This is a genomic window from Paenibacillus sp. GYB003 (genome assembly GCF_036577625.1).
GTDB lineage: Bacteria > Bacillota > Bacilli > Paenibacillales > NBRC-103111 > Paenibacillus_AB.
This window is the reverse complement of sequence record NZ_JARBDC010000007.1, coordinates 115,343-160,832: the sequence shown is the minus strand read 5'-3', so window position 1 is coordinate 160,832 and position 45,490 is coordinate 115,343. Positions and strand designations below refer to the sequence as shown.

The following is a 45,490-nucleotide window of genomic DNA, read 5'->3' as shown; positions in this document are numbered from 1 at the left end:
GGAGCCGACGCCGGCGCCGCGCCCGCCGGCGCCCCGCGCCCCGTTTCGCTGCGCCGCATATTCGCCCTGTTCCGGCCGCACCGGCGGCTCGCCGCGGCCATCGTCGCGCTGGCGCTCGCCGGCTCGCTGCTGTCGCTCGTGCCGCCTCTGCTGTTCAAATCGATGATCGATGCGGCCATTCCGGCCAAAGACGCCAAGCTGCTGCTCATGCTGGGAGCGGGCGCCGCGGCGGTTACCGTTTTGTCCGGACTGCTCGACGTAGGGCAGCACCATCTGGAAAACGTCGCCGGACAGCGCATAATGCGCGATTTGCGTCTAACCGCGTATGCGAACTTGCTGCGGCAATCGATGTCGTTTTTTACCCGGTCCCGATCGGGGGAACTGCAGCAGCGGCTGACGGGCGATATCCAAATGATTCAATCGGTCGTCGCGAGAAGCGTCGTAACCGCGATCACCCAATCGACGATATGGCTGACGTCGATTATCGTACTGCTGGCGCTCGACTGGAAGCTGGCGCTTCTCGCCCTGCTCCTGCTGCCGCTCTGCATCGTTCCGTCGCGCAAAGCGGCCAAAATCCGCAAGCGCCTGTCGGCGGAAAGCCAAGCCGTCAAAACCGACCTCTCCGCGCATATCGCGGAAACGACCGGCATTTCCGGAGCGCTGCTGACGCGCCTGTACGGCCGGGAACGGCTTCAGGCGGACAAATACGCCGAGCTGAACGACCGAACGATGCGGCTCGACATCAAAATGAACGTGATCGGCCGATGGGTGATGATGCTGAACGGCGCGATGCCGTCCGTGGGCACGATTTTCATTTACGTGTACGGAGGCTTCGGCGCGATGCAGGGCACGATGACCGTCGGCGCGATCGTAGCGTTTACCGTTTATTTGAACCGGCTGTTCGGTCCGACGCAGCAGCTGCTCAACCTCCATATGGACATGGTCGCCTCCTTGGCCGTATTCGAGCGCATATTCGAATACCAGGATATGCGGCCGGACGCGACGATGGCAGGCGGGGGCGAACCGCTGCCTCCCGTCCGAGGGCGTATCGTCTTCAACGGCGTCTCCTACCGGGCGAGCCCCGAAAGCGAGCTGCTGCGCGGCGTATCGTTCGAAGTTCGCCCCGGCGAGCTGGCGGCGATCGTCGGACCCAGCGGCGCCGGAAAATCGACGCTGCTCGGCATGCTGGCCCGGCTGCACGATCCGTCCGCCGGCACGATCGAGATCGACGGCCGCGACATTCGCGACGTGTCGGCCGACAGCCTGCGCGCGCAGCTCGCCTTCGTCACGCAGCAAACGCATCTGTTTCACGCGTCCGTCCGGGACAATTTGACGTTCGCAAAGCCGGACGCCTCCGCGGAACAAATGGAGGACGCCTGCCGCAAAGCGAGCATACTCGACTATATCCGCTCGCTGCCGGACGGCTTCGACACCGTCGTCGGCGAAAGAGGATACCGGCTGTCGGGGGGCGAGCAGCAGCGGCTGTCGATCGCGCGGGCTTTGTTGAAGCAGCCGCGCATTCTCATCCTCGACGAAGCGACCTCGCACCTCGACTCGCGGTCCGAAGCCGCCGTGCAGGCGGCGCTCGAGCAGGTCGGGCGGCACTGCACGACGCTGGTCGTCGCCCATCGCCTGTCAACCGTAGCCAGCGCCGACAAAATCGTCGTCCTGGACGAAGGCACCGTCGCCGAAATCGGCACGCACGACGAGCTGCTGCGGCGCAACGGGCTGTACGCGAGCCTGTACCGGGCGCAAAGCCGTTCGCTTAACGGTTGATACACTCCGTCGGTCGCTCCCGCGTTTGTTCGGCGTACGAAAAAAGACCCGCAAGATGCGGGTCCGCGAAGCCATGCAACAGTCGAATGTGCCGGCCCCCGTCTCAGTGCACGGCGGCCGGCTGCTGAACCGTTTGATACATGCCGCCGAGCGTATTGAGCGTCGTTTGCGCGGCCGGCTCGAGCGGATAGTACCCTTTCTTCACCATCCACTGCCATACCTCGTAGGCGTGGCGGGAGCTCATCCGGAACGCGTCCTCCAAAAACGTACGCAGTCCCGGATTGCTCATTTCCATGGCGGCCCAGGCGTATTCCCTTCCCGACCGTTTCAGCGTCAGCAAGTACGCGGTCGCGATTTCGCGGTCGTTAAACAGCTGAACGGATGTGCGGGGAGCGACCGGCGAAACGGCCGTCGGACCCTGGACGTAGGACTGCAGCGTTTGCGCCAGGTCGGGCACCGGCAGCTTCGCGGCCGTCCCTTCCGGCTTGCTCAAATATTCCGCCTTCATGTTGTAGTCCTGAATATGGAGCGGAAAATGCTTTTGCAAAATCGCCTTCAATTCGGCATCCTGAACCGCGTTCATGAAGCAGGCCATATTCGTAATGGAATTGACGCAGCTCATCGCCAATTCGTGCAAATCCTGCGCCTCGTGCGCCGCTAATTGCATCGCGTTTTTTCCTCCTGTCGGATATGGAAATGCAAACCGAGTATAGGGTTTGCCGTACGGTTCGTTTTATGCATCGGTTTTTGCTTCGGAACATGCCTCGGACAGCGACTCCGCTTTTTTTGCCGAGTCGCGGCCGCTCACGCCTCTCGGTCAGCCTTCCGTTTGGATCTAACGAATCCTACGATGCTTAATAGCGGAAAAACGGCCCTTTTTCCAAGCTAACGAATCCAGGCATCGCTATTGCCCCGAAAATGGACGAAAACGATCCGATTTGCCGGAAATAACGTTACTGAGGTTCGTAACCTCAAACCGCCGCATTCGGGCACCGATAACGATTGCCGGGTTCGTTAAACCTTCCAAACCAAAAACCCCGCAAAACGATGCGGGGCTCCGCTACTGCCTTACCCTTTCAGCCCGCTCGTGCTGATCCCTTCCACGATATATTTTTGGAAGACGAAAAAGACGATGACGACCGGCACGAGCGACAGCGTCGACATTGCGAACATGCCGCCCCAGTTGTTGAGCGATTCTCCGTCGAGGAACAGCTTGAGCGCCAGCGATACCGGGTACAGCTCCGGCTTGTTCAAATAAAGCAGCGGGTTGATGAAATCGTCCCAGCGCCAATAGAAGGAGAAGATCGCCGAGGTGACGATCGCCGGCACGATGAGCGGCAGGATGACCCGGAAAAAGATCGTATATTTGCTGCAGCCGTCGATTTTCGCCGCTTCGTCCAGCTCCCGCGGAACGGTTCGGATGAACTGCATCGTCAAGAAGATGAAAAACGGCGTCGCGAAAAAGTTCGGCACGATGATCGGCTTGAACGAGGACAGCCAGCCGAGCTTGGCGAACATGACGTATTGCGGAATCATCGTCACGTCGTGCGGCAGCATCATCGTCATCATGACGCAGCCGAACCAGAAGCCTTTGCCGAAAAACTCCGTTCGGGCGAAGCCGTAGGCGACGAGCGCGGACGTGGCGACGGCGCCGATCGTGGACAGGACGACGAGGAACAGCGAATTGCCGAAGAAGGTGGCGAACGTCGTCCCCGCGAACCCTTTCCACCCGCTTATATAGTTGGCCCATTCGATCCGGCTCGGAATGAGGCTGTACGCGGTCGAAAAAATGTCGTCGTTCGGCTTGAGCGAGCTGACGGCGAGCCACAGGATCGGATAAACCATAAACAGGGCGAAAACGGTGACGATGACGTGGTAAGCGACCCGCCGCGGACGAATCGATCGGATGCTCATATCCCTTTCTCCCCCTTCGACTCATAATGCACCCAGTAGGTTGACGTTTTGAACAGAACGAACGTAATGACGCCGATCAGGATCAGCATCACCCAAGCCATCGCGGACGCATAGCCCATCTCGAAAAAAACGAACGCCCTGCGGTACAAATAAAGCGAATACAGCAGCGTATTGTCCAGCGGCCCGCCCTCGCCCCGGGAAATGATGTACGCCGGAGTAAACGTCATGAACGCCGATATCGTCTGCATGATCAAGTTGAACAAAATGATCGGGCTCAGCAGCGGCAGCGTAATGCGGAAAAACCGGTAAACCGCCCCCGCTCCGTCGACGCTCGCCGCCTCGTAGTACGAGTGCGGAATGTTTTTCAGCCCGGCGAGAAAAATGAGCATCGACGAGCCGAACTGCCATACCGACAGCAGGATGAGCGTCCACAGCGCCGTGGGCGGATGACCGATCCACGACGTTTCGGTATGGATGCCGATCAGCGACAGCGCCGAGTTGAGCAGCCCTTTGTCGCCGAACAGCTGCGTCCACATGATCGAAACGGCGACGCTCCCGCCGATCAGCGACGGCAAATAGAAGGCCGACCGGTACAGGCCGATCCCCGCCGCGGCCTTGTTCAGCAGCATGGCGACCAGCAGCGCGAAGCCGAGGCGCAGCGGCACGCTCGCGAACACGTACGTAAACGTCACCTGAAACGATTTTCCGATTTTGTCGTCGTCCCCAAGCAGCTTCGCGTAGTTGTCGAAGCCGATCCATTGCGGCGGCTCGAGCAGATTGTACGACGTGAACGAATAGTAGAGCGACGAGACGATCGGGTACAGCGTAAAGACGAGAAAGCCGATAATAAACGGCGCGGTAAACACGTATCCGACCACGTTGTCGCGATCCAGCAGCTTCATTGCCCTCGACCTCCATCCGGGTAGCTTGCCGTGCGCGCAATGCGCGAAATTCGGCCATTCCGGTTCCATGCTTTCATTATGCCGGACGAGGCGGCGCGCCAGAATGCAAAAAACCGTCTACTTTGTTCAAAAAGCAGAGGGTTTGCAGGGAGGAGAACGCACGGAATCCGCTGCAAAAAAAGCGGCCTTCCGAAGGCCCGGCCCCGCTGCCGGAAAACGGCAAACCGGGCCTGCGCGGCGGCGGGCCCGGTCGACGGATGCGGGTGCGGTTACGGCTTGTTTTTGCCCAGGATCGCGTTCGCTTCTTTGCGGAACTTGGCGGCGGCGTCCTCCACGGAAATCTTTTTGTACAAAATCTGCTCGCTGAGGTCCTTCAGCAGCTTTTCGACCTCGACCGCGCCGGCCGGATTCGGCGGATCGATCGGACTGCTGTTCGTTTCGGCCCAGGCGACATAGTCGAACACCTTCGTCTCCTCCGGCGACAGAAACGGCTTCAGCCCTTCCTTCACTTTGGACGAAATCGGCACGCCGCGCTCGCCCTTGATCAGCTTGTTCGCTTCCAGGTCGTTCACGAAGAAATTGATGAATTTGACCGCTTCCTCTTTCTGCTTCGAGCTTTTCGTCACGGAGAAGCCCATGCTCGGCTTCAGGAACAGCCCTTTGTCGGCGTTCGGTCCCGGCACGGGGATGAGCTCCGTCGGCCGTTTGGCCGCCGCCGTCCACGCCACGTATTGGTTGGACCAGGCGAACGAACCGAACGAGTTGCCGAGCACCATTTCGTCGTCCTCGGGCGTCGATTTTTTTTGCGCCAGCTTGTCGAGACTGAGCATATAGCCGGCGTCGTACCATTTCTGGTACCGTTTGAAATAATCGACAAACGGTTTGTCGTCGGCATAGCCGAGCGACGTTCCGTCGGCGCTGTACATCTTTTGCCCCACGGTCCGCAAATAGTACGGGAAGAAGACGTCATAGCGCAAGTAGTCCATCATCAGCTTGCCGTTTGCTTTCAGCTTCGCTCCGAGCGCCTCCATGTCGTCCCACGTCCAGGTTTTCGCCGGCATCGCCGCCCCGGCCTTCTTGAGCATCTCGGGGTCCACGGTAGCTCCGAGCGCATTGACGCCGAGCGGGATCATGTACAGCTTGCCGCCGAGCTCGCCGCTTGCAAGCGTGTTCGCGCCGACCGAGCTTGCGTCGAACGTGCCTTTTTGCGTATACGGCTTCAAATCTTCGAGCTGCCCCCGGCCGCCGTATTGGCTCAAGTAGGTGATGTCCATCTGGATGATATCCGGAAGCTGGTTCGCCGCCGCTTGCGGGGCGAGCTTCTTCCAATAGTCGTCGAACGAAGCGTATTCGGTTTCGATTTTGACGTTCGGATATTTTTGCTGGTACATGTCGATCACTTTCAGCGTGTAGTCGTGACGGGCCTGCCCGCCCCACCAGGCGATGCGCAGCTTGACCGGCTGCCCGGCCGTCGCCGCGTCCTTGTTCGGCTCGCCGGAGGCGTCCGGAGCGCCCGCGTTTCCGCCGCCGGTCGAGCATGCCGCCGACGCGAACAATACCGTCAACGACATGGCGAATAAAAGTGCCTTTTTCATGTAACAACCTCCCCTAACTTGGAAATCGCTCGCGGTTTGTTGTCGCTTACATTTCCTATTATCCATGGTCCGTACCGGGGACGGTTACGCAAAAAACCGTACTGTTTTGTTCAAAAAACAGAGTTTCGTTTCGCTGCGCTCCCTGCCTACGACTTGCGATACTCCGACGGCGCGCAGCCGACGTGCTTCTTGAACACTTGACTGAAATATTGCGGATTGTCGCCGAAGCCGAGCCGCTCCGCCAGCTCGAACACTTTGACGTTATCGCTTGCCTCGAGCAGCTCGACCGCCTTCTTGATCCGGCATCGAACGACATAGCTGGAAAATTTCTCGCCCGATTCCTTTTTGAACAATTTGCCCAAATAGTCGGCGTTCATGTACAGCAGCCGGCTGGCGACCCAGCTCAGCGAAAGCTCGGGATTGCCGAGATGCTCCTCGACGACCGTCTTCATTTTGCCGACGATCGCCGAATGCTTGCTCCGGTTTTGCTCGTAATGGCGGAGCGCGATTCGGCCCGCCGTCTCCTTCAGAAACTGCTGGAACGCCGGCAGCGTGTTCATGTCCGTCAGCGCGACGATGCTTTTCATATAATCGCCGAGGGCTTCCTCCGGGGCGAGCCGGATGACAGCCATAAACAACTGAATGACGTACGACTTCACCCGCTGCATATCGGTCCGAAGTCCGGCGATTTGCCGGAAATAGTCGTCGATTTCCCGGTACGCCTCGTCCACGTGTCCCGTTTTGATCGGCAGCAGAAGACGGTCCTCGTTGTAATCGAAGTCGCCGGCCGAAACGTGCTCCTGCCGGGCGACGTCCCGTTTCGTGATCAAGCCGCCTTCGCCCAAATAAAAGCGGTGATTCAAGCATTCCAGCGTCTGGTTGTACAGCGTCCTCGCCTGCGTAATGTCGGCCGCTTCGCTGAGCGCGATCGTCAGGTCGATCTTGTAATATTTGACGAACGTTCCGCGGATGTCGCCGACTTTCTCGTGCAGCTCGCTTTCGGTCATCGCGTCTTCGACCGCGATCAGCACGTGATCCCCTACCGTGGCGCTCAGCAGCGCGTGCGGCAGCAGATCGGCGGCGATATTTTTCACGGCGAACAAATGCTCGAATTCGAACGGCCCTTCCAATTGAAAAGCGAGCAGCCGAACCTGCAGCCGATCGAAGCCGAAGCCGAACAAATTCCGGTAATACTGCCAGTCGCGGCCGCCGTACGTTTTGTTCGTGACGAATTCCTTCAAAAATTGCTCTTTGACATGGGGCAGCACTTTCTCCAGCTGATCCCGGATGCCGCTCACGAACCGCTCCCGCCGCTCGCTTTGGCGAAGCTCTCCGACCACCTCGCGCAGCGCCTCCGCAATTTGCCCCTCGTTGCACGGCTTGAGCAAATAATGCTTTACGCCGTACTGCATCGCCGTCTGCGCGTACTCGAATTCGCCGAAGCCGGACAGCACGATCATTTTGATGGCGGGATGCGTCTCGTGCAGGCGGGCGGCCAGCTGCAGGCCGTCCATGCCGGGCATTCGGATGTCGCTGACGACGATATCCGGCGGATCCCGAACGATCCGCTCGTAAGCCTCGACGCCGTTGCGGGCTTTGCCCGCCAGCACGGTTCCCGCCGCCGCCCAATCGACGATGCCGGCCATGCCGTCCAGGATGATGCGTTCGTCGTCCACCAGCAGCACTTTATACATGCTCTCCCTCCGTTCGATACGGCAAACAGACGTAAACTTTGGTGCCGGCCCCCGGTTCGCTGTCGACGCGAACGCCGTATTCGTCGCCGAACAAAATCGCGAGCCGTTCGCCGATATTTTGCAGCCCGATTCCGCTGCCGCGCGAGCTCGCCTCTCCCCGGCGTACCTGCTCCAGCCGCTCCGCATCCATGCCCGGGCCGTTGTCCTCCACCACGAGCGTGAGCCGGTCCGGTTCGTCGATCGCGTAAACGCGGATGCGGCAAGGCTCGATCATCGGTTCCAGCGCGTAATGGATCGCGTTCTCGAGCAGCGGCTGCAGCGTCATCTTCGGAATGCAATAATGCCGCAGCCCGTCCGGAATGTCGAGCCGAAAGTCCAGCCGTTCCTCGAACCGGAACGATTGGATCGTCATATAGCTGCGCACGATGTCGAGCTCTTCCCCGATCGAGATCAGCGCCTCCTTCGCCCGGATCGAGCTTCGCAGCAGGAAGCCGAGCGATTCGACCATGCTCGATATTTTCGGCTGGCCGTTCGCCTTGGCGAGCCAATTGATCGACTCGAGCGTGTTGTACAAAAAATGCGGGTTGATTTGCGCCTGCAGCGCCCGGTACTGGGTTTCGCGGATCAACAGCATTTTGGAGTAGTTTTCCGTGATCAGGTCGTTGATTTGCCGGATCATGAGATGGAACGTCCGCTGCAGATGGCCGACCTCGTCGCTCGGAAGCCGCGCCGTCTCCGCCTCGTCCCACTCCTTTTGCGAGAAGTCGCCGAGCTGCACCTTTTTCATTTTGCGGATCAGCCGTTCCATCGGCTTCGTGATGCTTCTCGCAAAGCCGATGGCCAGCGCCATGACCGCCAGCAGGCTGAGGACGAAGCCGGCGAGCAAAACCTGCTTCATCAGCACGATTTTGTTGAAGATGCGCTCGAACGGAACGAGGCCGTAATACGTCCAATCCGTTCCGCCGGACTGAAAGCGGGTAATGAAAAAGCGCTCCCCGCCGAGCTCCCGCACGTTGTGATCTTGTCCCCCCGGCTCCGACTCGAGCAGCGGACGCTCCCGCCATCCGTCCAGCGGATACACGGGGCGGCCGCCCGCGGTGACGAGCAGTTCGCCGCTCCGCAGCTCCGTCTCCGCCAAGACGTCCTCGATCAGGCGGTCGATCCGAATCCGGACGACGAGCGTCCCGAGCCGCGTCAGCTCCAGATTGCGGTACGAGCGAATCTCCCTCGCGGCGATCAGCGCGCGTTCGTCCCCTTCCGGATATATCCACCGGTTGCCGCCCGCCCCTCGGGCCGATTCGTCCGCGATTTCCCGCATTCTCGAAGCGGAGGCGGGCGCCGTCTGTCCGATCACGTATTCGTTGCCGACCGTATCGACCAGCTGGATCGAATAGACATATTTCTCGTACCCGACGTAGCGGAGCAGCTTGTCGTTCAGGCTGACCCGCTTCAGCAGCTTCTCGTAGTCGGACGCGTCGCCGGCTTGGGCGAGCAGCGCCTCCTGGATTTCGCCGTCCGTGGCGATATTGAACGACAGCCGCTCCAGCTTGCCGAGCTCGTCCTCGATGCCGCGCGCCGACAGCCGGAGCACCTGCGACGATTTCTCGTACAGCTGCTCGTCGTAGATCGAATAGGCGTACTGCAGCGAGAAGTACGTAATGAGAAAACAAACCGTCATAACGAGCGATATAAGCGCAAACACTTTATGCTTGATCCGCAAGTTGCGGTAAGCTTGCCTGAACGTCAGCCGCGGACGGCGCATCGTGTCATCCCCTCCGCACCAGTGTGAAACCGTATACAAATCGACGGATAGCTTCATAGTAACGGAGCGCGGACAATCGTTTCAATGACAAAAAATGGGTGCGCCCCCCGTTAGCGGAACGCAAAGCGGCCGCCGCCCGAAGGAGGGCGAATGTACGGGACGTATTCCCGTTTGTTGAGTATGCCCGGCGGGGCGCGGCACGGTACGCAGGCGCGCAAGCGAACGGGCGCATTCGTTTGCGCGATTTAACGGAGCTAACCGTTTACGGCGATAAAAAACAAGCGCCGGGAGACCCGGCGCCCAACTGCGGCATGCCATATCGATTGTCACTGCCCCTACTTGCGGAGCAGCACCTTGCGGATTTCGTGGTTGGACCCTTTCTGCAGCAGCAGCCGGGCGCGGCCTTTGGACGGCAAAATGTTTTCGCGCAAATTGACGGCGTTGATTTCGTTCCATATTTCCGTCGCCGTCTGCACGGACTGCTCCTCGGTCAGCGTCGCGTACCGGTGAAAATACGACTGCGGGTCGCGAAACGCCGAGTCCCGCAGCATCCGGAACCGCTCGATGTACCATCGCTTAATGTCCCGCTCGTCGGCGTCGAGATAAATGGAAAAATCGAAAAAGTCGCTGACGAACACCCGAGCCTCCTTGTTCACCTGCAGCACGTTAATGCCTTCCACGATCAAAATGTCCGGGTTGCGCACGATTTGCTGCCGGCCGGGCACGACGTCGTACACCAAGTGGGAATAGACCGGCGCCGCCACCTCGGGCTTTCCGGCCTTGACCTCGGTCAAAAACTGCAGCAGCCGCTTGATGTCGTAGCTTTCCGGAAAGCCTTTCTTCTTCATCAGTCCCCGCTCCTGCAGCACCCGGTTCGGATGAAGAAATCCGTCGGTCGTCACGAGATCGACGTTGCGATGGTTCGTCCAGCGGGAGAGCAGCAGCTGGAGCAGCCGCGCCGCCGTGCTTTTGCCGACCGCCACGCTGCCCGCTATGCCGATAATGAACGGCGTCTTCGCCTCGCGGCTGCCGGTGAAGGCGACGGACGAGCGGTGCAGCTGCTGCGAAGCGGCCACGTACAAATTGATCAGCCGCGTAATCGGATGATAGATTTGGTCCGCTTCTTGAAACGGAATTTGATCGTTTAACCCCTTTAAACGTTCGAACTCTTCCTTCGTCAGCGGAAGAGGCGTATGGTCGCGCAGCGCCGCCCATTCCTCGCGGCCGAATTCCATATACAGGGAATGCCGATTCATCTCGAGTCTCCACCGTTCTAGTTGTAACTGAGAGTCAGTATGCACGAGGGCGGGCCGTACGTCAAGCAAAACATTGCGAGCGGCGGGAAAGCTCGCCGTCCATACAAGAAGCCCCCGATTCCGGTATCGGGGGCGTCTGCATGCGCTATTTCGGTTGGCGGGCCGTCGCGACCATCGTAAGCCCCGGCTTCGGCCGGAGCGTCACGAGCGGCTCCAGCTCGATCGGGGGATGCCGGTCCGCCAGCCGGAGCTTGTAGCGCCGGCCGATCGTGGCGAGGATCAACGCCGCCTCCATCAAGGCGAAATTGTTGCCGATGCAGACGCGCGGTCCGCCGCCGAACGGAAAGTAGGCGAACTGCGGGATCGTCTTCAGAAAATCGTTCTCGAACCGCTCCGGGCGGAATCGCTCGGGATCGTCGTAATAGTTCGGATTGCGGTGCATCACGTACTGGCTCATCATGATCGTATCGCCCGGACGGAACCGGTGTCCGCCGATTTCGACCTCGTCCGCGACTTCGCGGTTAATCGCCCAGACGGCCGGATAGACGCGCATCGACTCCCAGAGGAGCAGCTGCAAATAGTTCAGCTTCTCCAGATCGTCCACGGTCGGGGCGCGACCTCCCAGCACCGCGTCGAGCTCGTCGTGGAATTTGCGTTCCGCCTCGGGGTTTTGCGTCAGCAAATACCACGTCCACGAGAGCGTATTGGCCGTCGTCTCGTGGCCGGCGATGAAAATCGTCATCACCTCGTCGCGCACCTGCTCGTCGGTCATCGCGCTTCCGTCCTCGTCCCTGGCGGCGAGCAGCATCGACAGCAAGTCCCGGCGCGCTTCTCCCCCTTCGCCGGCATGCTTGCGGCGCCGCTCGATGATCGAGTAAATGACGCCGTCGAGCAGCTTCGACGCTTCCTGGAACTCGCGGTTGCTCTTCGTCGGGAAGCCGGCGGGCAGATCGATGATCGAGGACGCTTTCCGGCTGACGTACTTCATCCCGACGTCGATCGCCCGGCCGATCTCCTCCACGCCGCCGTCCAGCTGCGTGCCGAACATCGTCTCCGTAATGATGTCGAGCGTCAGCTTCATCATATCGTCGGTGACGACGCGCGTCTCGCCGTCGCGCCACCGTTCGATCAGCCGTTCGGCATGCCGGACCATCGAGTCGCCGTACAGCGAAATCCGGTCTTTGCGGAACGACGGCTGCATGAGCCGGCGCTGGCGGAGATGCTTGTCGCCCTCGCTCGTCAAAATGCCTTCGCCGACGACCGCCTTCGCCGTCTGAAGCCCTTTCGCCTTGCGGAAATGGTGCTGCTTCGTCAGGAGCACCTCCTTGATCCAGTCCGGATTCGTCAGCAAATACAGATGACGGCTCGGACCGAACCGCAGATGAACGAGCTCCCCGTATTCGCGGAACGACTGCTCCAGGAAGCGGAGCGGATTTTTGCGGAATGCCAGCAAATTGCCGGTGATCGGCAGACCTTTCGGACCTGCCGGAGTGTTTGTGCTCATGTGGAGAAACCTCCCTGTATGTACGAATGGGCGATGCCCTATAGGCTTCGGCAGCAGCCTCCCGCTTTTTGGGGGCGACGGTTTAGTATCCGATCGAAAGCCCCTTTTTATTCCAACAAAAGGAGTGCGCGAAGCGAGAGGGTCTGATAAGCTGATAAGTGTAGGCCGAATCAGAGTGCCCGTTCATAGAGAAGGCAGGGGGGAACGCCTTGAAACAAGACGTCAAATCGTATTTGTTCAAAGTAGCCGTCGTGCTGATTGTCGTATCCGGCATTCCCGTTTTACTTGCAACCGTTTACAACATGAATCTGCTCATGAAGCAAACCGTCTCGCTGATCGACGCGAAAAACGAAAACGAATTGACCCGCACCGGCAATCTGATCGAGCGGACGTTCCGGCAAATCATGGACTTCGCGAATTCGGTCGTCGCCGACTCCCGCTTCGGCAGCGCGCGTACGCCGACCGAGCAATGGAAGACGTTTAACGAGCTGAACAAATTGGTTTCCGCCAATCCTTACATTGCCGAATATGCGCTGTATAACGGAAGCGACCGTTCCTTGATCGTTTCCGGCTACGGCATCCAGCGCCGACCGGAGGAGAGCTCCATGCCGTGGATCGCCGCCGACATGCCGCAGTTGCTTCCCTACGAGGTCGTATTGAAGGAGGGCGTTTCCCGGACGGGCGTCCCGTACGCCTCCATCGTCCAGAAGCTCCCCGCGGCGGACGGAGCGCAAAACCTTTTCATTTTCAATGTCGATCTCGATAAAATATACGGCTCGTTCCTAAGCGAGCTGAATATCGACGCAGATATTTACAATTATTATTTGACCGACGCGGCCGGCAAAATCGTATACCACCGCGACGCCCGGCGGATCGGTCTGCCATCCGCGGGTCCGGAAGCGGGACCGGAAGCGGGGCCGGATCGCCCCCGCATCGCCACGAACCGCCACAAGCTGTCCGCCTTCAACTGGTATCTGATCGGCGAAGTGAATACGGAGCGGTTGTACGGGGACGTCGCCCGGCTCAAGACGAAGGTGGTCGCCGTCCTGTTCGTCGTGCTCGGCTTCGTCGTCCTGCTGATCGTCGCCGGATTGCGGGAGCTGTACAAACCGTTTAAGCGGGTGGTGTCCAAGGCGGCGGAAAGCGAAGAGCTGCTGCGCAGAACGATGCTGCACCGCATGATCACCGGGCCTTCCGTCATCCGGGAGGAATGGGGTCCGCACCTCGGGGACATGCCGCCGTTCCACGTCGTCGCGTTTCTCTCGTCCAAGATGCCGGATCGAGACTCGTTTTCCGGACGGGAGATGGACCTGCTGCGCGACAAGCTGGGGAAGGCGTTCCGGGTCGAATGGTTCCCGGAGGCCGGCGGCGACCGCCTCGCCTTGTTTCAACTGGATACGGACGATATGAACCGGTTTCTGACCGAGCTTGTGCCCTGCCTGGAGGAGGACCCTACCGGAAGCATCGCGATCGGCGTCGGGGGCATCCATGCATGGGCCGATGTCCATCTGTCCTATATCGAAGCGATGTACGCCTATCATATCGGGCGCATGTATACGGCCGACAGCAACTTGTACTGTTACAGCAAGCTCCCGATGGATTACGGCAGCGCCATGAAGGCTCCGGCCATCGAGGAACTCGAACTGACGGTCCGCCAGCAAAACGAACGAGGCTATACGGACGCTCTGAACGCCTTGTTCTCCGACCAGCTGACCGTCGTCGAATACAACTTGAACTTTTACCTTGTCGTCTCGATGCTGCTGCGGCTGTTCGGCCAGCACAGTCTCCCTCTCCTTAACGAGCTGAACGGGCTCATTACGGACAAAGGCATCATGAACGTTACCGCCGTCAAGCAGTTTCTGCTCACCAAGTTTTACGAATACCGGGAATACGCCGACGACCCGAAAAACTACGCCCGGCAAATCGCCGAATATATCGCGGACCATTACGCCGAAAACTTCTCGCTGGACGATATGGCCGGCCATCTCGGCATCACGAAGCAGCATTTGATCGGCGTGTGCAAAAAAAGCTACAACCGGACCCCGATCGACTATTTGAACGAATACCGCATCGAAACCGCGAAGCGCCTGCTGGCGGATGCGGATACGAAAATTTCCGAGATCGGACTGAAAACCGGCTTCAACAGCAACAGCTACTTCACAAAGGTGTTCAAGCAGCATACCGGAATTACGCCGTCCGAATACCGGGAGCTGCTCACAGGCCGAAGCCGCGGAGCGCCCGGCGGGACGGAACCCGCCGAAGCCTGAACGGCGTCGGCAGGCATCGTTATCCCGCGCCGCTTCCGGCTTTATCACAATATTCAACTCGTTGAACAACGCCGCCTCAGCCTTCCTTTCAAGCCGTTTAATATATTGTGATTGAACCTCCCGCCCCCCTGGTGTAGGTTGAACTTATTCCGCACCCGGGTTGGAAAATCGATGATAATGGGAGGTTACCGGCATTAAACGTACATGGACCGTCGCCGCCGCCGTGTTGACCGCGGCCGGCCTGCTCGCCGGCTGCGGCGGCAAAGCGGACGTCCCCGACTCCGCTTCCGGCGAGGCGCAGACGAAAAAGTCGCAAACGGAGAAGTCGCAGACGCCCGCCTTCGACCCGAACGAACCGGCCGAGGTCGTCTTTTACACCCAGAACGGCATGCCGCCGGCCGAATTCGATAAACGGTACGGCGACAGCCTGCGCAAGAAGTTTCCGCACTATACGATCAAGTACATCCAGAATACCGGCAAAGGGATGGACGTGGCGGGGGTGCTCGCCGCCGGAACGCGCTACGATATTTATTTCGCCAATGTCGGCTATTTCGAAAACGAGACGATCTCGCACGACGTGCAGTTCGACATGTCCGGGCTGGTCAAAACGCATAACGTCGACCTGAACCGTTTCGAGCCGTCGACGGTAAGCGGCGTGAAAGCTTCCAAGTACGGCATTTACGCCCTGCCCGTCTTTACCGACACGATGGCGATTCAGTACAACCGGGATCTGTTCGATCGGTTCGGCGTTCCGTATCCGAAAGACGGAATGACCTGGGAGCAGCTGTTCGACCTGTCGCGCCGGCTGACGAGAACGGAGGCGGGAAAGCCCTACGTCGGTTACGTCCCGTTTACCCATTACATGCTGTATATGAATCCGCTTTCCATACCGCTGATCGACGAAAAAACGGGCGAGCCGACGATCAACCGGGACGAGAGATGGAAAACGTTTTACGAAACCTTGCTCATCGCTCCGTCCGAGGTGCCCGGCGTTCGCGATTATTTGAAAAATCACGATGTGCTGGACGGTTTTTACAAAGATCAGCAGGTCGTGATGCTCGGGGCCATCACCTCGTTCGTGGCCAACAGCCGCGACGATCAATTGAGCAAGTTCGACTGGGATTGGGTCGCGAACCCGAGCCTTCCGAATCTGCCGAAAATCGGAGGACAGCCGTATACCCAATATTTCGGCATAACGAAGATGGCGAGAAACAAAGATGCCGCCATGGAAGTGCTGAAGCATCTCGTCTCGGACGAATTTCAGGCGGCCGCGGCCGGGAAAGGCTTCATGCCGGTGCTGGGCAGCTTGGATGTGCGGAAGGCGTTCGGGCAGGAGACGAAGTATAAGGATAAAAACTGGAACGCCTATTTCTACAACAAGATGGCGGAAGTGCCGTACAAGAGCATCCACGAAATTCCGATCGCGAATTTGTATGTCGCGAGCATGAATCGGGCGATGCGAGGCGAGATCGACCAGAACACGGCTTTGCGCCTTTCGGAAGAAGCCGCGGCCAAGCAGCTGCAGGAATGGGGAAAGTAAGATTTTTGAAAAAGGGGGCAACGCCTCATATGCGTCTGAATCGTCTACGGCCGATCGGGCTGGCGCTATGGATCGCCGTCACGCTATCGTCCGCCGGCTGCGAGTTCGCGGCGGCGCCCGAAAACGCGCCGGCGCCAAACAAGGCTCCGCCGCGCGGGGCGGTTCCGATCGTCGGTCTCAACTGCAATCCGTCGTTCGACCGCAGAACGCCCGAGGAGAAGCGCGTCCACGATTCGATCCAAGCGGACACCGGCGTCGACGTCCGGATCGTCTTTGCGGAGACGAGCCAGTGCAAGACGAGACGGAACTTGATGCTTTCTTCGGGCGAGCAGCTGAACTTTGCCGAGATGCCGATTATCGATGCGATTCAGGCGTATAACGAAGGCATGATTTTGCCCCTCAACGATTTGCTTGACCGGTACGGCTCGAATTTGAAAAAAAATGTAGCCCCCGCCGCCTTCGAACGCGCGACGTATAACGGCCGCATTCTCGGCATTCCGATCGAAAACGGAGTGATGGCCCTGAACGCGCTGCAAATCCGGGAGGATTGGCTCCGGAACTTGAACCTGCCCATGCCGAGGACGATCGGGCAATTCGAGGAAACGATGAAGGCGTTCAAGGAGCGCGATCCGGACGGCAACGGGAAGGACGATACCGTCCCGCTCTCGACCGGCTCGGGGGGAACGCTCGGCATGCTGGAAGCCGTTTTGGGCTCCAGCTTCATGCCGAACGGCTTTACGTGGTGGAAGGACGGGGACGGCCGGCTCATGCCGCCGGAGCTTCATCCCTCCTATAAAGGCATGATGGCCAAATTGATCGAATGGAACCGGGAAGGATACATTTGGCCCGATATGCTGCTGTCGACCGCGGCCAAGCAGCAGGAGCTGATCGCGCGGAACAAAGCCGGCGCCGTGGCCGCCACTTTCTCCGGTACGATCTTGAACGCGGGGGAAGCGCTGCGGAAAACGGTTCCGGATTACAGCTACGTGCCGTTCATTCCGGAAGGACCGGGCATCAACAAACTGCCGAACGCTCCGATCGCCTCGTCGGTGTGGGTCCTGTACAGCAAAAGCTCCGATCCCGCCGCCGTTATGAAGTTTTTCGACTACCAGGCCACGTACGAAGGCAACATGTTGACCTGGTTCGGCATCGAGGGAGAGACGTACCGGCGCGCCGAAGGCGGTCTGGTCGAATTTATCGCCGAAGATCGAACCGACTTGTCGAAAGCGAAATATTACGCCAAGTACAAAACCGTCTTTATCAACTGGCCGGGCAAGCCGCTATGGCCTGTGAACGCCTGGGTCATGGAGGCGTACAACTTGAAGCGGGATCAGGTGAACCGTTTGCCCCGCTTCGACTATGCCGATTCCAAGGTCGTGTATGACATCAGCGCCTGGAAGTCGGCTCCCAAGCTGAACGACCTGAATGCGTTTTTGAGCGAGCAAAAAGTAAAGCTGTTTAACGGCGAGCTCCCCTTGGACAACTGGGACGGCGTCATGCAGCAGTGGCTGAACATGGGCGGGCGCGACATGATCGACGACCGGAACCGGCAATATGCCGCCGTCATGCGGTAACGACGCGCCCGCCGTGCCTCCGGCCGTCCCGTTCGGTCTCGGGCTGACCGCGAAAACTATTTCCCAAAGGTGATGACCCAATCATGAATGCAACTCCCGCTTACGCCCAGCTTCAGGCGACGATCGGATATACGGACGCGGACCGGAGTCCGGGTTCCACGCCCGTCGGCACATGGGGCCATCCGTTCGCCCTGACGGCCGACCACGACGGCCGCAGCATCGGCCTTCATTTCGGAACGGAGACGGTCGTCGATAAGATCGAGCTGTGGTGCGCCGGCTTGACCGTCATCGGCCAACAAAGCGCGTATCGCTTGTACGCAAGCGGCGACAACGCGACGTACGCGCCGATCGAATCGTTCGTCTTCCGCTCCCGGGTTATCGAAGGGCGTACGGTCAGCATTTTCGAGCTGCCCGGAATACGCGCCCCGTATATCAAAATCCATATTCCGCCCGAGGAAAGCCGCGGCTTGTTCCCGATCCGCCTGCTTCAGTTCGACGTCAGGGCTTACCGGCTCGATTTTTCCGTCGGCCCCGAGCTAAAGGCGCTCGTCGGCTTCCTTCGGTCGGATACCGAGCCGGAATCCGGCTCGCTGGCCGATTGGGGCGGCACGGCCACCTTCCCCGTCGATGTGAACCGCAACAGCGTCGGCATCGACTTCGGCCGGCCGACCAACGTCGGCCGCATCGATCTGACGGGGCGCCACTCCGGCGCGAAGGGGGACGGCAGCGGGCGGCAATACAAGCTGTACGCCAGCATGGACAATGCATTGTACGAGGAAATACCCGATGCGGAATTTCAGCACCGGATCGACAATTTCAGACTCGTACATTCATTCGTCTTAACCGGAGTGACGGCCCGGTATTTGAAAGTGAACACGTTGTACGCGGACGACGAATCGTTTTTCGAACTATACGACAACCCGCAATTCCGGGTGAAGGCGTACGGTCCCGCCCACTCCCCCCTTGTCGGCTCTGCATCTCGGACGGATGGGCGTCCTTTCGCGATCGGCTCGCAAACGGAATTGTTCGTCTCCCGCGATTTGGTGGAGACCGTCTCCGGCATCGCCTTCCGGCAAATTCCGGGCGAAAAGCACGGCGACCGCCCCCTTCTCTCTCCGGACCGGGACTGGGAAGGTTACCGGCAAGTGCTGTGGGGCGACGTGCTGTACGACGAGCAGGAGCGGTTGTTCAAAATGTGGTATTACACCGACACGGGGGGCGACAAAACGTATTTTGCGAACCGCTGGCAGCTTCTGTACGCAACCAGCCCGGACGGCATCCATTGGGACAAACCGCCAACCCGGACCGCGACGCGCTGCGGGAAGCCGACCAACGCCGTATCCATTGCGGATGGCGCGGAGATGGCCAGCGTGACGAAAGACCTGTCCGCTCCCGCCGCGGAACGGTACAAGATGGTCACGTTTACTTGGCAGAAAGGGTATCATACGATGGTTTCGCCGGACGGGATCGAGTGGACGTTTTTCGGATCGATCGGAGAGGGCCACGACGTCTCGACGGCCGTCTGGGACCGGTATCGCGGCCAATACGTCGTGCTGCACAAATACAGCATTACGGATCAAGGCTATTACCATCCGGTCCGCCGGTTTTTGTACACGACGACGAGCCGCGATTTCAAAACGTGGACGCCGTCGTTCCGCAGCTTGAATGCGGACGCGTCCGATCAATTGATCGACCGGATCGCCGAAAAGCTGGAGGAGCTCGCCCCCCTCTCGGAAATTCCGATCAACCGTTCGCTGATGCGCACCGATTTTTACGGAGCCGGCTTGTATCCGCACGAAAGCGGGATGATCGCGTTTCCGTGGGTCTTTTACGTGAACGACGAAGAGGCGTACCATTACACGATCGACGACGGCATCGACGATGTTCAGCTCGCTTTTTCCCGCGATACCGTGAACTGGACGCGGGAAATCCGCGAGCCGATCATACGGCGCGGACGAATCCGCACCGCCGGGCCGGACGCCGCCGCGCAGGATAACGCGGCCGTCAGCGACTGGGACAGCGGCTGGATCTATACCGCCTCGAAGGCGATCGACGTAAGGGACGAAGTATGGCTGTATTACAACGGCTCGAACTATACGCACGATCAGAAGGCGCATTATTACGAAACGTACCCGGAAGGGCATCCGCAAGCGGGCCGGTCGTCGGGACGGTTCGACCCCCGTACGGGAGGCGGCGCTTTCAAGGGCGAGATCGGTCTGGTCAAGTGGAAGCGCGACCGGTTCGTCGCGGCGGAGGCGGGAGACGGCGAAGGAACGCTTACGACGAAGCCCGTCTCCTTCAGCGGCGGGCAATTGGTCGTCAATGCGTCGGTAGCCGATGGAGGCTATTTGCTGGCCGAGCTGCTGGAGCCGGACGGCACCGTTATTCCCGGCTTCGGAGCCGGCGATTGCTTGCCCGTGCGCGGAGACAGTCTCGGGCACCGGATCGAATGGACCGGGCGGAAGAGCGCCGCCGCATGGGCGGGCCGGGCGGTGAAGCTCCGCTTTATTATGAAACGGGCCGAGCTGTTCGCGTATAAGTTCAGCGACTGACGGACGATTGTCCGGGGCGGGCATCGTTTTTCAGGGGCGGCTCGAGAACGGCCGTCCCCGCTTCGGCGTTCGGCGTATTCGGCATTCGCGAGAAGTGCGACGGATGATTGGTCAATAGGGAGGAATTCGACATGCATGACGCGCAAAAACGGATTTCGTTCGCTGTCATCATCGCCATGGCTGTAACTATGCTCTTATCGTTCGGGACGCCCGACAAAGCCGCTTCCATGTCCGGTATGTGACGACCGGCTACAAGCAGACATGGAGCGCGCTTGTCACCGACCCGACCCCTTACCGGTACGTGCGCGTCGTCAAGACGAACGAGCAGGTCACGCTCGTCTTCGGCAAATTCCGGGTGCTGGTCGAGCCTTAAGCACCCGAACGATAAAGCCGCTTAACCATTCATGGCCCGAAACAAGCCCGGCCCGGGAACAGCTGCTGTTCCCGGGCCGGATTCGCGGAAGCGCCTCAAGTGCTCAGCAAATAGCGCGCGCGGTCCATCCGGAAGCGCAGCGGCTCGCCGTTCAGATGGCGGCGGATGTTGTCGAGACATATTTCTTCGCGGCGAAGCAGCCGCGGCAAGTTCCAATTAATGATGTCGAGCGAATGCGCCGTCATCGACAAGTTGCTCCACTGCCGCGCCGGGTGGCCGGGCTCCAGCGAGTCGCTGCCGGCGAGAACGTCCAGTCCGGCGCGCAGCCGGCCGCTTTCCAGCTCGGCGAACAGCGCGTCCTGGTCGATAATCGCGCCGCGCGCCGTATTGATCACGATCGCATGGTCGGGCAGCCGGGCGAGCAGCTCCGCCGTCACCGTGCCGCGCGTCTGTTCCGTCAGCGCGGCGTGGATGACGATCGCGAGCGAGCGGTCGAACAGCTCCTCGAGCGAGCCGACCCGCGCGCACCCTTCCGGCAGCTCGGCGACGAACGGATCGTATACCGCCAGCTCGGCGCCGAACGGGCGAATGAGCTCGACGAAGCGGCGGCCGATCGCGCCCATGCCGTAAATGCCGACCGGCAGCCCCTTCACCAGGCCGCGCTGCACGCCGTTTATCAATCTCCAGCCGCCCTGCTCCATATGCTTGTTTTGCGGGCGCACGTCTTTGATCGCCTGCAGCAGCAGCGTCATCGCCGCCTCGGCGACCGCATCGGCGGGGGCGTCGCCCCAATTCGTCACCGGGATCCCCGAGTCGATGATGTCGAGCGAAATCCAGCGGGTCATCTCGCCGGTAATGTTGCATATGTATTCCAGCTTGCCCCTGTCGCGGGCGATATCGTCGGGAACCGGCGCCGAGCCCCACATCGTGAGCAAAATATGGCAGTCGCGAATTAGCGCCGCCCGCTCCTCGTCCGACAGCTGTTCGCCGTTCCGCACGATCGTCAAATCGCCCAATTGCTTCAGCTCGTCGATGAAAGGGCCGCTTTCGGGCATTTTGGAGTTCGAGGTGCCGAGGTGCAGCATTTGTTTTCTCATGTTCGTTGTGCCTCCATCCTTCTGTTTCGATCGTCTCGAGTTCTCATTTATCGTAAGCGATTTCGCGGAAAAACGGAAGCCGCCCCTTCTTGCAGCCAAACACTAAATATGATAAAGTACCAATCATCCAAACATCCTACGTTTATAAAAAGGAGGACGGCTCTATGCTGCAGCAACCGACCCGGCTGACGCTCGTCGAGCAGGTGGCCGGTCAGCTCCAGTCGCTGATCGAATCCGGCCGCTGGCCGCTCGGCTTCCGCATCCCGGCCGAGCCCGAGCTGATGGCCGAGCTGAACGTAAGCCGCAATACGCTGCGGGAGGCGATCCGGGCGCTGACCCACGCCGGGCTGCTCCGAACGCGCCAGGGCGACGGGACGTACGTCTGCTCCTCCAGCGCGCTGGGCGTCGTGCTCGAGCGCCGAATCAAGCGCGAGGAGCTGCTCAAGACGCTGGAGGTGCGCCATGCCCTCGAGCGCGAAGCGGCTTGTCTCGCCGCGCGGCGCCGCAGCGAGGAAGACGCGGCGGAGCTGCGCGCCCGGCTGGACGCTTGCGAGTCGGCGGCGGAGCGCGGAGACCAGGAAGCGTTCATCGCCGCGGACGTTCGCCTGCATCAGGCGATTGCGGCCGCGTCCGGCAACGGGCTGCTGCAGGAGCTGTACGCCCATGTCGCCGACGCGCTGCGGGAATCTGTCGCCGAGGCGGTCATGCGGAGCGGCGCCTGCCTGCATCAAACGACGCACCGCCGCCTGTTCGAGGCGATTTGGGAGCGAGACCCGGAACGCGCCGCGGAGGCCGTTCGCGACTATATCGAGCAGGCCAAGCAACAAATCGATGCGTAGGACGGAGGAACCATCATGAAAACGCAACAAGTACGCTCCGATCGAGCGGAACGAACCGAACGCGACGGGCAAGCCGGGCTTGCCGCGCGGAGCGCGTCCCCCGCGTCGCGCTGGGCGCTCGTCGTCGGCATGGTCGTCATCGCCGCCAATTTGCGGGCGCCGCTCACGTCGGTTGGACCGCTCGTCGGAACGATCCGCGAATCGCTGACGCTGTCCGCCGCATGGGCCGGGGCGATCACGACGCTGCCGCTGCTCGCCTTCGCCCTGCTGTCCCCGTTCGCCTCGAGGCTCGCCCGCCGGTTCGGCATGGAGACGGTCCTGTTCGCGGCGATCGGCTTGCTTGCCGCCGGCATCGCCGTCCGTTCGCTGGCCGGGACGGCAGCGCTGTTTCTCGGCACGGCGCTGCTCGGGCTGGCCATAGCGGTATGCAACGTGCTGATGCCGGCGCTGGTCAAACGGGAATTTCCCGAAAACGTCGGGATGCTGACCGGCGTCTATTCCGTGTCGATGAATTTGTGCGGCGCGATCGCCTCCGGCGTCAGCGTGCCGCTCGCGGCGGGCGCCGGACTCGGCTGGAAAGGAGCGCTCGGCTGCTGGGCGGCGCTCGCCCTGATCGCGGTCGCGCTATGGCTGCCGCAGCTTCGCGGCCGCAGCCGGCCGTCCGCATCGCCGTCGGCGGGCGTCAAGCCGACGAAGCTGTGGCGCTCCCCGCTCGCTTGGCAGGTGACGCTGTTCATGGGGCTGCAGTCGCTCATTTTTTACGTGACCGTGGCGTGGCTTCCGGCAATTTTGGGCGGGCGGGGCATGAGCGCGGGAACGGCCGGCTGGATGCTGTCGCTGCTCCAATTCGCGCTGCTTCCGTTTACGTTCGTCGTCCCGGTGCTGGCGGGACGGATGAAAAGCCAGCGCCCGCTGGTCGCGTTGACGACGGCGCTGTACGTTGTCGGCATCGGCGGACTGTTAGTCGGCGGGAACGGCTGGATTCCGCTCTGGACGATCGTGCTCGGCATCGGCGGCGGCTTCGCGTTCAGCCTGGCGATGATGTTTTTCACGCTGCGCACCCGCACCGCCCACGAAGCGGCCGAGCTGTCCGGCATGGCGCAGTCCGTCGGCTATTTGCTGGCCGCCGTCGGACCGGCGCTGTTCGGGATGCTGCACGACGCCGCGGGCGGCTGGACCGCCCCGCTGCTGCTGTTGCTCGCGGCCAGCCTGCTTATTTTCGCATGCGGCATGGGAGCGGCGAAGCGCCGCTACGTAGACGAGGAGCGGTAACGGCGAAGCGGCGGCTCGTCGGTCAGCCCGGCCCGCCTCATCGGCCCGTCGCAGACGACTCGCAAGCCGTCGCCGCCCGCAGCAAAAAACCTCCCGGACCACCTATCCCGGGAGGTTTCGTTTTCAGCTTTGCGCGGCGTCCGCCGGATAAACGAGCCCGATCTGCCTCCGCGCTTCGTCCGCCACTTCCATCGTCCATAGCGAATGCGCATGGGAATTGACGGACGATTCCGCGTCGCCCCGACGAATGAGGCGAATAAATTCGTTAATCTCGTAAACCATCGTGTTCGCCGCCTGCTCCCTCGTCAAATCGGCGACGCTGCCGTCCCTGTAACGGATGCGCACCGACTCCATCTGGCTGATCTTGGCGATCGTCATCGTGCCGCGCTCCCCTTGAATTTCGGACGGCAGCGACGAATCGGCGATTTTCGAGTAATGGATGACCGCATCCATGTCGGGATACCCGAGCAGCAGGCTGCCCTCCCCGTCCACGCCGGAATCGAGCAGGATCGCGTTCGCCCGGATGCGCTCCGGTTTGCCGAACAGCACGACGAGCGGGTAAATGCAATAAACGCCCAAGTCCATAAGCGCGCCGTTGGAAAAAATCGGATTGAACGCGTTCAGCACCGTGCCTTGCTTATAGGCGTCGTACCGGGACGAATATTGGCAGTACCCGGCGACGTAACGCCGCACTTTCCCGAGCTCGGGCAGATGGTCGCGCACCGCGCCGAAATTCGGCAGCAGCGTCGACTTCATCGCCTCCATCAGCACGACGCCGCGCTCGCGGGCGGCCTCGATCATCCGCCGCAGCTCCGCGGCGTTCGAAGCGATCGGCTTCTCGCACAGCACGTGAACGCCGTGCTTCATGCAAGCCAAGGCGTGCGCCGCGTGAAACGAATTCGGGCTGGCGATGTAGACGGCGTCGATCCGGCCGCCGCTCGCCATCTCCTCCACGTCCGTGTACGCATGGGCGGCGCCGTGCTTGTCCGCGAATTCGCGAGCCCGCTCCTCCGTCCTTGAATAAACGGCGGTCAGCGCGAAGCCGTCAACCTCCCGCGCCGCCTGCAGAAACGACTCCGTAATCCAGTTCGTACCGATAATGCCGAAACGTATCATAGAGACTCCTTGTTCGTTAAAGGTTATTCCGTCACGGGAACAGCATACTTGAAATTGCGGCCTCCTGCAAATGCCCGCCCGGCCCCGTTCCGCGCCTGCCGAATCCGCTTCGGGCGGATCGCTTCGAAACGGGCATATCCATAAATGACGCCGACAGAACGAATAAGTTAATAGGAGCGGTACGCCGACGAACCTGAAACGGCGACCTCCGTTCCGACGAAAACGAGAGGAGAAACGAAAATGCTCACGCGAAAACGCGGCAAAACCGTTCGGACTCTCATCCTATGCGTCTTGGCGGCCAGTCTTTGCCTGATCCATAAACCTTCGAAAGTGCGGGCCACGTGGCTTTGGGATGCGTCGCTCGTCGCCAAGGACGCGGAGCGCATCGTAAGCTTTGCCGAACAAAACCGAATCAACCTCCTATACTTGCAAATCGATCGAAAGCTGGACTTCGGCGTATACCGGGCTTTTATCGAAAAAGCGTCCGAGTCGGGCATCGCCGTACACGCGCTGGACGGAGACCCTTCCTGGGCCAAAGAAGAAAACAAGCCTCGCATCGCGGAGCTGGTCGATTGGGTGAAGTCCTATAACGAGGAGGCCTCCTCGTTACAGCGACTGAAAGGGATTCATTTGGACGTGGAGCCCTACAATCGGCCCGGCTGGGAGACGGGGCAAAGGCAAAGCATCGTCGACGGCTGGATGGCCGCCATCGAATATTTCACGGACATCGCCGGAAGCTTGAACGACGTGGAGCTCGGAGCGGACGTACCGTTCTGGCTCGATGAAATCCCGGCGAACGCGAAAGAGGAACAATCGTTAAGCCGTTGGATGATCGAGAAATTGGATCATATTACGATCATGGCTTACCGCGACCGGGCGCTTAGCCCCGGCGGCATTGTGGAGGCGGCGAAGAACGAGGTCGAAACGGCAAGCGTGCTGGGAAAAAAGGCGATCGTAGCCGTCGAAACGAACCCGACGGGCGAAAGCTACACGACCTTTTACGGAAAAGATGCAGGCGATCTGATGCGACAGACGCTGCTCGTCGAAAAATCGTTCGACGGATATGCCGCGTATCAAGGCATCGCCGTGCACGATTACACGGGATGGAGCAATTTGGCGAAAAGGACGGACCGCCCCTAGCCCGGACTCCCCCATACGCCCAGCACGATAACGCCGGCGGTGATGAGAAGCGACGTAACGATGCGGCGCTTGCCGTGCTTCTCCCGCAAGATCCGGACGCCGAGCACGGCCCCGAACACCGTGCCGATTTCCCGCATCGGGGCGAGCTGGGCCACGGGGGCGATCGACAACGCGTACAAAAACAGCAAATAACCGGCCGGCGCCAAAACGCCGCCGAGAACGATCGTTTTCCCGTTCGCGCGCCATTCCTCGCGCATGCCGCGCGAGCGGAACGCCGCCGCGCTAAGCGCAAGCGCGTTCCCGACGTTCGAGGCTTCGTTCAGCACGACGGCCGGCACATGCTCCAGCGCCAGCTTGTCGACGACGATGTAGCCGGCGATGCAGACGCCGACGGCGAGCGCCAGCAGCGGGGCGCGCCAAGAGCCGCTCCCGTCCCGGCCGAGCCGGATCTCGCTGAGCAGCGCGATGCCGCAGACGATGAGCGCGACTCCGCCCCAACCGTACGGCGTCAGCGACTCGCCGAGCGCGAACACCCCGGCAAGCGGCACGAGCAGCGGACTCGTCCCTCTCATAATCGGGTACACTTGCGATAAATCGCCGACCGCGTAAACGGCGGCGAGCAGCACGACATACAGCCCGTGCAGCGCCATCGACGCCGTCAGCCACAGCGCCGCCTCCCCCGACCAACGCACCGCGTCGAGCTCCATGATCGTCCACGGCAAAAACAAAACGATCGCCGTCAGCTGGCAAAACCACAAAAATACGTTTTTGTTCCGGCTCCGTTTCGCGTACAAATTCCATACGGAATGAATAAACCCCGAGCCGAGCACGAGCAGGACGGCTACGCCCAGCATCGAATCCCCTCTCCCTCTCCCGCGGGTTCGGTCTTTCCCTTTATTGTACCGGGTTTCGGCGCCGATACAACCTTTTTAAACGCTCCGCCCCAGTTTGCCGATAGATGCAAAACGGCGCGTTTTGCCTGCCGTCCTCCGGCGGGACAACGATCGTCCGGTCGTGCTACAATAGGAGCACGGAAAATCAAGGGCTTACATGAAGGGGATTCGGGCATGAAACGAAACGTGTTTGTGCGGCTGCTGCTTCATTTGACGCTGGCGATGGTTCTCGTCACGATCGTCTCCGGCACCGTTGTATACGGTTACATGAATCGGATGCTGAAGCGGGAAGTATACGCCTCCAACGTCGAGGTGCTCGGCCAAACGCGGAAAATCGTCGAGAACGCGCTGGCCGAAGTGCAGCAGACCGCGTCCTCCCTCGCCTTGAACAAAGACGTGCAGCGGGCGGCCTCGCTCGATTGGGACATGAACGAGGAATACCGGTTTCTCGAAGCGATCAACGGCATGTTTCGGGACCGGGTCAGCTCGTCGCGGACGATTCATTCGATTTATTTATACAGCGTTCGCAACGGCAAAATCATTTCCGATTCCGGCATCGCGGAATTGTCGGGCTTTTGGCATGCCGGCGCCGTCGAAACGTTCAGGAAGGAAACGAAATCGTCCTCGTGGTACGATACGAATCCGGTGACGTACGCCGAAGGGACGCAGGAAAACGTGCTCAGCTACATGATGAGCGTGCCGCTCAACTCGCTGAGCAAAACCGGCGTGCTCGTCGTCAATTTGAAGGAAGACTTGCTGTACAACGCCGTCGTCAATACGAACAACCGCAAGCTCGGCAACGTGGCCATCCTGAACGCCGACGGAAACGTGCTGTCTTACAAGGACAAACGATTGCTGTTCACCCGATTCGAAGCGGCCGATGCGGAGCAGATGAAGGAAGGCCAAACCGGCTACTTCATCCGCGACCTGAACGGCACGGAAACGTTCGTTTCCTATATCACCTCGGACATGAACGGATGGCAGTACGTCACCTTCAACCCCGCGGCGGAAGTGTTCAAGCAGTCCAGGGCCGTCCTGGGCGTGACGCTGACCGTATCCGGACTATGCTTCGCGATCGGCCTCGCGCTCATGATCGTCGTGTCGGGGCGCTATTACAGCCCGATCAAGCGAATGGTGCAGGCGATCGCGCTGCGCGCCGAGCCGCCCGCGTCGTACAAGGACGAGTTCAGCTTCATCCGCGGATCGTTCGACCGGCTGTGGAACTTGAACGAGCAGTTTCGGGAAAAGCTGAGAGAGAACGAGATCGTCATGAGAGAGCACGTTTTGCTCCATTTGCTGCTGGGGAAGCAAACCGCTTACGAGGACGTCGCGCGAGAGCTTGACGAGCACCGCATCCCGCTGAAGCCCGAGCGTGTCGCCGTTCTGGCGCTGCAAACGCAGTTCCCGGAAGAAGCGGACGAGGCGCCCGAGCTGAACCGCAAGCTGCTGCGGTACCGAATCGTTCGCATTTGCGAGGACATCGCCATGGAGGCCGGCGGCGGAGTCGTGATGAGCCAGGTGCAGCAGCACGATGTGGTCGTGCTCAACTTTCCGCCGGACACGACAAGGGAAACGGCCCCCGTTCGCGCCAAGACGATCGCCCGAAGCGTCCAGAGCGCCATTTTCGAGCAGACCGGGCTGAAGACGTCGATCGGCATCGGCGGCTACTACGAGAAGGCGACCGACGTAGCGCTTTCGTACCGCGAAGCGATCGACGCCCTTCTGCTCGAGCGCATGTCGGAAGCCGGCGGCATCGCCGCCTTCCAGGACCTGCTCGCCGGCCAGGCGGACCGCGGCTCGTTCATCGCCTGCCGCGGCCAGGCGGACAAGCTGATCGTCGAGCTGAAAAGCGGCAATCTCGAAGCCGCGCTGCAGATCAAGAACGAAATCGTCGAACGGCTGCGCACCGACGACTCGCTCGGCTACCATTACAAGCAAATGATTTTGAACCATATCGTCAACGGCCTCATTACCGTCGTCTTCGAGCTGAACGGCAACGTCGAGGACGTATTCGGCGCCGATTCGAACATGGTGTACGATTACGGCAAGCAGACGTCGCTGACGCAAATCGGGGCCTGGTTCGACCGTATGATCGAAAAGACGCACGCGTTCATCCAACGCAAGCGGGACCATAAAACCGCGGACTTCATGGACAAAGTGACCGCCTATATACGCCGGCACAGCCGGGAGCCGTTAAGCGTCCAGTCCGTGGCGGAAACCGTCTTCATGAGCGGCAACTATTTCAGCAAGCTGTTTAAGGAGGCGACCGGCAAAACGTTCGTCGAATACGTGACGGAAGTTCGGCTGGGCGACGCCTGCGCCCAATTGACAGGCACGGACAAAACGATCGCGGATATCGCGGAAGCGAGCGGTTTCGGCACGAAGCTCAATCTGATTCGCGCCTTCCGCAAGCATTACGGCGTCACCCCTACCGAATATCGCAAAAACGGCATTGCGAGCCGGCTCGAAAACGGGTAAATCGCGATTCGCGATACCGATGTGAGAAATTGATACCCCGCTTCAACCGCAATTGCGACCAAAAGGCGGAAATCGAATCTTTCCGCCCCCCTCCTTCCTAATTATGCTGATATCCGTGAGGACGAACCGGCGCGAACCGGATCCGCCCTTGAAAACGCTATCGCATCGATAAAGGAGGGTCGAACATGAACCGCATCGTCCCCGGCAACCGGCCGGATCCCCGTACCGCTCCCCCGACGCCGCTGAAGCCGTCCGGCACATTCGGAGGACATCTGCTCGCGAACCGCTACTTGTACCTGATGCTCGTGCCGGCGCTGCTGTACTACGGCATATTCCATTATTATCCGATGTACGGAGCGATCATCGCCTTCAAGGAGTACAGCTTCTCGAAGGGCATCCTCGGCAGTCCCTGGGTCGGCTTGAAAAACTTCGACTATTTGTTCGGGCTGGACAAATTTTGGGACGTGTTCCGGAATACGATCGTGATCAGCCTGTACCGGCTCGCCTTCGGCTTTCCGCTGCCGATCGCCGTCGCCCTGCTGCTGAACGAAGTGCGGGTCCGGGCGTTCAAGCGGACCGTGCAAACGGTCATTTATTTGCCCCACTTCATTTCCTGGGTCATTCTCGGGGGGCTGCTGATCAACCTGCTGTCGACCGACGGCGGCGTCGTCAACAAGATCATTCAGGCGTTCGGCGGAGAGCCGGTCGGATTTTTGAGCAGCGAGGATCATTTCCGCGGCACGCTCGTCTGGTCGATGATCTGGAAAGAATTCGGCTGGAACACGATCATTTATATGGCGGCGCTCGCGGGAGTCAATCCGCAGCTGTACGAGGCGGCCGTCATGGACGGAGCGAACCGCTGGAGGCAAATCCGGCACATTACGTTGCCGTGCATCCGCGGCACGATCGTCGTCCTGCTCCTGCTGCGCATCGGCTCGATGATGGAGGCGGGCTTCGAGCAAATTTTCGTGCTGTACCATCCCGCCGTCTATTCGGTCTCGGATATTATCGATACGTACGTATACCGGATCGGCTTGACGGAAGGGCGGTTCAGCCTGGCCGCCGCGGTCGGCTTGTTCAAATCGGTCATCAACTTCGCTTTGCTCGTCGTCGCCAACAAGCTGGCGCGGATGATGGGCGAACAAGGCGTTTACTAGAGGAGGGACCTTGGATGAGGCGAAGCTTTACCGGCCGGTTGTTCGACGTCTCGAACGCCGCTCTGCTCGTTTGTTTATCCGCCGTAACGCTGTACCCGTTCTGGGATTCGTTCATCGTATCGATCGTGCCGCTGCAGGAAAGCATGGCGAGCAACGTCCATCTGTTTCCGAAAACGATTACATGGGAAGCTTACGCCCATGTGTTCAAGATGAAGGAGCTTTGGTCGTCGTACGGCGTCAGCGTGTTCGTCACGGTCGTCGGCACGCTGATCAGCATGGTCGTGACGGTGCTGGCCGCCTATGCGCTGTCCAAGCCGCAGCTGAAAGGCAGGCGGACGGTCATGTTCCTCATCGTCTTTACGATGATGTTCAGCGGCGGGCTCATTCCGACGTATCTCGTCGTCAAGCAGCTGCACCTGCTCAATACGGTATGGGCGCTTATGATTCCGACGGCGGTCACGACGTACAACCTGATCATTATGCGCAACTTTTTCGGCGGTCTCCCGGAAAGCCTGGAAGAGTCGGCGCGGATCGACGGCTGCAACGATCTCGGAGTCCTGCTGCGCATCGTCGTGCCGCTGTCGATGCCGGCGATCGCCACGGTCGCCCTCTTTTACGCGGTCGCCCGCTGGAACGAATTTTTTACGGCGGTCATGTACGTTACGGACAAGGACAAATGGCCGCTCCAGCTGTTTTTGCGCGCCATGCTCGTCGAGAACGAGGCGAGCTTCCAGGGCGGGGGCGACAATCCGTTTCTGCTCGGGCAGTCGGTGAAAATGGCGGCGGTCATGATTTCGACCATCCCGGTCATGCTCATTTATCCGTTTTTTCAAAAATATTTCGTCCAGGGCGTCACGCTCGGGGCGGTCAAAGAATAACGAGGGGGTTTTACCGACATGATCCGATCATTCGCCAAAACGAAAGGGGCCGCGGCCGCGCTGCTGCTGCTCGCCCCGACGCTCGCCGCCTGCGGCGCATCCGAGTCCGGGCCCAAGGAAGGTGCCGGCGAACGGACGAAGCTCGTCTTCATGACGACCGGCGACGTCGCCTCCGGCAGCATCAAGCCGGACGACCGCATCGTGGCCGAAATCAACAAGCGGCTCGGCATCGACCTGACGCTGAAAATCGTTCCGGAAGGCTCGTACGATAAAATCAACGTGGCGATGGCGACGGGGGACCTGCCCGACGTCGTGACGATCAACTATCCGTCCAACTCGCTGTCGCAATGGATCAAGGACGGCTTGATCGTCCCGCTCAACCCGTATTTGTCTTCGATGCCGACCGTGAAGCAGAAGCTGGAGAGCCGGTTGCAGTGGACGGCGATCGGCGGCAGCTACTACGGCTATCCGTTTATCGAAAACGAGCGCTCGAACCGGCTTCTCTCGTACCGGGCCGACTGGTTCGAAACGCTGGGGCTCAAGCCGCCGAAAACGTTGGACGAGTTTTACGCGGCGCTCAAGGCGATCGCGACGCAGGATCCGGATAAAAACGGCAAGGCGGACACGTACGGCTTTACGTCGGTGAAGCCGGGCACGGAATCGTTCGACTTCGTCTTTTACGCCTACGGCATGCCGTACGGGGATTACGCGCTCGACGCGAGCGGCGCCGTCATTCCGAAATTCGAGCACCCGTCGTTCAAGCAAGGGATGGCTTATATCAAGAAGCTGTGGGACGAGAAGCTGATCGAGCCGGAATATATGCTGAACGATACGCAGATGAAGGAGCAAAAGTTTTATCAGGGCAAAGTCGGCATGATGGACGCCAGCCTGTACCGCCACGTCAGCCGGATCGAGACGAGCCTGCAAAAGGTGAATCCGCAGGGCAAGCTCGGCTATATGGCTCCCCCGTCCGGTCCGGACGGCAAGGCGGGCATGGGCGCCACTCCGAAATCGGGCCTGTTCACCGCCGTCACGAAAGGCGCGAAAAACCCGGAAAAGGCGGCCAAGTTCATCGAGTTCATGCTGTCGAAGGAAGGCCGCGACCTGCTCGAGCTCGGCATCGAAGGCGTCCACTATACGAAGCAGGGCGACAAAATCGTCTACAACGAAGCCGAGCGGGCCAAGGACAGCTTCGCCTCGGGGGGCTGGGCGCATGCGCTCGCCTGGGGCAGCGTCGTCTGGCCGCTGACGAACAATTATTTGCCGCAAACCGAGCCGCAGGCCGATCGGGCGAAGGAATCGGTCGAGATCGCGTCGAAAGTAATGGTCCCGAACTTGATCAACGTGACGACGGCCGCGGAGAACGAATACGGCGGCATCGTCAAGGAGCTGTACAATCAATATTTCATGAACATGCTGACCGGCAAAATCGGCATCGACGCCGGCCTGGCCGAGCTGTCGAAAAAATGGCGCGAGCAGGGCGGAAGCACCATTTTGGAGGAAGTCACGAAAGCGTACAAGGAGAAAAAATAACGATTCGATCCGCGGAGGTGCTCGATGGAACAGCGCGGCCAAAAACCGAATATCGTATTCATTTTGTCCGACGATCAAGGAGCGTGGGCGATGGGCTGCGCCGGCAACGGCGAAATCGCGACCCCGAATCTGGACCGGCTGGCGCGCGAGGGGATGCGCTTCGACAATTTCTTTTGCGCGTCGCCCGTTTGCTCGCCCGCCCGGGCGTCGCTCATGACCGGCAAAATTCCGTCCCAGCACGGCGTCCACGACTGGATTCGCGAGGGCAACATCGGCGATTCGGCGATCCGCTACTTGGAGGGCCATCCGACGTTCGTGGAAACGCTCGCCCGGGACGGGTACGTATGCGGCCTAAGCGGCAAATGGCATCTCGGCGACAACAGGACGCCCGCTCCCGGCTTCTCGTTCTGGTACGCCCACCAGACCGGCGGCAGCCCGTATTACAACGCTCCGATGGTTCGCGACGGCAAGCCGTATATCGAGCCCGGCTATGTCACCGACGTTATTACGGACGAGGCGCTTCGGTTTCTCGAGGCGCAGGACGGCGGCTCGCGGCCTTTTTACCTCAGCGTGAATTACACGGCGCCGCATAGTCCTTGGATCGGCAATCATCCGGAGGAATTCGTCCGGCTGTACGACGACTGCCCGTTCGCATCGTGTCCGCAGGAGCCGAAACATCCGTGGACGATTCCGAACGCGCCTTGGGGCGACGATACGCGGGCGAATTTGCAGGGCTATTTTGCGGCGGTGACGGCGATGGACCGGCAAATCGGGCGCATCCTGGATCGGTTGGAGCGGATGGGCGCAAGGGGCGACACGCTCGTCGTCTTTATGAGCGACAACGGCTTCAGCTGCGGCCGTCACGGCTTCTGGGGCAAAGGCAACGGCACGTTCCCGCAAAATATGTACGACAGCTCGGTCAAGGTGCCGGCGCTGTTCAGCCATCCGGGACGCATACCGCAAAATGTCGTCAGCGACGCGCTGCTCAGCGCCTACGACTTCATGCCGACGATTCTCGAGTACGTCGGCCTCAGCGACGTAGGCGATAGCAAGGCGGAACGGCCGGAGGCGCAGGAAGAACGGGCCGCCGCGCTGCCGGGCAAAAGCTTCTTCCCGCTGCTCGTCGGCCGGCCCTGCGACGTGCGCGACGACGTCGTCGTTTACGACGAGTACGGCCCGGTCCGGATGGTCCGCTCGAAGGAATGGAAATATGTTCACCGGTATCCGTACGGTCCGCACGAGCTGTACGATCTCGCCGGCGACCCCGGCGAAACGCGCAACTTGATCGACGATCCGCTGCACGCCGAAACGGTTCGGCGCCTGAAAGCGAAGCTGGACGACTGGTTCGCGCGCTTTGCCGACCCGGCGGTGGACGGCTCCCGCGAGCCGGTCGCGGGCGCCGGGCAAATCGGCCTCGCCGGCGTGCGCGGCCGGGGGCGCACGGCGTTCGCGCCGCCAGGCAAATAGAAGGAAGCCGGAGGGGAGCTCCCTCCGGTTTTTCGCGTTTTCGGAAATTGTGCGGGTTTCCGTCTGCATAAGGAATCGGCACTCGTCCATACTATGGCATGTAAGGAAAGCGGGTGCTAAAGTTGGAACTAACCTCTAAGGTCCGCGCGACTTTGGAAACGATCAAATCCGAGCTGGGCGATAGCTCGGATTTATCCGTACGCGAATGCAGAATCGGCGCGGAGCGCATTCCGGTTATCGTCTTATGGATAGGCGGGTTGATCGAAAAGCAAACGTTGAATGCGAACGTCATCGTTCCGCTGCTTGCGGGAACCCGGAATTTGAATCTGACCGACATGTCCGAACCGCTCCATGAGCGGTTAAGCGATTCCATCGTAACGACTTCGGAAGTAAACGTCGTCTACTCCGTTTCCGACGCCCTCTCCCGCCTGCTGTCCGGTTGGACGATCGCCCTCGCCGGGGACGGAAACGCGATACTCGCCTTCGATACGCGAGGCCTCGATACCCGCAGCATCGAGGAGCCCGCCTCCTCGACGGTTACCCGCGGACCGCGCGACGGACTGGTCGAATCGCTCGAGACCAATATTTCGTTAATTCGCCGGAGGCTCAAAGACCGGGCGGTTCGCGTCGAGACGCTGACCGTCGGAAAGGTATCGCGTACGGCCGTTGCGATCGTCTACTTGCAAAACCGCGCGATGCCCCAGGTTGTCGGGAAAGTACGCCAAAGACTCGCCGCCATCGACATCGATGCCGTACTGGAATCCCAATATATCGAAGAAATGATCAAGGATCGGCCGAGCTCCGTCTTTCCGACCGTATACAGCACCGAACGTCCGGACGATCTGACGGGAGGCATATTGGACGGACGAGTGGCCTTATTGGTGGACGGATCGCCGTTCGGGCTGCTTGTCCCCTGCACCCTGTTCCATCTGCTGAAAACTTCCGAGGACTATTATTTGGCTTTTCCGGTGGCGACCTTTATTCGATGGCTCCGGATGGTCGGATTTTTTTTCACGCTGCTGCTTCCGTCCCTCTATGTGGGCGTGCTGACGTTTCATCCTGAAATGGTGCCTCCGAGGCTGCTCAGCAGCATTTTGTCGGCCCGCGAGGGCGTTCCGTTTCCGGTGCTTCTGGAAGCGCTCGTCATGGAATTGACCTTCGAAGTGCTGCGGGAAGCAAGCATCCGGATGCCGCGGACGATCGGTTCCGCCATCAGCATCGTCGGCGCGCTCGTCATCGGGGAGTCGGCCGTGAAAGCCGGCATTATTTCGTCGCCCGCCGTCATCGTCGTAGCCGCGACCGCCATCGCCTCCTTTACGATTCCGTCGATCGAATTATCCGGCGCCATCCGTCTGCTGCGGTTTTTCATGCTGGCTCTGGCGTCGATGCTCGGCCTATACGGCGTTTTTATCGGCTTGATCCTGCTCGGGATCCATACGACATCGCTTCAATCGTTCGGAATTCCTTATTTGGCCCCGTTCGGTCCGTTCAAAACGAGAGAGGCGGTCAAGACGTTTCTTCGCGTCCCTTGGTGGGTCGATCGGCATAAACGGCGGTAGTCCAATCCAACCGCATGGAGGAACGGTATGCACGTACGAAAGTCGATCCGCTTGCTCGCCGTATGCTTTCTGCCCGTTCTTCCGCTCGTTCTCGGCGGATGTTGGAGTCAGATCAATCTGGATCAATTGACGGTCGTCTCGGCGATCGGGCTCGATGCGGCCGAAGACGACCGTGTCGAAGTCACGGTGCAATTGGTCAACCCTACGCTCCCCGTCGCGGCGGGAGGCGGCCAACAGCGCAAACCGTTCGCCATCTATTCGTCGAAGGGCCTGACGATCGAGGACGCGCTGAAGCAAATCAAACAGCAGGCGAAAAAAAGCGTGTTTCTGCCCCAAACCCGGGTCGTGCTCATCGGCGAAGCCATGGCGAGACGCGGTCTCGACGGGATTATGGATTTTTTTTGGCGCGAGCCTACCCATAATATGAACAGTTGGGTGCTTATTTCCAAAACCCCCGCCCGGAAAGCGCTCGAAAGCTCGTTCGAGCTCGAAGCGGTACCGGCCGACGAATGGAAAGAATATTTGAACAGCAAAGAGCGCAGACCTTCGATCGAAGCCGATATGCTGTACCAGTTTTTGCCCAGACTGCAGCAGGACGGTTTTCATGCATCCGCCGCAGGCATGTTCCCCGTATCGGGTGCAAGGGGCAAACAAATCATGAAAATCGGAAATACGGCCGTCTTTAAACGCGAAAAAATGGTCGGATGGCTGACGTTAGAGGAAAGTCAAACGACAAACTGGCTTACGCGGGACTCTCGGAAAGGAAGCATGCGGGTCGACCTGCCTGAACAAGGCGAAATCAATTTCGATTTACGAAATATTCGAGTCCGGATCGATCCGGCATTTCGGCAAGACCGGGCGTCCATGAAGATCCGCGTTCAAGGCGACGCGGAGATCGTCACGACTACGGCTCTTCTGAATGTAGCGGATCCGAAGACGGTTGCGATGCTGGAACAGCGGCTCAACGAACGGATTCGCGCTTCGATCGAGGAGACGATCGCCAAGGTGTGCGGGACGTATAAAACCGATGTGTTCGGCTTCGGCGAATCGATTCATCGCAAATTTCCGCAAAAATGGAAGTCGTTGAAGAAGCAATGGGATGAAGAGGTGGACAAGCTGGATGCGCAAGTATCCGTTTCGATGAACGTCTTCAAATCCGGCATGTTACGGGACGGGATTTAAAGCAAAGGACTGAATGCAGGTGAAAGCGACGCGAATATCCGACTATCAGTTTTTCTTCATCATCTTCGTTTCCGTTACGTCGTTAACGTTTTTTTCCGTTCCGCTGCAGCTCGTTTCCAAGGTAAAGCAGGATTTATGGCTCTCGATGGCTATCGGCACCGCCGTCGATCTTTATGTGGCCGCCATTCTCGCCTGGCTCGGGAACGCCTACCCCGGACAATCGCTTGTCCAATACCCGTCGGCCGCTCTGGGGAAAGCTGCGGGGAAGCTCGTTGGCGCGATCTTCCTCTTGTTTTTTGTCGGCGTGGTCGTTTCGTCCTTATGGATTTTCAGCGATTTTTTGGCGCGAACGCTGATGCCGGAAACGCCCCGGTTTTTGTTCTCCACAACGATGACGCTGTGCGCGGGATGGGCGGCGTCCAAAGGACTGGAGACGATCGCCAGACTCGCGCAGCTGATCGGCGCGGTCATTCTGATCGTCTCCATTATCATGTTCGCCACCTCGCTGCCGTTGTTCCGTGCGGACCATTTGCTTCCCCAGTTCGAGAACGGCTTCGGTCCCGCCGTGAAGGGATCCGTCTATTCCGCGAGCTGGTTCGGAATCTGCATCATGATGGGCATGCTGATGCCGCATCAAGCCAATCCGAAGCGGACGTTTCGGATGAAAACGTTCGCCGTGTTGCTCGGCTCGTCTCTGATGACGTTGTATTTGCTGTACTGCATCGGAGTTATGGGGCCTTATATGGCCGCCCGCCTGGAAAATCCGATTTATACGTTCGCGCGAATTACGAGACTGGTCATTTTCGAACGCATCGAGGTGCTGCTGCTGCTTGTGTTCATAACCGGTACATTCATTACGATGTCCACTCTGTACTTTTCGGTCGCGGAAGGAGTATCGCAATGGCTTGGCGAACGATGGCGCAAAGCGTCTCTGTACGGTTTCGGCGTTTTGTTCGTTTTAAGTCCGGTGCTGCCGTTCCGCCACCATTCCGCGCTCGTCGACCAATATTTGAGCAAATGGTTTCCGATGGTCGCCTTATCCGTCGAGGGAGGCTTGACGACGATCGTCTTTTTGGCAGCGTTTTTGAAGAAAAAGCTTGGACCGAGAAGGTGAATCGCGCCATCGGGACATTTTCGGCAAAGCAATTCGAAGCCGCTCCCGGAACAGGCTTATGCCGATGCGCCGCGCTCGCGCAAAAATGCGGCGACGTTATCGTTTCCTCTCCGGACGGCGACGGACAGCGCCGTTTCGCCTCCTTGCCCCGCGGCGGCGTTCGCGTCCGCGCCATGCTCGAGCAGCAGCCGGATCAGCTCGACGTTGTCGTCGTGGAACGCGGCCACATGCAAGCACGTATGTCCGTTGCTGTCGAACAGCCGGGTGTCCGCGCCGCGCTCCAGCAGCAACCGGACGACATCGAGGCTGCGCTCGCCCGCGATCGCCGCATGCAGCGCCGTGTTGGACGGAATGTACGATACGTTCGAATGGGAGACGGCGTTTACGTTCGCGCCGCCTTCCAGCAGGACTCGCACCGCATCCCGGTTGCCGTAATGCGCCGCATAGCCGAGCGGCGTAAGTCCTTGGCCGTTTTCCTCGTTCGCGAGGCCCGGCTCGATTTCGAGCAGCTGCTTCAGCTTGTCCGCGTCTCCCGATTGCGCCGCCGCAAATAGTTCGTCAATCCGCGAATTGGACTCCATATTTCGATGCCTCCGTTCCGGTATCAACCACGCTTGTTTGTCTTCGATACGTTCCCATTATAATCCGGCAAGCGCCGCCCAAGCTTCTCGAATCCCCCCTTTTCCGAAACGAATGGCATTTGTCTCGAAGGTTCGGGAGGGCGATATCTTTTTCCTGCCGGCGTCGCCGATTCGGTCATGCCGCCGCCTACCCGCACATACAGTCTAGTAACGGCTTTGATCCCGCTTCTCGTTAATATAAAGGTCCAGCGCCTTGATCCCCCGATGGGCCAGACGAATGAACAGCACGAGACAATAAACCGACAGCCCGATCAATGCCAAATAAATCAAAATGCCGAACGAGCTGAAAAGCGAAATCAGACTGAACGATACTCCGCCGCCGCCCATACGCGATTCCTCCTTTGAACGTTTTCTACTTGTACGTGCGTAAGTACGCGAAAGTTTCAGGATCGGTGCGTTCCGGCTCTCGCCAATGCCCGTGAACGCGTATCGGCGAAGCAGGGCGGCGGGCGGCCGCGCGGCGTTGGATGCATCAAAGCGTCGCGGTTTGCCGTGCGGTATGCGAGGATGTGGTCGGACGATTCTATTATTATTTATAATTATTTTAATTTAATATTGATATTTTAATTGTACATGGTATCATATTACGTATAGCAGCATCATACTTATTTCATGAGGTGATTCGATTCATGAGTACGAATTCCGATAAACGTTTGACGACCGGCTGGGGCGCTCCTGTAGGCGACAACCAAAATTCGATGACGGCCGGCGCGCGCGGTCCGACTTTGATCCAGGACGTCCATCTGCTGGAAAAGCTCGCGCACTTCAACCGGGAACGCGTCCCCGAACGCGTCGTGCACGCGAAAGGCGCCGGGGCGCACGGCTACTTCGAAGTGACGAACGATTTGACGAAGTATACGAAAGCCGCCTTCTTGTCGGAGGTCGGCAAACGGACGCCGCTGTTCGTCCGGTTTTCCACGGTCGCCGGCGAGCTCGGCTCCGCCGATACGGTGCGCGATCCGCGCGGGTTCGCCGTCAAGTTTTACACGGAAGAAGGCAATTACGATCTGGTCGGCAACAATACGCCCGTTTTCTTTATTCGCGACGCGATCAAATTTCCGGACTTCATTCATACGCAGAAACGTCATCCGCAAACGCATCTGAAAAACCCGAACGCCGTTTGGGACTTCTGGTCGCTGTCGCCGGAATCGCTGCACCAGGTTACGATTCTGATGTCCGACCGCGGCATCCCGGCCACATATCGGCATATGCACGGCTTCGGCAGCCATACGTTCAAATGGGTGAACGCCGAAGGTCGGGCGGTTTGGGTGAAATATCATTTCAAGACGGAGCAGGGCATCCGAAACCTGGACGTCGATCTCGCCGCCAAGCTCGCGGGCGAAAACCCGGACTACCACACCGAAGATTTGTTCAACGCCATCGCCGGCGGCGACTATCCGTCGTGGAAGCTGTGCGTGCAAATCATGCCGATTGAAGACGCCGACACGTACCGCTTCGATCCGTTCGACGTGACGAAGGTTTGGTCGCAGAAAGACTACCCGCTCATCGAGGTCGGACGGATGGTGCTTGACCGGAACCCGGATAACTATTTCGCCGAGGTCGAGCAGGCGACGTTTTCGCCGGGCTCGTTCGTTCCGGGCATCGAAGCGTCCCCGGACAAAATGCTGCAGGGCCGTCTGTTCGCTTACTCCGACGCGCATCGCTACCGGGTCGGCGCGAACCATAACGCGCTGCCGATCAACCGGCCGAAGGCGGAAGTGAACAACTACCAGCGCGACGGCTCCATGCGCTTCGACGGCAACGGCGGCGGCTCCGTCTACTACGAGCCGAACAGCTACGGCGGACCGAAGCAATCGCCCGAGCACAAAACGTCGCCGTACCCGGTATCGGGCTCGGCCGACAGCGTTGCGTACGACCACGACGATCACTATACGCAGCCGGGCGACCTGTACCGCCTCCTGTCCGAAGACGAACGTGCCCGTCTCGTGCGCAACATCGTCGCCGCGATGAAGCCGGTCGAGAAGGACGAAATCAAGCTGCGCCAAATCGCGCATTTCTATAAGGCCGATCCGGATTACGGCCGGCGCGTCGCGGAAGGTCTCGGCCTTCCCGTACCGCAATAAGCGGCAAGCCGAAACACCCCCGGTCCACTTCAGTGGATCGGGGGTGTTTCATTGCAAGCTCGGCCGCGGATATCGCTCGACGACCCGTGCACGCGCACATAGCGCTCTTTCGCGCACTATCACCGCGCTTGCGCCGGCTCCGCCGCCGGGATCGCGCTCTTTCGCACACGATCCCGGCTAACCCCGAGCGGCTTGCGCGCGAATCGCGTCGACCGCCCTCCGAAAAACGGCGGCGGCGTCCGCATCCTGAAACAGCGTCGCGCCCGCGTACAGCTGAATCCCCTGCGAAGGCACGGCGGATGCCGCCGTTTCCGTCAGCGATTCGGGAAAATCGAGCACGTCGAGAATCAGCTGCACGCTTTTGCCGGAGGGAACGAATTCGTGCGAACGCTCGAGCCACTCGCGTCCCCAGCCGGGCCCTTTGCCGCTCTTCCGGCAATAAATGAGCGGCGTGAACACGTCGATCGCTTCCGCCAGCATCCCGTAATCCTGCGCGAATATGCGGGTAAGCGCCCCGTCGAACTGCTCCGGCGTCCACGGACACATGTACGCGCCGACGATGCAGTCCGGGAGCCTGTCCTTGATCAGCGTCGCATAGCGCAGGGCGAAGCCGGCCACCTTCCGGCATTTGTGCGCTTTCCACTCCTCCGCGTACTCGGCCGAAATACGCTCGGGGGAGTCGGCGTCGATATTCGCGGTCCGGCAAAAATCGTCCACGCAGCGCGGACAAAAGCAGCTGTCCTGCAAATCCGGCTCCGGCGTTTCGAACCAGCCGGCATAGGTCAAATAATCGAGCCAAACGCCCCTCGGCCGGAAACGATTCAAGCCGTCGAGGAGTTGCTCCTCGATTTCGGCCAAATAATCCGTTTGCGACAAGCAGACGCCCTGCACGAGCCGCCCGTAGCGGATCGGCTTGCCGTCCGCGCCGATCGGGACGAGCTCCGGACGCTTCCCGAAATCGGCGCGAAACGTCTTGAACTCGACGCACGCCTCCAGCGCAAGCAATGCGCAATCCTCGAACGCTTGCTCCTGAAAGCCGTGAAACCATACGGCGTTCACGCCGAAATCTTTCACATCGCCCGGCAGCTTGGCGCTGCCGTAAGGGCCGAACAATAGCGGCATCGACATGCATATCGCTCCTCATCGGTTTCGATTCGTCCGATCCCACCCGCCTCGCCTCGAACCGCTACGCCTTCGCCGAGCGCTCGAACCGCTTGACGATTTCCAATATAACGTTCGTCGCCTTCACCATATTGTCGACGGACACGTATTCGTACCGGCCGTGGTAGTTTTCGCCGCCCGTAAACAAGTTCGGCGTCGGCAATCCCATGTACGACAGCTGGGAGCCGTCGGTTCCGCCGCGGACCGGCCGCACGACCGGCTCGATGCCGAGGCTCGTCATCGCCTCGCGGGCGATATCGACGATGTGCATGACCGGCTCGATTTTTTCGCGCATGTTGTAATATTGATCCCGCATCTCCAGCACGATGCGCTCCTCCCCGTATTCCTCCTGCAGCTCCTTGACGATGCGCGCCAGCTCCGCCTTCCGTTCTTCGAACCGGTCGCGGTCGAAGTCGCGGATAATATAGTTCAGCTTCGTCTCCTCCACGTTGCCTTGGATGGAAGTGAGGTGAAAGAAGCCTTCGTAGCCTTCCGTATGCTCGGGCGCTTCGGCCGCGGGCAGCCGGTTTTGGACGGCGACGGCGATTTTGGCGGAGTTGATCATTTTGCCTTTGGCCGTGCCCGGGTGAACATTTTTCCCTTTGCACGTAATGCGCGCGGCCGCCGCGTTGAAGCTTTCGTACTGCAGCTCGCCGAGCGGTCCGCCGTCCATCGTATAAGCGTACTCCGCACCGAAGGCGGCCACGTCGAAACGGTGCGGCCCTCTGCCGATTTCCTCGTCCGGCGTAAAGGCGACGCGCACTTTTCCGCGCTTTACCTCCGGATGCCGGAGCAAATAAGCCATCGCGGTCATAATTTCCGCCATGCCGGCTTTGTCGTCGGCTCCGAGCAGCGTCGTCCCGTCCGTCGTAATCAGCGTATGGCCCGCGTAGCCGGCCAGCTCGGGAAAATCCCGCGGCGACAGCACGATGCCCCGCTCCGCGTTCAGAACGATGTCGCCCCCGTCGTAACGCTCGACGACTTGCGGCCGGACGCCCGCGCCGGTAAAGTCGGTCGCCGTATCGAGATGGGCGAGGAAGCCGATCGTCGGAACCGGCTTGTCCGTATTGGCGGGAAGCGTGGCCATCACGTAGCCGTTCTCGTCCATCGTCACGTCCTCCATGCCGATCGCATTCAGCTCCTCGACCAGCATCCGGGCGAGCGTCAGCTGCCCGGGCGTCGACGGGCACGTCTCGCTGGCGTCGTCGGATTGGGTGTCCACCCGGACGTAGGACACAAATCGATTGATCATTTCCTCTTTCACGTCGCTTCAGCTCCTTTACGAACATTGTACTGCAACGAGCGCCGGAATGAAAACGAATTCCCCCAACCCGCAGCGGCGTTCCGGACGGAAATATGGGCGCTTATCGTTTCGAGCGCCCGTGTCATTCGACCATACCGTTCGGATTTTCGCTCATACAATGAGCGTGTAGTTAAAAAACACGTTAAGGCGGTGACTTGCATGTCCGGTATCGGAGGCATTGGCGGAGCAGGCGGTTGGTTTACGAGCACGGCGGTCATCCTCGTTCTCTTCATTCTTCTCGTTATCGTCTCGAGATCGTTTGTTTATTAATCGCTCGGCGGCACCGCAATAACTGTCCGCGGCTGCAAGCCGGCGCCGAATTCGCACCCGCGCCGGCTTGTTTGCGGCAAATCCTGTGGAGAGCTATGCAGTGAAATCCTATACCGATAAAGCAAAAAAACGCATTGTCCTGCGACCGGGACCGTGCGTTTTTTTGCTCGATTCGATTTTGACCCCGCCCCCTACCAGTCGTTCAAAATCGCCAAGTCGTGCCGGCGAAGTCGTGCCGGATCGGCAATCATTTCGATTTCGGAATGCAGGATCGTTTCGGAGTACCATTCGGGTCCAATACCGCAAGGAGTTTCTCAAAGTCTCCGGTTCGCGATGCCGCAAGGAACGCATCGACCTTCTCGCTCGCCACACCGGCGTCCATTGCGGGGACGTCCGCCGCGGCCGGGCGCAGCGAACGTTCATGCCGGCGGCAACCGGCCGTCATGAAAACTGTGGGAGCGCCGAACTCGCAATCCGTTACCGATGCTTTCGCATTTCCGATCGGGCGAAGTCCCGGAAGGCGAGAAGCGCCGCCCGGTCCCACTCCAGCCCGCCCGTCCTTCGCCGCTCCTCCGTCACCGCAACCGGAGAACGGTAAACGTCGAGCGCCCGCCGGATCAACGGACGATGCTCCGCCGGCAAAGCGCCGAGCCCCCACTCGCCGCCTTCGTCCTTGCTTTGGACCGACCGGTCGTTCTCGGCGAGCAGCCGGAGCACGCGGCAAACGTTCAGAACGCCGTAGAACGGCGTTTCCACGAGATGCTCGTCTTCCAAAATCCAGTTGAAATCGTCCAGCACCGATTCCATAAAATGCTTCCAGTCGACCTGCCCGAAAACGTCCGCAATCGGTTCGCCGTATACACATACGCCGCGCTGTACGACATACGTGAGGTTCGAAAACAAGTCCGGATCGGTACGCTCCCGGCTATAGTCCACTTCGCGGTTCAGAATTCGCTCATGCCACGACGGGCTGTAATGAATTTCGAACGGTATCGGCGCCGGCACGCGCTTGGCCGTATCGGCCGTAATCGCGCTCAGCTCGACGCCGCCCAACGTCGGCCTCCCGGCGGCCGCATTCGCGATCGATATACCGACCGATTCGGCCAGCTCGGAAGGCAGCTTGCCGTCCACGACGACGATCAGGTCGATATCGCTTTTGGGCCGATAATAGCTGCCCATGGCGAGCGAGCCGTGGAGATAAACGCCCGTCAACCGGCGCTCCAGTTCGCCGGCGAGCCGATCGACCAGATGGTCGACAAACCGTTTCAGATCCGCGTCGCAATCCGGCCAACGCTGCGGCTTCGATTCAACCATCCGCCCTCTCCTCCTTTGCGGGCTCGGGACGGCCGGCCGCGATCAGCGCTTTGTTGCCCAGCATCATGAAGCTTTGCGCAACAAGCAGCAAGCCGGTCCCGACCAGCAGCCATTCGACCCGAACGACGTCGGCGATCGGACCGAACACGAGCATGCCGAGCGGCATCATGCTGCTCGAAATCATCGCGAAGACGCCGAATACCCGGCCCAAATAGTTTTCCTCCACTTTTTGCTGCAGCAATACGGTGGACGGCGTATTGAACACCGGCATCGCGACCCCGAT

35 protein-coding genes (1 of these 35 only partly in view) are annotated in these 45,490 nt (G+C 59.9%); 18 read left to right on the top strand and 17 right to left on the bottom strand.

All coding sequences use genetic code 11. From position 1 onward, the window contains the following. The coding region (locus tag PV407_RS05355; protein ID WP_332088857.1) for an ABC transporter ATP-binding protein at positions 1 to 1,776 on the top strand (1,776 nt) is incomplete at its 5' end. 103 nt (positions 1,777 to 1,879) lie between these two features. Here the strand turns inward: PV407_RS05355 and PV407_RS05350 are convergent. From PV407_RS05350 to PV407_RS05315, 8 genes are all read right to left on the bottom strand, one after another. Then, entirely contained in the window at positions 1,880 to 2,443 is a 564-nt protein-coding gene (locus tag PV407_RS05350) for a spore coat protein (protein ID WP_332088856.1), read from the bottom strand. A gap of 401 nt (positions 2,444 to 2,844) precedes the next feature. Then, entirely contained in the window at positions 2,845 to 3,690 is an 846-nt protein-coding gene (locus PV407_RS05345) for a carbohydrate ABC transporter permease (protein WP_332088855.1), read from the bottom strand. Beyond that, positions 3,687 to 4,592, bottom strand: a complete 906-nt coding sequence (locus PV407_RS05340; RefSeq protein WP_332088854.1) for a carbohydrate ABC transporter permease — start codon at positions 4,590 to 4,592, stop codon at positions 3,687 to 3,689. Before PV407_RS05340 ends, PV407_RS05345 begins: the two co-directional genes overlap by 4 nt. Positions 4,593 to 4,861: 269 nt before the next feature. Then, the gene (locus PV407_RS05335; RefSeq protein ID WP_332088853.1) at positions 4,862 to 6,187 is read right to left on the bottom strand and encodes an ABC transporter substrate-binding protein; all 1,326 of its coding nucleotides are present in this window, start codon (positions 6,185 to 6,187) and stop codon (positions 4,862 to 4,864) included. 146 nt (positions 6,188 to 6,333) lie between these two features. Further along, positions 6,334 to 7,881, bottom strand: coding sequence for a response regulator transcription factor (locus PV407_RS05330; RefSeq protein ID WP_332088852.1), 1,548 nt, complete (start codon positions 7,879 to 7,881; stop codon positions 6,334 to 6,336). Continuing rightward, positions 7,874 to 9,643 carry a cache domain-containing sensor histidine kinase gene (locus tag PV407_RS05325; protein WP_332088851.1) on the bottom strand — a complete coding sequence of 590 codons (1,770 nt, stop codon included), beginning with the start codon at positions 9,641 to 9,643 and terminating at the stop codon, positions 7,874 to 7,876. The genes PV407_RS05330 and PV407_RS05325 overlap by 8 nt, the downstream gene beginning before the upstream one ends. Before the next feature lie 335 nt (positions 9,644 to 9,978). Next, complete coding sequence (gene coaA, locus PV407_RS05320) at positions 9,979 to 10,899, bottom strand: type I pantothenate kinase (protein WP_332088850.1); 921 nt, start codon at positions 10,897 to 10,899, stop codon at positions 9,979 to 9,981. Positions 10,900 to 11,044: 145 nt separating this feature from the next. Further along, complete coding sequence (locus tag PV407_RS05315) at positions 11,045 to 12,403, bottom strand: cytochrome P450 (RefSeq protein WP_332088849.1); 1,359 nt, start codon at positions 12,401 to 12,403, stop codon at positions 11,045 to 11,047. A 209-nt stretch (positions 12,404 to 12,612) separates the two neighbouring features. On the opposite strand from PV407_RS05315, the gene PV407_RS05310 reads away from it, so the two are divergent. From PV407_RS05310 to PV407_RS05290, 5 genes are all read left to right on the top strand, one after another. Continuing rightward, positions 12,613 to 14,670 (top strand): AraC family transcriptional regulator, encoded by a 2,058-nt coding sequence (locus PV407_RS05310; RefSeq protein ID WP_332088848.1) that lies wholly within the window; start codon positions 12,613 to 12,615, stop codon positions 14,668 to 14,670. 223 nt (positions 14,671 to 14,893) lie between these two features. Further along, a complete protein-coding gene (locus PV407_RS05305) occupies positions 14,894 to 16,210 on the top strand; it encodes an extracellular solute-binding protein (RefSeq protein ID WP_332088847.1) in 1,317 nt (438 codons plus the stop codon). Positions 16,211 to 16,239: 29 nt separating this feature from the next. Then, on the top strand, positions 16,240 to 17,784 hold the full coding sequence (locus PV407_RS05300) for an extracellular solute-binding protein (protein WP_332088846.1): 1,545 nt from the start codon (positions 16,240 to 16,242) through the stop codon (positions 17,782 to 17,784). An 83-nt stretch (positions 17,785 to 17,867) separates the two neighbouring features. Next, complete coding sequence (locus PV407_RS05295) at positions 17,868 to 20,336, top strand: discoidin domain-containing protein (protein WP_332088845.1); 2,469 nt, start codon at positions 17,868 to 17,870, stop codon at positions 20,334 to 20,336. Between the two features lie 238 nt (positions 20,337 to 20,574). After that, a complete protein-coding gene (locus tag PV407_RS05290; protein WP_332088844.1) occupies positions 20,575 to 20,709 on the top strand; it encodes a hypothetical protein in 135 nt (44 codons plus the stop codon). Positions 20,710 to 20,804: 95 nt separating this feature from the next. On the opposite strand, the gene PV407_RS05285 is transcribed toward PV407_RS05290, so the two are convergent. Further along, positions 20,805 to 21,806 carry an NAD(P)-dependent oxidoreductase gene (locus PV407_RS05285; RefSeq protein ID WP_332088843.1) on the bottom strand — a complete coding sequence of 334 codons (1,002 nt, stop codon included), beginning with the start codon at positions 21,804 to 21,806 and terminating at the stop codon, positions 20,805 to 20,807. Positions 21,807 to 21,970: 164 nt separating this feature from the next. Between PV407_RS05285 and PV407_RS05280 the strand changes: the two genes are divergently transcribed. Both PV407_RS05280 and PV407_RS05275 read left to right on the top strand, forming a co-directional pair. Then, complete coding sequence (locus tag PV407_RS05280; RefSeq protein ID WP_332088842.1) at positions 21,971 to 22,645, top strand: FadR/GntR family transcriptional regulator; 675 nt, start codon at positions 21,971 to 21,973, stop codon at positions 22,643 to 22,645. Positions 22,646 to 22,774: 129 nt separating this feature from the next. Next, positions 22,775 to 23,917 carry a CynX/NimT family MFS transporter gene (locus PV407_RS05275; protein ID WP_442951626.1) on the top strand — a complete coding sequence of 381 codons (1,143 nt, stop codon included), beginning with the start codon at positions 22,775 to 22,777 and terminating at the stop codon, positions 23,915 to 23,917. A gap of 123 nt (positions 23,918 to 24,040) precedes the next feature. Here the strand turns inward: PV407_RS05275 and PV407_RS05270 are convergent, their stop codons facing one another. Then, entirely contained in the window at positions 24,041 to 25,033 is a 993-nt protein-coding gene (locus PV407_RS05270; protein ID WP_332088840.1) for a Gfo/Idh/MocA family protein, read from the bottom strand. A gap of 240 nt (positions 25,034 to 25,273) precedes the next feature. On the opposite strand from PV407_RS05270, the gene PV407_RS05265 reads away from it, so the two are divergent. After that, on the top strand, positions 25,274 to 26,173 hold the full coding sequence (locus PV407_RS05265; RefSeq protein ID WP_332088839.1) for a hypothetical protein: 900 nt from the start codon (positions 25,274 to 25,276) through the stop codon (positions 26,171 to 26,173). Here the strand turns inward: PV407_RS05265 and PV407_RS05260 are convergent. Then, complete coding sequence (locus tag PV407_RS05260) at positions 26,170 to 27,027, bottom strand: DMT family transporter (RefSeq protein ID WP_332088838.1); 858 nt, start codon at positions 27,025 to 27,027, stop codon at positions 26,170 to 26,172. The genes PV407_RS05265 and PV407_RS05260 overlap by 4 nt on opposite strands. Positions 27,028 to 27,240: 213 nt before the next feature. Between PV407_RS05260 and PV407_RS05255 the strand changes: the two genes are divergently transcribed. The 8 genes from PV407_RS05255 (at position 27,241) to PV407_RS05220 (ending at position 38,434) form a co-directional block, all read left to right on the top strand. Then, positions 27,241 to 29,544 (top strand): helix-turn-helix domain-containing protein, encoded by a 2,304-nt coding sequence (locus tag PV407_RS05255; protein WP_332088837.1) that lies wholly within the window; start codon positions 27,241 to 27,243, stop codon positions 29,542 to 29,544. Between the two features lie 185 nt (positions 29,545 to 29,729). After that, positions 29,730 to 30,701, top strand: a complete 972-nt coding sequence (locus PV407_RS05250) for an ABC transporter permease (RefSeq protein ID WP_332088836.1) — start codon at positions 29,730 to 29,732, stop codon at positions 30,699 to 30,701. Between the two features lie 14 nt (positions 30,702 to 30,715). Further along, on the top strand, positions 30,716 to 31,579 hold the full coding sequence (locus PV407_RS05245) for a carbohydrate ABC transporter permease (RefSeq protein WP_332088835.1): 864 nt from the start codon (positions 30,716 to 30,718) through the stop codon (positions 31,577 to 31,579). Between the two features lie 18 nt (positions 31,580 to 31,597). Beyond that, complete coding sequence (locus PV407_RS05240) at positions 31,598 to 33,112, top strand: extracellular solute-binding protein (RefSeq protein WP_332088834.1); 1,515 nt, start codon at positions 31,598 to 31,600, stop codon at positions 33,110 to 33,112. Positions 33,113 to 33,136: 24 nt separating this feature from the next. Further along, positions 33,137 to 34,579, top strand: coding sequence for a sulfatase-like hydrolase/transferase (locus PV407_RS05235; RefSeq protein WP_332088833.1), 1,443 nt, complete (start codon positions 33,137 to 33,139; stop codon positions 34,577 to 34,579). 152 nt (positions 34,580 to 34,731) lie between these two features. Beyond that, positions 34,732 to 36,138, top strand: coding sequence for a spore germination protein (locus PV407_RS05230; RefSeq protein WP_332088832.1), 1,407 nt, complete (start codon positions 34,732 to 34,734; stop codon positions 36,136 to 36,138). A 27-nt stretch (positions 36,139 to 36,165) separates the two neighbouring features. Next, on the top strand, positions 36,166 to 37,320 hold the full coding sequence (locus PV407_RS05225) for a Ger(x)C family spore germination protein (protein ID WP_332088831.1): 1,155 nt from the start codon (positions 36,166 to 36,168) through the stop codon (positions 37,318 to 37,320). 19 nt (positions 37,321 to 37,339) lie between these two features. Beyond that, positions 37,340 to 38,434 (top strand): GerAB/ArcD/ProY family transporter, encoded by a 1,095-nt coding sequence (locus PV407_RS05220; RefSeq protein ID WP_332088830.1) that lies wholly within the window; start codon positions 37,340 to 37,342, stop codon positions 38,432 to 38,434. Positions 38,435 to 38,490: 56 nt separating this feature from the next. Here PV407_RS05220 and PV407_RS05215 read toward each other — a convergent pair whose 3' ends face one another. Further along, positions 38,491 to 39,015 (bottom strand): ankyrin repeat domain-containing protein, encoded by a 525-nt coding sequence (locus tag PV407_RS05215; RefSeq protein ID WP_332088829.1) that lies wholly within the window; start codon positions 39,013 to 39,015, stop codon positions 38,491 to 38,493. A 204-nt stretch (positions 39,016 to 39,219) separates the two neighbouring features. Next, complete coding sequence (locus PV407_RS05210) at positions 39,220 to 39,402, bottom strand: hypothetical protein (protein WP_332088828.1); 183 nt, start codon at positions 39,400 to 39,402, stop codon at positions 39,220 to 39,222. A 302-nt stretch (positions 39,403 to 39,704) separates the two neighbouring features. Between PV407_RS05210 and katA the strand changes: the two genes are divergently transcribed. Continuing rightward, positions 39,705 to 41,159, top strand: a complete 1,455-nt coding sequence (katA, locus tag PV407_RS05205) for a catalase KatA (protein ID WP_332088827.1) — start codon at positions 39,705 to 39,707, stop codon at positions 41,157 to 41,159. Positions 41,160 to 41,336: 177 nt separating this feature from the next. Here the strand turns inward: katA and PV407_RS05200 are convergent, their stop codons facing one another. The 4 genes from PV407_RS05200 to PV407_RS05185 form a co-directional block, all read right to left on the bottom strand. Then, a complete protein-coding gene (locus PV407_RS05200) occupies positions 41,337 to 42,287 on the bottom strand; it encodes a hypothetical protein (RefSeq protein ID WP_332088826.1) in 951 nt (316 codons plus the stop codon). Positions 42,288 to 42,345: 58 nt separating this feature from the next. Further along, on the bottom strand, positions 42,346 to 43,584 hold the full coding sequence (gene pepT / locus PV407_RS05195) for a peptidase T (RefSeq protein ID WP_332088825.1): 1,239 nt from the start codon (positions 43,582 to 43,584) through the stop codon (positions 42,346 to 42,348). A gap of 786 nt (positions 43,585 to 44,370) precedes the next feature. Further along, a complete protein-coding gene (locus PV407_RS05190; RefSeq protein ID WP_332088824.1) occupies positions 44,371 to 45,207 on the bottom strand; it encodes an aminoglycoside adenylyltransferase domain-containing protein in 837 nt (278 codons plus the stop codon). Continuing rightward, positions 45,200 to 45,490, bottom strand: the 3' portion of a protein-coding gene (locus tag PV407_RS05185) for an MFS transporter (protein ID WP_332088823.1). Its footprint extends 954 nt past the window's final position; the window shows 291 of its 1,245 coding nt (coding positions 955-1,245); its start codon lies beyond the right edge, outside the window; its stop codon occupies positions 45,200 to 45,202. The genes PV407_RS05190 and PV407_RS05185 overlap by 8 nt, the downstream gene beginning before the upstream one ends.

Coding starts and splice junctions, on each gene's coding strand:
- PV407_RS05260 (WP_332088838.1), bottom strand. CDS start 27,027: ATGCTGGGCGTAGCCGTCCTGCTCGTGCTCGGCTCGGGGTTTATTCAT.
- PV407_RS05345 (WP_332088855.1), bottom strand. CDS start 3,690: ATGAGCATCCGATCGATTCGTCCGCGGCGGGTCGCTTACCACGTCATC.
- PV407_RS05250 (WP_332088836.1), top strand. CDS start 29,730: ATGAACCGCATCGTCCCCGGCAACCGGCCGGATCCCCGTACCGCTCCC.
- PV407_RS05270 (WP_332088840.1), bottom strand. CDS start 25,033: ATGATACGTTTCGGCATTATCGGTACGAACTGGATTACGGAGTCGTTT.
- PV407_RS05330 (WP_332088852.1), bottom strand. CDS start 7,881: ATGTATAAAGTGCTGCTGGTGGACGACGAACGCATCATCCTGGACGGC.
- PV407_RS05295 (WP_332088845.1), top strand. CDS start 17,868: ATGAATGCAACTCCCGCTTACGCCCAGCTTCAGGCGACGATCGGATAT.
- PV407_RS05255 (WP_332088837.1), top strand. CDS start 27,241: ATGAAACGAAACGTGTTTGTGCGGCTGCTGCTTCATTTGACGCTGGCG.
- PV407_RS05300 (WP_332088846.1), top strand. CDS start 16,240: ATGCGTCTGAATCGTCTACGGCCGATCGGGCTGGCGCTATGGATCGCC.
- PV407_RS05190 (WP_332088824.1), bottom strand. CDS start 45,207: ATGGTTGAATCGAAGCCGCAGCGTTGGCCGGATTGCGACGCGGATCTG.
- PV407_RS05265 (WP_332088839.1), top strand. CDS start 25,274: ATGCTCACGCGAAAACGCGGCAAAACCGTTCGGACTCTCATCCTATGC.
- PV407_RS05225 (WP_332088831.1), top strand. CDS start 36,166: ATGCACGTACGAAAGTCGATCCGCTTGCTCGCCGTATGCTTTCTGCCC.
- PV407_RS05200 (WP_332088826.1), bottom strand. CDS start 42,287: ATGTCGATGCCGCTATTGTTCGGCCCTTACGGCAGCGCCAAGCTGCCG.
- PV407_RS05235 (WP_332088833.1), top strand. CDS start 33,137: ATGGAACAGCGCGGCCAAAAACCGAATATCGTATTCATTTTGTCCGAC.
- PV407_RS05285 (WP_332088843.1), bottom strand. CDS start 21,806: ATGAGAAAACAAATGCTGCACCTCGGCACCTCGAACTCCAAAATGCCC.
- PV407_RS05350 (WP_332088856.1), bottom strand. CDS start 2,443: ATGCAATTAGCGGCGCACGAGGCGCAGGATTTGCACGAATTGGCGATG.
- PV407_RS05275 (WP_442951626.1), top strand. CDS start 22,775: ATGGTCGTCATCGCCGCCAATTTGCGGGCGCCGCTCACGTCGGTTGGA.
- katA (WP_332088827.1), top strand. CDS start 39,705: ATGAGTACGAATTCCGATAAACGTTTGACGACCGGCTGGGGCGCTCCT.
- PV407_RS05340 (WP_332088854.1), bottom strand. CDS start 4,592: ATGAAGCTGCTGGATCGCGACAACGTGGTCGGATACGTGTTTACCGCG.
- PV407_RS05245 (WP_332088835.1), top strand. CDS start 30,716: ATGAGGCGAAGCTTTACCGGCCGGTTGTTCGACGTCTCGAACGCCGCT.
- PV407_RS05210 (WP_332088828.1), bottom strand. CDS start 39,402: ATGGGCGGCGGCGGAGTATCGTTCAGTCTGATTTCGCTTTTCAGCTCG.
- PV407_RS05315 (WP_332088849.1), bottom strand. CDS start 12,403: ATGAGCACAAACACTCCGGCAGGTCCGAAAGGTCTGCCGATCACCGGC.
- PV407_RS05335 (WP_332088853.1), bottom strand. CDS start 6,187: ATGAAAAAGGCACTTTTATTCGCCATGTCGTTGACGGTATTGTTCGCG.
- coaA (WP_332088850.1), bottom strand. CDS start 10,899: ATGAATCGGCATTCCCTGTATATGGAATTCGGCCGCGAGGAATGGGCG.
- PV407_RS05325 (WP_332088851.1), bottom strand. CDS start 9,643: ATGCGCCGTCCGCGGCTGACGTTCAGGCAAGCTTACCGCAACTTGCGG.
- PV407_RS05215 (WP_332088829.1), bottom strand. CDS start 39,015: ATGGAGTCCAATTCGCGGATTGACGAACTATTTGCGGCGGCGCAATCG.
- PV407_RS05240 (WP_332088834.1), top strand. CDS start 31,598: ATGATCCGATCATTCGCCAAAACGAAAGGGGCCGCGGCCGCGCTGCTG.
- PV407_RS05280 (WP_332088842.1), top strand. CDS start 21,971: ATGCTGCAGCAACCGACCCGGCTGACGCTCGTCGAGCAGGTGGCCGGT.